This window comes from Streptomyces sp. SID8352 (assembly GCF_009862265.1).
GTDB lineage: Bacteria > Actinomycetota > Actinomycetes > Streptomycetales > Streptomycetaceae > Streptomyces.
Genome location: NZ_WWGX01000078.1, coordinates 1 through 57,671, shown reverse-complemented (window position 1 = coordinate 57,671; position 57,671 = coordinate 1). Strand labels below are relative to the sequence as shown.

Annotated in this window: 35 protein-coding genes; 19 read left to right on the top strand and 16 right to left on the bottom strand. The window is 73.6% G+C overall.

Annotated features, from left to right (window positions below; all coding sequences use genetic code 11):
- Positions 1 to 9 precede the first annotated feature (9 nt).
- The 4 genes from GTY84_RS24005 to GTY84_RS23990 all read right to left on the bottom strand — a co-directional run bounded on the left by GTY84_RS24005 (position 10) and on the right by GTY84_RS23990 (position 8,129).
- Positions 10 to 1,365 carry a PAS domain-containing protein gene (locus GTY84_RS24005; RefSeq protein ID WP_161228461.1) on the bottom strand — a complete coding sequence of 452 codons (1,356 nt, stop codon included), beginning with the start codon at positions 1,363 to 1,365 and terminating at the stop codon, positions 10 to 12.
- Between the two features lie 500 nt (positions 1,366 to 1,865).
- Positions 1,866 to 2,666, bottom strand: coding sequence for a helix-turn-helix domain-containing protein (locus tag GTY84_RS24000; protein WP_237532621.1), 801 nt, complete (start codon positions 2,664 to 2,666; stop codon positions 1,866 to 1,868).
- Between the two features lie 127 nt (positions 2,667 to 2,793).
- A complete protein-coding gene (locus GTY84_RS23995; protein WP_161228459.1) occupies positions 2,794 to 6,312 on the bottom strand; it encodes a beta-ketoacyl synthase N-terminal-like domain-containing protein in 3,519 nt (1,172 codons plus the stop codon).
- Positions 6,309 to 8,129: a non-ribosomal peptide synthetase gene (locus tag GTY84_RS23990; RefSeq protein WP_161228458.1), complete on the bottom strand. Its 1,821-nt coding sequence runs from the start codon at positions 8,127 to 8,129 to the stop codon at positions 6,309 to 6,311. Before GTY84_RS23990 ends, GTY84_RS23995 begins: the two co-directional genes overlap by 4 nt.
- A gap of 402 nt (positions 8,130 to 8,531) precedes the next feature.
- On the opposite strand from GTY84_RS23990, the gene GTY84_RS23985 reads away from it, so the two are divergent.
- Together GTY84_RS23985 and GTY84_RS35050 are read left to right on the top strand one after the other, a co-directional pair.
- Positions 8,532 to 9,215, top strand: coding sequence for a hypothetical protein (locus tag GTY84_RS23985; protein ID WP_161228457.1), 684 nt, complete (start codon positions 8,532 to 8,534; stop codon positions 9,213 to 9,215).
- On the top strand, positions 9,203 to 12,358 hold the full coding sequence (locus tag GTY84_RS35050; RefSeq protein WP_161228456.1) for an amino acid adenylation domain-containing protein: 3,156 nt from the start codon (positions 9,203 to 9,205) through the stop codon (positions 12,356 to 12,358). Before GTY84_RS23985 ends, GTY84_RS35050 begins: the two co-directional genes overlap by 13 nt.
- A 411-nt stretch (positions 12,359 to 12,769) precedes the next feature.
- On the opposite strand, the gene GTY84_RS23975 is transcribed toward GTY84_RS35050, so the two are convergent.
- Both GTY84_RS23975 and GTY84_RS23970 read right to left on the bottom strand, forming a co-directional pair.
- Positions 12,770 to 13,864, bottom strand: a complete 1,095-nt coding sequence (locus GTY84_RS23975) for a chemotaxis protein (RefSeq protein WP_161228455.1) — start codon at positions 13,862 to 13,864, stop codon at positions 12,770 to 12,772.
- A gap of 98 nt (positions 13,865 to 13,962) precedes the next feature.
- On the bottom strand, positions 13,963 to 15,564 hold the full coding sequence (locus GTY84_RS23970) for an alpha/beta hydrolase (RefSeq protein WP_161228454.1): 1,602 nt from the start codon (positions 15,562 to 15,564) through the stop codon (positions 13,963 to 13,965).
- 316 nt (positions 15,565 to 15,880) lie between these two features.
- Between GTY84_RS23970 and GTY84_RS23965 the strand changes: the two genes are divergently transcribed.
- Complete coding sequence (locus GTY84_RS23965) at positions 15,881 to 16,645, top strand: chaplin (protein WP_202551663.1); 765 nt, start codon at positions 15,881 to 15,883, stop codon at positions 16,643 to 16,645.
- A 333-nt stretch (positions 16,646 to 16,978) separates the two neighbouring features.
- Here GTY84_RS23965 and GTY84_RS23960 read toward each other — a convergent pair whose 3' ends face one another.
- Both GTY84_RS23960 and GTY84_RS23955 read right to left on the bottom strand, forming a co-directional pair.
- The gene (locus tag GTY84_RS23960) at positions 16,979 to 17,461 is read right to left on the bottom strand and encodes a nucleoside deaminase (RefSeq protein WP_161228452.1); all 483 of its coding nucleotides are present in this window, start codon (positions 17,459 to 17,461) and stop codon (positions 16,979 to 16,981) included.
- Between the two features lie 155 nt (positions 17,462 to 17,616).
- Positions 17,617 to 18,075, bottom strand: coding sequence for an SPW repeat protein (locus GTY84_RS23955; protein ID WP_161228519.1), 459 nt, complete (start codon positions 18,073 to 18,075; stop codon positions 17,617 to 17,619).
- A gap of 493 nt (positions 18,076 to 18,568) precedes the next feature.
- On the opposite strand from GTY84_RS23955, the gene ssuE reads away from it, so the two are divergent.
- Together ssuE and GTY84_RS23945 are read left to right on the top strand one after the other, a co-directional pair.
- Positions 18,569 to 19,126, top strand: coding sequence for an NADPH-dependent FMN reductase (gene ssuE / locus GTY84_RS23950; RefSeq protein ID WP_161228451.1), 558 nt, complete (start codon positions 18,569 to 18,571; stop codon positions 19,124 to 19,126).
- Between the two features lie 139 nt (positions 19,127 to 19,265).
- Complete coding sequence (locus GTY84_RS23945; protein WP_161228450.1) at positions 19,266 to 20,408, top strand: LLM class flavin-dependent oxidoreductase; 1,143 nt, start codon at positions 19,266 to 19,268, stop codon at positions 20,406 to 20,408.
- A 409-nt stretch (positions 20,409 to 20,817) separates the two neighbouring features.
- Here GTY84_RS23945 and GTY84_RS23940 read toward each other — a convergent pair whose 3' ends face one another.
- Together GTY84_RS23940 and GTY84_RS23935 are read right to left on the bottom strand one after the other, a co-directional pair.
- Positions 20,818 to 22,026, bottom strand: a complete 1,209-nt coding sequence (locus tag GTY84_RS23940) for a radical SAM protein (protein ID WP_161228449.1) — start codon at positions 22,024 to 22,026, stop codon at positions 20,818 to 20,820.
- Positions 22,027 to 22,113: 87 nt separating this feature from the next.
- A complete protein-coding gene (locus GTY84_RS23935) occupies positions 22,114 to 22,338 on the bottom strand; it encodes a hypothetical protein (protein ID WP_161228448.1) in 225 nt (74 codons plus the stop codon).
- 722 nt (positions 22,339 to 23,060) lie between these two features.
- On the opposite strand from GTY84_RS23935, the gene GTY84_RS23930 reads away from it, so the two are divergent.
- Genes GTY84_RS23930 through GTY84_RS23900 form a run of 7 tightly spaced genes read left to right on the top strand, consistent with a single transcriptional unit; the run spans position 23,061 to position 26,956 of the window.
- Positions 23,061 to 23,573 carry a methylated-DNA--[protein]-cysteine S-methyltransferase gene (locus tag GTY84_RS23930; RefSeq protein ID WP_161228447.1) on the top strand — a complete coding sequence of 171 codons (513 nt, stop codon included), beginning with the start codon at positions 23,061 to 23,063 and terminating at the stop codon, positions 23,571 to 23,573.
- A gap of 49 nt (positions 23,574 to 23,622) precedes the next feature.
- Positions 23,623 to 24,114, top strand: a complete 492-nt coding sequence (locus tag GTY84_RS23925) for a sigma-70 family RNA polymerase sigma factor (protein WP_161228446.1) — start codon at positions 23,623 to 23,625, stop codon at positions 24,112 to 24,114.
- Between the two features lie 5 nt (positions 24,115 to 24,119).
- Positions 24,120 to 24,728 (top strand): methylated-DNA--[protein]-cysteine S-methyltransferase, encoded by a 609-nt coding sequence (locus tag GTY84_RS23920; protein ID WP_161228518.1) that lies wholly within the window; start codon positions 24,120 to 24,122, stop codon positions 24,726 to 24,728.
- Entirely contained in the window at positions 24,725 to 25,465 is a 741-nt protein-coding gene (locus GTY84_RS23915) for a 2OG-Fe(II) oxygenase (protein WP_161228445.1), read from the top strand. The genes GTY84_RS23920 and GTY84_RS23915 overlap by 4 nt, the downstream gene beginning before the upstream one ends.
- On the top strand, positions 25,462 to 25,776 hold the full coding sequence (locus tag GTY84_RS23910; protein ID WP_345943511.1) for an Ada metal-binding domain-containing protein: 315 nt from the start codon (positions 25,462 to 25,464) through the stop codon (positions 25,774 to 25,776). Before GTY84_RS23915 ends, GTY84_RS23910 begins: the two co-directional genes overlap by 4 nt.
- Positions 25,764 to 26,288 carry a hypothetical protein gene (locus tag GTY84_RS23905; protein ID WP_161228443.1) on the top strand — a complete coding sequence of 175 codons (525 nt, stop codon included), beginning with the start codon at positions 25,764 to 25,766 and terminating at the stop codon, positions 26,286 to 26,288. Before GTY84_RS23910 ends, GTY84_RS23905 begins: the two co-directional genes overlap by 13 nt.
- Positions 26,285 to 26,956, top strand: coding sequence for an alpha-ketoglutarate-dependent dioxygenase AlkB (locus GTY84_RS23900; RefSeq protein WP_161228442.1), 672 nt, complete (start codon positions 26,285 to 26,287; stop codon positions 26,954 to 26,956). The genes GTY84_RS23905 and GTY84_RS23900 overlap by 4 nt, the downstream gene beginning before the upstream one ends.
- Positions 26,957 to 27,574: 618 nt before the next feature.
- On the opposite strand, the gene GTY84_RS23895 is transcribed toward GTY84_RS23900, so the two are convergent.
- From GTY84_RS23895 to GTY84_RS23870, 6 genes are all read right to left on the bottom strand, one after another.
- Positions 27,575 to 28,591 carry a LacI family DNA-binding transcriptional regulator gene (locus GTY84_RS23895; RefSeq protein WP_202551662.1) on the bottom strand — a complete coding sequence of 339 codons (1,017 nt, stop codon included), beginning with the start codon at positions 28,589 to 28,591 and terminating at the stop codon, positions 27,575 to 27,577.
- Positions 28,592 to 28,802: 211 nt separating this feature from the next.
- Positions 28,803 to 30,233, bottom strand: a complete 1,431-nt coding sequence (locus GTY84_RS23890; protein ID WP_161228440.1) for an MFS transporter — start codon at positions 30,231 to 30,233, stop codon at positions 28,803 to 28,805.
- Positions 30,234 to 30,318: 85 nt separating this feature from the next.
- Positions 30,319 to 31,314: an asparaginase gene (locus tag GTY84_RS23885; RefSeq protein ID WP_161228439.1), complete on the bottom strand. Its 996-nt coding sequence runs from the start codon at positions 31,312 to 31,314 to the stop codon at positions 30,319 to 30,321.
- Between the two features lie 71 nt (positions 31,315 to 31,385).
- The gene (locus tag GTY84_RS23880; protein ID WP_161228438.1) at positions 31,386 to 32,300 is read right to left on the bottom strand and encodes a polysaccharide deacetylase; all 915 of its coding nucleotides are present in this window, start codon (positions 32,298 to 32,300) and stop codon (positions 31,386 to 31,388) included.
- A gap of 194 nt (positions 32,301 to 32,494) precedes the next feature.
- Entirely contained in the window at positions 32,495 to 33,433 is a 939-nt protein-coding gene (locus GTY84_RS23875; RefSeq protein WP_161228437.1) for a GTP-binding protein, read from the bottom strand.
- Complete coding sequence (locus GTY84_RS23870; protein ID WP_161228436.1) at positions 33,430 to 33,750, bottom strand: hypothetical protein; 321 nt, start codon at positions 33,748 to 33,750, stop codon at positions 33,430 to 33,432. Before GTY84_RS23870 ends, GTY84_RS23875 begins: the two co-directional genes overlap by 4 nt.
- Before the next feature lie 851 nt (positions 33,751 to 34,601).
- Here GTY84_RS23870 and GTY84_RS34725 point away from each other — a divergent pair.
- The 7 genes from GTY84_RS34725 to GTY84_RS23835 form a co-directional block, all read left to right on the top strand.
- A complete protein-coding gene (locus tag GTY84_RS34725; RefSeq protein ID WP_161228435.1) occupies positions 34,602 to 37,421 on the top strand; it encodes a LuxR family transcriptional regulator in 2,820 nt (939 codons plus the stop codon).
- An 878-nt stretch (positions 37,422 to 38,299) separates the two neighbouring features.
- Positions 38,300 to 41,452: a LuxR family transcriptional regulator gene (locus tag GTY84_RS23860; RefSeq protein ID WP_161228434.1), complete on the top strand. Its 3,153-nt coding sequence runs from the start codon at positions 38,300 to 38,302 to the stop codon at positions 41,450 to 41,452.
- Entirely contained in the window at positions 41,449 to 44,616 is a 3,168-nt protein-coding gene (locus tag GTY84_RS23855; protein ID WP_161228433.1) for a LuxR family transcriptional regulator, read from the top strand. Before GTY84_RS23860 ends, GTY84_RS23855 begins: the two co-directional genes overlap by 4 nt.
- Before the next feature lie 330 nt (positions 44,617 to 44,946).
- Positions 44,947 to 46,125: a cytochrome P450 gene (locus tag GTY84_RS23850; protein WP_345943510.1), complete on the top strand. Its 1,179-nt coding sequence runs from the start codon at positions 44,947 to 44,949 to the stop codon at positions 46,123 to 46,125.
- 11 nt (positions 46,126 to 46,136) lie between these two features.
- Complete coding sequence (locus GTY84_RS23845; protein WP_161228517.1) at positions 46,137 to 46,334, top strand: ferredoxin; 198 nt, start codon at positions 46,137 to 46,139, stop codon at positions 46,332 to 46,334.
- 182 nt (positions 46,335 to 46,516) lie between these two features.
- Positions 46,517 to 48,109 (top strand): GMC oxidoreductase, encoded by a 1,593-nt coding sequence (locus GTY84_RS23840; RefSeq protein ID WP_161228516.1) that lies wholly within the window; start codon positions 46,517 to 46,519, stop codon positions 48,107 to 48,109.
- Between the two features lie 134 nt (positions 48,110 to 48,243).
- Positions 48,244 to 57,671, top strand: a 9,428-nt coding sequence (locus GTY84_RS23835; RefSeq protein ID WP_237532599.1) for a type I polyketide synthase, incomplete at its 3' end; no start/stop codon positions are given.

The window sequence follows — 57,671 nt, the reverse complement described above, 5'->3', positions numbered from 1 at the left end:
GTCCCGCGGCTATTCCGTCACCCGGGCCACCAGGGTCCACCCGCCCGCCTCCGGGCGGGACGCCACGGGTCCACCCGGGACCCCGGTGAGCCTCCGCAGCGCCTCCCCGGCGGTGCGGGCCCCGGATAGACGCGCGGCGAGCGCCGGGAGGCGGCCGCGGTCCGGCCCCGCCGTGGTGGTGCGCAGGACCAGCAGGTCACCCGGTGCGAGCACCGCCGTGTGCCCCGGGCCGTCCAGGACCCGGGCCGCCCCGTCCCGGAAGAGGAGCGGGGCGGGGCCCCCGGGGTGCGCCCAGGTGAGGGCGCGGGCGCCGGGGCGGTAGCCGCAGCAGACGGTGCCGGCCGGGGCGGGCAGCGCGGTGTCCGACAGGAACAGGGCCAGCCGGTCCGGCAGCTCCCGGGGCCCGACACCGGCCAGTGCCAGCCCGCGCAGGGCGCCGAGCAGTGCCGCGGTGCCCTGGAAGGCGCTGGTGCCGCCGGTGCCGGTGCGCTCCTCGGGGGCGGTGGCGGCCACCGGCGCGCTCGCCGTCCCCGGCGCGGTCGCGGCGAGGACGCCGACGGTGAGCAGGGTGCCGTCGCCGCCCAGGGCGCACGCGTCGTACCAGCCGACGGCGCCGGGTCCGCCGTCGGCGGAGGTCGGGCCGCCCCCGGCGAGGTCCAGGCCCGGCCGCCCCCGGCGGGGGAACCGCAGCGGCCCGCGCCACGGCGGCGCCGCGGCACCGGCGTCGTCCCGCCCACCGGGGGCCGCCGACCTGCTCGGGGTGTGCCGTGCGCGCGGGCCATGGAGGGGCGCGCCGGTCTCGCGCAGCACCGCCCACATCGAGGCGGTGCCGCCGTCGGGGCCCGGCACGGGACCGCCCAGCATGTGCACGGGCTGTACGGTGCCGTCGGGCCGCCGCACCCGGAACTCCCCGTCGACGGGCCGGGCGTCGACGAGACAGTCGGTGACCATCTCGGTGAGGGCGGGCCGGTCCTCGGGCAGCACCACCGAGGGCAGGGAGTCGAGGCCGAGCGGGGCGGAGTCCGGATCGCGCCCGAGTATCCGGAACAGCCCGGCCGACCACTCGGCCCGGCCCGTCAGCAGGTCCCACTCCGCACTGCCCGCCCGGCCGGGCGGCCCCGACGGCTCCCCGGCCGCAGGGAGGCCCCGCAGATCGGCCAGGCTCCGCTCGGCGGCGTCGAGGTGACGCAGCGCCACGGCGTACAGGGCGTGCCGGGCGCCGGGCGGGTGCGCGGCGCCGTCCGGGGCGGCGTGCCGCGCCGCGTCCACGTCGCCGCGCAGCCGCCGGGTCCGCAGGATCAACGCGTCCAGCGCTCCGTGCGGCGACGACGTGGCGGGGCGGCCCGCGGAGAGGGGCGACGGCATGACGCGCTCCGGTGTGCAGACGGGTACGACCCCGTGGGGAGCCGGGGCCTGCGGAGGGACCGATCCGACGATCGCACAGCCCGGGGTGCCCCGGGAGGCGTTTGATGACACCGGGCGCGATGGTGCCTCCAGCATGTGCCAGGGTCCTCCCGGAGGGCGCCGGGCGGCTGCGCGGAGGCGGCGGGCCGATCCGAAGTAGTCTTTTGAGTACGGGAGTTGGCGCGCGGTGCGGCGGGAGGACGCTCGCGCCCGTGCGGAAGCGGTGGAGCAGTACGTGAGGTGTCCGGAGACGTGCGCGGGCGCTCGGGCAGTGGCGGGTGGGCCGGCGCATTCGCCCTGGGTTCTCGCGGAGAGTTGCGGTGTTCTGAAGCGTTGTGGGTTCAGGCTCGCAGGCCCCGCTCGGCAGTGACCTGCTGGATCGTCTCCTAGGGTGCGAGGGCCACGGCCCCCTGCGGGGCCCGGCCCGAGAGCGAGGGTGCGGCGCCGGGCTCGCGAATAGGTCACGGCCGTCGATCAGGATCGCCGGGCCCTGAGGGCGGACCGCTCGGCTTCGGCCCGGTCGGTGACCATCCAGGTGGTGAAACTCCGCCGACGACCCAGAAGCCGCACTGTTTCCGAGCGACAGGGGAATGCGGCTCGGTCAGGGCGTGTCGGACATTGTGCGAGGTGACGCGCAGCAGGTGTTCGATGCGGTCGTCACTGGCGTGCTGTGCCAGGGGCACGGTGACACTGACCGACGCCACGAGTTGGTGGCGGGCAATCACGACCGGCACGGCGATTCCCGTACCCCGGATTCCTCGAACGCGAGCGACCCCTCGTTGCACTATCGGCAGGGAGGATTTGCCGGAAACGCTTCCCGCTCCTCCCCGGGTGAAGTGCCCATGCGATTCGAGGATGCTTTTCGTCGCCTCTGCGACCGGGGCCCCGGATTCAGTGAACTCCTGCGCGGCGGTGCGTTGGCGTGCAGTGTAGAGGAGATTCAGGAAGCGGGTCGTTCCGGATTTCTGTATCGCGAGACCGATCGGGATGGTGGTGGCGATATAGAACTCCAAGAGGTGTGGGGTGGCCGTGTCCCGCACGATGTCGGAGAGTGCTTTCTCTCGACTCTGGAACGGGGCGATATCGTACCCGCTCGGCGTTCTTTGAAGGATTCCTTCTTCGTGCAGGCAGCTGATGATCCGGTGAACCGTGGTCTTCGGCATCTCCGCCCTTCGGCTGAGATCGCTGATGCTGACGGGGCCGACTTCGGAGACGATGTGCAAGATGTTGACCGCCTTCTCCAGGCTCCGGGTTCCCTTCATGTCAGCCACAGCGAATCGCCATTCTTTCCTTCGTTGTGCCGTCTTGGTCCTCATTCCGAAGGGCTTGTTCCAGAAACTTCTCCCTCCGGTCGGAATGCGCGAGCCGACCTTCCGAATGATGCTCGCCTCAGTGTGGATTGCAGGGTCGCAAGTAGCGGTTGAGGCAGCGGGCGAGGGCAGAGGAGTGCGGTTCTACCAGCATCGACTCGTGACCCCCGGGAGAAGTCTCGACCACCAGGTTCGGAATCACCGACGCCCATCCTTCTTCGGGTGCCCTCGGTCCGTCCTTCGTTCGTCCGGTTGCGGCGGAGACGTACACGGTCGGTCCGCTGCGGGGCGCGGGGGTGTAGGCGCGCAGGGCGGCGGTGTGGGCCAGACGGGCCCGCAGGACCCTGCCCTGCAATGGCTCAGGCAGCGTGCGGACCTGTTCGGACTGTGCGGCTGCGGAGGCTTCCTCCTGGCTGACCCAGGGTGGCCAGGGGGAGTCGAGGAGGAGAGTGCCGCCCGGAGGGCGCTGCCGGAGATCCAGCAGCCTGGCCATCTCGTGGGCCACGACACCGCCGTAGGAAGAGCCCCCGACCCAGAACGGTCCGGAGGGGCAGGTGGTGAGCAGTTCCTCGGCATACATCCGAGCCATGACGGCCAGATCGGTGAGCGGTTCGTCCCCAGGGGCGAAGAGTCCTGGCGCGGTGAAGCCGTACACGGGCACGTCGGGGGCCAGGGCCTCGGCCAGGTCCCGGTAGACGAGGGCACTGCCGCCGACGGGATGGACGAGGAAGAGGGGTGTGGTTCCCGCCGTCCCGGCGGGGGGTGCCGGGCGACGCGTGGCGAGAAGTGTGAGGCTGGGTGCGGGTGCGGGTGCCGTCAGGGAGTCGGACCGGTGGGGCACGACGGGGAGGAGCCTCTCCGCGAGGCCACGCGGGGTGGGGTGGTTGAGCAGCAACTCGGGGGTGAGGACCTGGTCCAGGGCACGGCCGAGTGTCTCGGACACTTCCAGGGCAAGCAGGGAGTCGCCTCCGAGTTCGGTGAAGTCGTCGTCCGGTGCGACGTCGGCCAAGCCGAGGGCCTCGGCCCACGAGGCGGTGATCTGTCGCAGGATGGCGTGCAGCCCGTCTGTTGAGGACTCGGGGGCCGGCCGCTGATTGAGGTGGTTGTCGCCGTGCGGACGCGACGGCCCGACCGAAGCCGCCGGCCTCGGAGGCTGTGTCCTGGCGGGGTAGTCCTGAACAGGCTTCGTGGTTTCTGAGAGAATGGCCGATGGGACGGGATCCGTCCAGTGCCGGCGGCGTTCGAAAGGCCGGGACGGCAGCGGTATGTGCCGATGCGGTTTTGGGTCGAGAGCTTCCGGGTCGATCGGGACTCCCTCCTCCCAGGCGCGTCCCATCGTGGCAAGGAGGTGCCAGGAGTGCCCGCGGCGGTCGTCGGGCTCGGCCAGACAGGGCAGTAGCTGACCTCGGTCGGCATTGTCCGGGGTGGTCGTGTCGGAGCGGCCGGTTCCAGCGGAGTCCGGGGCACCCAGGAGGAGGCGCGGACCGTCGTGGTCGGGCAACAGCCAGGAGGTCCCGCGCGTGACCGCGGTGCGGCGGGTGACCCAGTAGTCCGGATCAGCGGCTTGTGCCGCGGTGAGATCGGCTCCCGTGAGATCGGACCGGCACGGCAGGTGCGGCGTCCTCGGCTCGAAGCCCGCGACCGTCCTTCTGATGGCCTCCGTGTCGCGGGCTTCAGCGAGCAGTACCGCCTCCCGCACGGTGAGAACCCCCGCAACGCACACCGCGGCAATCGCTCCGGAGCCGGTTCCCGAGACACGAGCCGGGGCCACGCCCCAACACAGGAGCAGGCGGGCAAGGGCAAGTGTCGCGGCAAACGAAGCGGTTGGTGACAGGAGTCGGTCGCTGACGGTGGTCACAGGTGCCCCGGGCAGGAGGCTGGCGAGCGACTTGACGGTCGCGTGGCAGGAGTTCTCTCGCGGTGTGCCGTCCAGCTCGGCTGTCAGTTGACGTAACTGGTCGGCGTATGGAAGCTCCTCGTGTGCGAGTTCCCGCAACTGGTGCACGCTCAGCCGCGCGCTGTGGGGGAGCACCAGAACGGGGCGGGCCTCGGCCATGGACTTCCCGCTCTCCCCGGTGAGGTGATCGGCCAGGTGCAGCAGGGCTTCCCGCGCGGACCGGGCGTTGACGGCAACGTGGCTCCAGCGGTGGGAGTGGAAGGCCCGTCCGGAGACCAGCGTGCTGGACACGGCGGCCAACGGGGCTTCGGGAAGGCGGGTGGCGAGCGCGCCGGCCGTGGCCCGCAGCGCGGCCGGGCTGCGTTCCGACAACAGCAAGAGGTGGCAGCGCCTGGTGCGCGGAGGTGCGACGGACGGTGGTGCTTCTTCTAGGACAACGTGCGCGTTGGTGCCACCTACGCCGAAGGAACTGACCGCGGCCCTACGCGGGGTGTCCGAGGCGGGCCAGGGTTCGGCGGTCATGGGCAGCCGGAAGGGGCTGTCCTTGAGGCGGAGCGCAGGATGCGGCGTTTCACAGTACAGGGCGGGCGGGATACGCCCGTGGCGCAGGACGAGGGCGGCCTTGATCAGGCCGGTGACTCCTGCGGCGACGTCGAGATGTCCGACGTTGGCCTTCACCGAGCCCAGTGCGCAGGCGCCTGGCGGCGCGATACGGAAGGCGCGGCCGAGAGCGTCGAACTCGATCTCGTCACCCAGGGGGGTGGCGGTGCCATGGGCTTCCATATAGCCGACGGTCGCGGGGTCGACGCCGGCGCGCCGGTGGGCCGTGGTGATCACGTCGAGTTGGCCCGCGACGGAGGGGGCGCTGAAGGACTGCTTGGCCCGGCCGTCGTTGTTGACGGCGCTCCCTTTGATCACAGCGTAGATGTGGTCGCCGTGGGTGACGGCGTCGGCGAGCCGCTTGAGCAGGACCATGGCGACGCCGCTGCCGGGTACGGTGCCTTGGGCATCGGCGCTGAATGGGCGGCAGCGGCCGTCCGCTGCAAAGATGCCGCCGGGCTGGTACACGTATCCGTCGTGGTGAGGGAGGCGGATGGCGGCCGCTCCGGCGAGGACGGCGTCGCTGTCCCCGGCGAGGAGACTCTGCACACCGAGGTGGACGGCGACGAGGGACGTGGAGCAGGCGGTCTGCACGGTGAGAGCAGGGCCGTGCAGGTCCAAGCGATGGGCGATGCGCGTGGCGGCGAAGTCCCTGCCGACGGCGAGGAGCCGCGACTGGCCACCGGCTCCGGAGCCGGTGGCGGACGTCTCGTCGGTGCCGTAGCCGACAGTGCCGACGCCGGCGAAGACGCCGATCGCGCCGTTGAAGCGGCCGGGCACACATCCGGCGTCGACGAGGGTTTCCCAGGCGCACTCCAGGAGCAGACGCTGCTGAGGGTCAATCCGGTCAGCTTCGTGGGCCGAGATGCTGAAGAACCCGGCGTCGAAGGCGTCGATGCCGGGCAGGACACCGGCAGCGGCGATGTGGCGGGAGCTTCCGCGGGATGGGATTTCGGTCGCGGGGCGGCGAGTGATGACGTCGCGGCCGTTGAGGGAGATGTCCCACAGCTGCGATGGGTCGGCTGCACCGGGGAATCGTCCGGCCATGCCCACGATGGCGACGGTGCTGCCGTGCGGAGCTTCGGCTGCGGGGAGGTTCATCCTTCACGCTCCGGTGAGAGGTGGGAGAGGTAGGCGGAGAGGAGCACCGCGGTGGGGTGGTCGAGGAGATCGAGGACACGGACTTCGTGGCCTGCCCGGGTCAGGCGGCGCTGCATGGGCAGCAGGAGCAAGGAATTGCCGCCGGCGTCGAAGAAGGTGGTCTCGTCGGTGAAGTCGGCGTGTCCGAGCAGGTCTGTCCAGACCTCCCTGACCAGGCGCAGGCAGGCGCTCCGGTCGGCCGCCGGGAACGGGCTGGGGAGGCGGCGGCGGTCGAGCTTGCCGCTGGTGAGGGTGGGCAGTGTGTCCAGGACGGTGATCGCGTCCGGGACCATGACCGCGGGCAGGACGCGCAGCAGTGCGCGGCGTAACTTCCGGCCGCTCGGCGTGGCACCTGGCGCGGGTACGACCCATGCGGCGAGCCTCGCAGGGCCGTCGGGAGACAGGCCGCACAGCTCGGCGTGGGCGTCCGAGATCTGGGGCAGGGCGAGGAGGGCGTGCTCGATGTCGCCCAGTTCGACGCGGTGGCCGCGGACCTTGACCTGCCGGTCTTCGCGCCCGATGTAGTCGATCTCGCCGCTCGGGAGCTCGGTGACCGTGTCGCCGGTGCGGTACGCGACCGGGGCGGAGCCTTCGGTGGGATTGCGGGAGTAGGTGTCCGCAATGAACTGACGTGCCGTCAGGTCGGGCTGTCCGAGGTAGCCGCGGGCGATCTGCGGCCCGCTGAGAACGAGTTCGCCGAGGGTGCCCGGCGGGACCGGGCGCAGCGTATCGGGGTCGACGATGTGGGCGCCTGTGTGTCTCAGAGGGCGTCCGATCGGTACTCGGGTCCCTGTTGCGTCCTCAGGCCGACAGTGGTGCAGCAACGTGGCCACTGCGGCCTCGGTGGGGCCGTAGACATTGAAGAGTTCGACCTGCGGAAGGGTTCGCCGGACCGCAGCGACGGTGGAAGGCTGGAGCACTTCGCCTATGGAGACGAGGCGCCGCAGACGCCGGCAGGTGACGGCGAGGGGAGTGGCGAGGAAGGCGTTGAGCTGGGTGGGGACGAAGGTCGCCGCGGTGACACCGTGCCCGGCGACGACCTCGGCGAGGTGCGCGGGATCGTGATGGCCTTGGGGGTGAGGGAAGACCAGACTGGCACCACTGACGAGGGGCCAGAACATCTCCATGACGGAGACGTCGAAGGCGAAGGACGTCCGAACAAGAACACGGTCACTGTCATCGAGGGGGAGCGCGTCGGAGAGGGCGCGCAGGAAGGCGGTCACCGCGTCGTGGCCGACGACGACTCCCTTGGGTCGGCCGGTGGATCCCGACGTGTGCATCACGTACGCGACTCCGTCGGTGTCGCCGTCCGTTCCGGAGGACGACGACGTGGGGATCTCGGCCTCGTTCCCGGAGACACGGACCGTCGCGACCCCGGCTGGAAGAGCCGGGGGCTCGTCACTGTGCACCACCAGGCTCAGGGACGCGTACGTGGTGATCGTGTGCACCCTGTCCGCGGGCCAGGACGGCTCCAGCGGCACATAGGCGGCGTCGGCCAGGAGGACCGCGAGCAGCGTGGGCACGAGGTCCGGGGTGCGGTGCATCATGACGCCGACGCGTGCCCCCGGCGTGACACCACGGGCACGCAGCATGCCGGCGGTGAGGTGAGCCCGGTGCATCAGTGCGGAGTAGGTGACGCTCTGCCCGTCCAACGAGCGGAGCGCGATGGCGCGGGGAGAACGACGGGTTTGGGCCTCGACCATGGCGTGCACGGTGCGGGCCGCCGGGAAGGCGGAGTTCGCCGGTGAGCTGTCCGCCGAGGGTGGGCTGAATGGCATGCCGGTTCTCTTTCGGGATCATTTCGGGGGGCTTCGCTGTCCCGATGCGACTGGCTGAGCATGAACGAGTCGGCGCAGCCGTCCGGGCGACCGCTGATCGGGACGGGACGCACCGTCGGCGCGGCGAGACCGGCTTCGTTCGTGTGGAGCGGCTTGCCACTGCGGCGCTTCCCTCCGCTGTGCTGCGCGGAGGAGTCACGGACCCGGATTGACGTGAAGGCAGACGGGCCGTCGGTTCCGGGGTTTGATCCCCCTTTCTGCTCCTCTACGCCTTTACCGCATGGTGCGGGTGCTCCAGACCGAAATCCACTTCCCGTTCCACCCTTTGGAACGCCCTCGCGCCCTCCGCACAGTTCGGGCTCTACCTTCTTCGCACGAACCGAGCAGACAGGAGTGACCTTCGTGACCGACACTGTGAGCCTTGATCACCACCTGCGCGAGCACCCCCTGTGCGCTGCCGTCATCGCTCAGCTGCCGGAACCACCGGACGGAACCCGCAACGATCTGTGCCGTGTCCTCGCGGCCCGTAGGGACACCCCCCTGCACTGGGCGACACTCGTCCGCTGGATCGACCTCTCGCTGGATCCCCAGGTGACCGGCTACTCACTCGGTGTGGCCCGCTTCCCGCGGCACCCCGACGCCCGCCCCTACCGGACGATGGCCGATCTCAAACTGTGGGCCCGTCAGTACTGGCGTGAGGCGGAGGAATCGATGCGTAAGCAGGGAGCCCCCTTCGACCGGGTGCCTCCTCCGAACGCGCAGGGACTCAGCATGCCCTGGTACTTCCTCTGGCTCGGTGCCACCGCGAACGCCGCGTCCTCCGGCATCGGCCTGTGGACCGGAATGCTGCTGTGGCACCAGTTCTCCGCGGCCATGGTCCGCACGTGCGACGACCGGCCGGACTCACCACCGGCACTGCGCTACGTCTTCGCTCGGTTCGAGGAGTACCCGACCGAGCTCATGAACTCCTGCCTGGACCTGGGCGAGGCCGGACTGGCAGCCGGTGAATCCGCCGCCGACGCCGTCACCGTGGCCGCTGTCGGCATGTCCAGCCTCAACCTCTTCCTCTCGGAGTGTGTGAAGTGATCCCGGCCGGTCCCGCCGGATGGGAGCCGGTGCACCGCCGCTTCGAGCGATGGGCTGAGACCGAGCCGTCGCGCACCGCACTCGTGGCGACCGACCGGACCGTCACCTACGGCGACCTGAACCGATCGGCGAACGCCATCGCCCAAGGCCTGATGTCCCTGGGCATCCGGCCCGGGATGTTGGTCGGCGTCACCGCCACCCGCACCCCTGGGGGCCTCGCCGCGATCATCGCTGTCCTCAAGACCGGCGCGGGATACGTCCCGCTCGACCCTCAGTACCCGCGGCAGCGTCTGGAGCATGTGATCGCCGACTGTGAGCTTCCGCTCGTCATCGGCGAACGAGAACACCGCGACCTCCTCAAAGGCACGGGAGTCAGGTTCGCCGCCGTCGAGGCCCTTGTCTCGCCGGACACCGACCAGGGCTCCGGGACCGAAGGGCCCAGGACCGCCCACCCCGATCACTGCGCCTACGTCATCCACACCTCAGGCTCCACCGGTCGGCCCAAGGGAGTGCTCGTCCCGCACCGCAACCTGCCCCAGCTCTTCGACAGCGCCCGACCACTCCTCGGCTTCGGCCCCGACGACGTATGGGCCGCCTTCCACTCCTTCTCCTTCGACTTCTCCGTCTGGGAGATCTGGGGCGCGCTCGCCCACGGCGGCTCCCTCGTCCTCATCCCGCCCGTCACCGCACGCGACACCGAGGCCCTCTGGGACCTGCTCCGCACCCGTCGCATCACCGTCCTCTGCCAGACCCCCACCGCCTTCCGGTCCCTCATGGGGCGCGCCGCCGAGACCGGGCATCCACCTACCGACCTGCGCCTGATCGTCTTCGGCGGCGAAGCACTGCGTCCCGCCACCCTCGCCCCGTGGTACCGCGGCTACCCCGACACGGCGCCACGGCTGGTGAACATGTACGGGATCACCGAGACCACCGTCCATGCCACAGTCCGCCCCCTCACCTCCCGGGACACAGAACGCGACGACAGCCCCATCGGCGTGCCCCTGCCCGGCGTCTCGGTGCACGTCCTCGGCCCCGACCTCGTCCCCGTGCCGGAAGGGAGTGTCGGCGAGCTGTGTGTCAGCGGGCCCGGCGTCGCTGACGGCTATCTGCGCCGGCCCGAACTGACCGCAGCGCGCTTCGTTCCCGCCCCGTCGGGCCGGCCCGGCGCCCGCATGTACCGCAGCGGGGACCTGTGCCGTTGGGACGGCGACGAACTCGTGTACGTCGGCCGGTCGGACCGTCAGATCCAGCTTCGCGGCTTCCGTTTGGAACCCGGCGAGGTCGAGGCCGCACTCGTGGCACTGCCCGGAGTCGACCAGGCGGTTGTCGCCGTCGTTCCCGACGCCGCAGGCGACGACGCGCTCGTCGCCTACGCCCTTCCCACCCCCAGGACGTACCCCGACCCCGCGGCGTTGCGTACCGCCCTGGCCGGGACGCTACCTGCTCATGCGGTGCCACGCCTCGTCGTCGTGGTCGACCGACTGCCTCTCACCGTGCAGGGAAAGCCCGACGTCAGAGCCCTGCCCGACCCCTGGGCCAGAGCCGCCGACAAGGGGGCCGCCCGACAAGAACCGGAGGCGGTCCCTCACTCCGCCGCCTCCGACCCTGCTGTTCCCGCCGATGCCGTCAGCGTGCTCGCGCTCGTCTGGCGCCATGTGCTCGGTGTCCCCCGAGTCCGCCCCGAGGACGACTTCTTCGCCCTCGGTGGCGACTCCCTCCACGCCATCCGCGTCGTCGGCGCCGCCCGCGAGAACGGCTTACACGTCACCGTCTCCCAGCTCTACGAGCATCCACGTCTGGTGGACCTCGCGCACACCCTCGCTGATGCCGGAAACCACCAGCCGCCCCTCCCCACCGCGGCACCTGCGGACACCCCCGCGGAGACTCCGGTCGTACGTCCTGCGAGCTCCGGACAGGCAGGCATCCTCTACGACTGCGAGATCGACCCTGATCCGGGCCTGTACCGCGTCCTTGCCTGCGTCATCCTCACGGGAAGGCCCGACCACGCCGCGTTGAAGGCGGCCCTCTCCGAGACCACCGCCCGCCATGACGCTCTTCGCAGCCACTTCGAGCATTCCACCTCCGGCACCCTCCAGCACATCTCGCCCAACGGGACGATCCCGCTCTTCGTCCACGCCCCGGTCGCGGCCCCGGCCGAAGGGCTCGCGTGCGAGACCCGCTGGCGCCGTAGCTGGGCCCGTCGGATTGGCCCCTACCGGCCACCCTTGTCCCACTGCCACGTCCTTCCCCACTCCGACGCCAGGACCTGGGAACTCGCTCTGATCGTGCACCACGCCATCCTCGACGGCTGGAGCCTCGCCCTGCTCCTCGACGAACTCCTCCACCGCTACACCGCCCATGTCCAAGGTCGGCCGATCCCCGCGGCACCGTATCCGCCCAACACTCCGTGGCATGCCGCACCTGAGCGTCCGACCGCCTCCGGCCCGGACGACCGCAGTTTCTGGGCAGGACAACTCGCCCGCATCCAGACCGGTCCCCTGCCCGCCGCCCCCGGGCACGACCACGTCGGTCCCGGATCCGTCGCCAGTTCCTTCACCCTTGATCCCGCACGGGTCAGGACCTTGCGTGACCTCGCCCACCGACTGGCAGTGCCCATGAAGTCCCTCTTCGTGGCCGCGCACATGCGTGTCATGGCCACTCTGTCCAACCAGCACCAAGCCACCGCAGGGCTCGCGTTCCACCATCGGATCGAGAACGACGAGGGGGCCCGAGCAATCGGCATGTTCCTGGGGGTTCTTCCGGTCACTGTCACCGTCTCCCCCGACGTCAACTGGGCGGACCTCATCACCGATGTCTTCGCGCAGGAGCGCACACTGATGCGGTACCGCTGGACACCCCTGACCGAGTTGCTTCAGCAGCGGGGCGCGCCCCTCTTCCACGCCGTCATCAACTACACCGACTTCCGTCCACTACGACCCCTGCGCGACGGACCGGTCCGACAGCGCAGCGACTGGCTCCTGCGCAACTCCACGGCATTCCCTCTCTACACGGAGGTACAGCGGCACGCCACTGACGGCCGTTGTACGGTACGCACCGCCGCACACACCCCCGCCACCGAGGCGCACGCGGACGACATCACGAGCCGGCTCCGCGGCGCGGTGGACGACCTGCTCGTTCTTTGAGGCAGCGCGAATCTGTTTCCGGCTTCGATCCGTGGCGGTCAGCTCGTCACCGAGCAGCCGCGCGCCGCGTCGATCTCCTTTCGGCCCGGAACTGTTGACCGGCATCGGTGAGGTGAAGTCCGCAGGCAGGACACATCGCGGCGCACGCGGTGCCGGCACCAGCGGGGAGGCCCGGTCGGCCGCCGTACGGCAGGACCTTCAGTCGCCGGTACTCACCGTCCTGGCGCCGCGTGGACCCGGATCGCGTCCGCCGTTCCCGCCCCGCTCGCCGCGCACCCGCCGGAGGGCGGGGCGTACGGCGATCAGGGTGTCACGGCAGACGGCACGCTCCGGGAGCGGCGTCCCCCCGGTGCCGGTGCGGGCGCCCACGGTGGTTCGCGGACGGCCGCGGGCCGGGTCGGGTGCCGGGGATCAGTACCGCAGGACGCCCGCGATGCCGTGGGCGTCCCCCAGGGCGCCGTCCGGCACGAAGCGGACGTCGGCCCCGGTGTCCAGGCACTGCTCGACGATCTCGTCGACGATGTCCTCCCGGGCGTCCAGGTCGCCGCTCTCCGCCGGGACCAGGTGCTCGCCGTCGTCGCGCACGGTCACCCGGTAGTTCTCCTCGACGGCCAGCAGCCGGACCCGCCCGGTGCGGGCGTTCTCCCACAGCTCGTCGACGCCGGCCGCGAAGTCCTTGCGCCCGCGCGCCGCCTCCAGCTCCCGTGCCACCTCGTCGGCAGCGCCGCGCGCCTCGTCGCTGAGGGCCGGGGCGACCGCCTGCCACACGGCCTCCGGGGTGCCGTTGGCCAGACCGCCGTGCGGCACGGCCGTCGCGTCGCGCAGCGTGGTCCCGGACTCCTCCATCAGCGCCAGCGCCGCCTGCGTACCGGTGACGTACAGCGGACGGGGGTGGGCGCGCAGCACCTCCGCCATCGCGGCGTCCGCCTCGCGGAGGAACTGGCGGGTGCCCTCGTCCTGGAAGGTGCTGGGGGAGTCCCCGATGCGTTCCTGGCGCTCCGGGTCGAAGTTCTCCGGCGGTCGGTCCATCGGGAAGCCGTTGAGGTGCTCCTCGGTGACCCGGTCCACCCCGCCGCTCCACAGGGTGACGCGGTCGGCCGCGACCGAGAGCACCCAGAACGGCCGCTCGGAGGCCTGGGCGGCGACGAGGTTGCGGGTCAGGAAGGTGTCCGACAGCACGACCCGCTCCGGAACGGAACGGGCGAGCGTCCACACCTGGTGCTCGCCGGGCGCGGCGAACAGGACCAGGCCGTCCTCGGCGTGCGTGAGGTCCACCTCGGCGAGGGCCCGGTCCAGCTCCCGGGAGACGGCGAGGCGCCGGTCGCGGGTGACCGCCGGATCGTCCTCGAGCTGCCGTTTGGCCTCCGCGACGATGTTGCGCAGCCGGACCGGGTCCTGGGCGTTGTCCGGTGCTCGGCGGTGGGTCGGCGTCAGCACGGACACCGCGGGATACGGGCGGGCGCGCCGCAGTTCGGCGAGGGTGTCGGGACTCAGCTCGTGCTCCATGTCAGCACCATAGAGCGGCGGGACCCATCCGGCATTCGGGGCAATTCTCCCCCGCCCCGGGCGTGGCACCGGGTGCCCGCGCCGACCGGGGCCACCGTTCAGCGGTTGTCGTGCTCCGGGCCGCAGGAGGAGCTGCCGCCGGACGGCAGGGAGCCGTACAGCAGGAAGTCGTCCACCTTGCGGCGGACGCACTTGGAGGAGGCGTAGCCGGTGTGCCCCTCGCCCCGGTTGTCCAGCACCACGGCCGAGGGGCCGAGCCGCCGGGCGGTCTCCTCGGTCCAGCGGTACGGCGTCGCCGGGTCACCCCGCGTGCCCACCAGCAGCATCCTCGGGGTGTCGACGTGCTTGACCCGCTCGCGGATGTAGTCGGTGCCCCGGGGGCGGCCGTGGCACATCAGCACCTGGGTGAGCCGGTAGCGGCCGAAGACTGGGGACGCCTCCTCGTAGCGTCTGCGCAGCTCCCCGAGGGACCGGGTCACCTGCCCGGTGGTGGGGCGGTCCGGATCGTCCGCGCAGTTCACAGCCATCAGCGCGGACGGCATGTTGTCGAGGGGGACGTCCTCCGGGTCGGTGAGCCCGGCGCCGGCGGCCCGGGGAGCGGGCGGCGGCGCGGCGCGGACGGGGAAGATGACGCCGCCGGAGGTGAAGCCCTCCAGGCCGCGGGTGTCGCCGTCGTCCAGCAGCTGGCCGAGGGCCCGTTCCAGTGAGGGCCACAACTGGCGGCTGTAGAGCGCCTGTCCGATGGCGCCGACGAGGTCCTGGCCGGAGAAGGGTTCCCCGAAGGCGCTCGGTACCGGATCCGCGTCCAGCGAGGCGACGAGCCGCACCACGGCGCCGCGGGCGGTGCGCGCGTCCCGGCCGAAGGGGCAGGCGACGTCCCGCACGCACCAGTCGAGGAAGTGGTCCAGCGCGATCTGCTGGCCGCGCGCCCCGGCGAGCCCCTGGGCGGAGGGCGGTTCGGTCAGCGTGTCCACGCCGTCCAGCACCATTCGGCCCACCGCGCGGGGGAACCGCGCCGCGTACACCGCGCCCAGCCGCGTTCCGTAGGAGAAGCCCAGGTAGTTGAGCCGGTCGTCGCCGAGCGCCCGGCGCATCACGTCCAGGTCGCGCGCGGCGTCGACCGTGCCCATGTGGCGCAGCACGGGTCCGGAGTGCGCCGCGCACTGGGCGGAGGCGTCGCGCAGGATGCGGAGCGCCGCACGGGGGTCGGTCAGCTCCCGGTCGGGGTCCGTGGCCTTCATGATCTCCGCCGTGGCGGGCCCGCAGGTGACGGGGGAGGAGCGGCCGACACCGCGCGGATCGAACGACACCACGTCGTAGCCGTTGGTGAGCTGCATGAACTCCTGCCCCCCGGCGGCGAGTTCGTCGACGCCCGAGCCGCCGGGACCGCCGAAGTTCAGCACCACGGAGCCGCGCGAGCCGCCGGTCGCGCGGTAGCGGGCGAGCGCGAGGTCGAGGGTGGCCGCCCCGGGCCGGGCGTAGTCCAGGGGGACGGTGACCTTGCCGCACTCCAGGTCGGGCGGCATGTCCACCCCGACGCAGCGCGACCAGCGGACGGTCTGCCGGTGGAACCGTGACAGTCCGTCGGACGAGGGGTCGGCGATGGTGGCCGGGAGGCCCGCGCCCAGCAGGGCCAGACCGAGTGCCCCGGTGACCGCGCGGCCCCTGAGAGGGGGCCGAGTCAACGTCTTGACCTGCATCGATGCCTCCCGGACGCTCCGTCGCGGACCGGTGCTCGGCGCCCGCGCCCACCCTAAGCGGGCCCCGGCGGGACCGCCTCCGGGCGCCGGTGCGGAGAACCGCGGGTCCGCTCGCGGGACCGCCCGTGCCCCCGGCGACACCGGCCGCCGTCCGCGCGGCGCCCGGATCGCACGCCCTTGCGGCGGCCACGGCGGGTGTTCGGGCGGGGGCGGCCGAACGGGTGAAAGATCATGAGGCCATAACCCGGACGGCCCGCCCGGGGTTTACCCGCTGCGGGCGAGTGCCCGCGACCATGTCTGGAAGGCAGGGAACCTCATGCGAAGGGTTACCCGAAACGGTGTGCTCGCCGTGGCGGCCTCCGGTGCGATGGCCGTGACGCTGCCCGCGTACGCGGCCTTCGCGGCCGGCGGGGCCTCGGCCGACGGCGCCGCGGTCGGCTCCCCCGGAGTGATCTCCGGGAACACGGTGCAGCTCCCGGTCGACGTCCCGGTGAACGTCTGCGGCAACACCGTCAATGTGGTCGGGCTCCTCAATCCGGCCGCGGGCAACAAGTGTGCCAACACGGGCGGGAGCGAGGCCGGTCCCGGGGAGCAGCACGGCTCCGGCGGCTACGGCGAGGAGTCCGGGTCCCACGGCGGCGCGTCGAGCGGGACCTCCGGCGGTGCCACCGCCGAGGGCGCCGCGGTCGGCTCCCCGGGAGTGATCTCCGGCAACGGGGTGCAGCTCCCCGTCGACGTGCCCGTCAACGTCACGGGCAACAGCGTCAACGTGGTCGGCGTCGGCAACCCGGTGTTCGGCAACCAGTCGGTGAACACCCCCGGTGACCGCCCCGAGCCGCCGGAGCGCCCGACCGAGCCGACGCCGGAGCCGTCTCCGGAGCCGCCCGCCCCCGCCCGGCCGCACATCCCGGCGAAGCCGGCTCCGGAGCCCGCGGCCCCGCCGTCGGCCGGGCCGGGGACCGAGGCGTCCCTCGCCCACACCGGTGCGGACGGGACGATGACGGCGCTCGCGGGCAGCACCGCGCTGGCCCTCGGCGGCGCCGCCCTCTACCGGCGCTTCCGCCCGGGGCGGGAGGCCTGACCGGGCGTTCCGGGGGCCAGGTGACATCAGGCCCCCGGAACGCCCGGTCCGGGAGCGTCCGGCCCCGGAGCGTCCGGCCCCGGAGCCTCGGGTTGCTGAACGTCCGGCCCGGGGGTGTCCGGATCGGGTGGGTCCGGCTCCGGGGCACCCGGCCGACGGAGGCCCGCTCGGGGCCCGCCTCGGCGGGCCCCGGTTCCGGGAACCCCGGGCTGGGAACGGTGAAGGGCCGCGCCCCGGCGGCACGGCCCCATGGGTCCCCGCGGTCTCCACCGCGGGGACCTCTCCGTATCGCCGGGTCGCCGCGCTCCGTCGCCGCGCGACCCGGCGACGGCGTCACCGCCCGGTGTGGAACCGGCGGTGCAGCGCGTGGACCTCCTCGACCAGCTCCGGGACCGGGCCGTCCACCGCCACGTCCGGCGCGACCTCGCGCACGGCCAGTGTCCGCACCGGCGGCGCCGGAACGCCCAGTTCGGCGAGCCAGCCGCCGAGCTGCTCCGACGAGGCGACGTAGACGATGCGGCCGAGCCCCACCCAGGCGTGCGCCGCGGAGCACATCGGGCAGTGCTCGCCGGAGGTGTACACCGTGGCCCCGGCCCGCTCCTCGGGCGACATGTGGGCGGCGGACCAGCGGGCCAGGTCGAACTCGGGGTGGCGGGTGCGGTCGCCCGAGGCCACCCGGTTGTGGTCCTCGGCCAGGACCGTCCCGTCCGCGCCCACCAGCACCGAGCCGAACGGCTCGTCCCCGGCGTCCAGCGCCCGGGCCGCCAGCTCCACGCAGCGGCGCAGGTACGGCAGTTCGGTGTCCTTCACGACCATGGTGTCCGGTCCTCCTCGCGGTGTGCCCCCCGATGGCTCCGGCCAGCCTATGCGCGGGCGGAGGCGGACGCTCCGTGGCCCCCGGCGGGCAGGCGCGCGGGCCGGTCCGGGGAGGTGGACCGGCCCGCGCGGGCTCCTTCCGGTCGGCTCGCTCCCTACTGTCTGGTCGTGCTGCGCGCCGACGCGACGGCGCAGGCCGCCCCCAGGACCAGTGCCAGGGCTCCGATGACGATGTTGTTCCAGATGACGCCGGCGTCCGGGTTGGACCCGACGATCCACGGCGCGACGATCATCCACGCGCCCATCGCGCACATGGCCCAGCTCAGGCCGTACATGCGGTCGGGGGCCCGGGTGAACCCGAGCGCCAGCAGGCCGATCGCCACACCCATGATCAGGTTGTGGGTCATGAGCGCGGGCTGGCTCGCCGTGTAGTGGACGATCCACGGGGACGCGGCGCAGTAGAGGCCGAGCAGGAACACCGGCCCGTCCATGAGCGCCACGTCGCGGCCTCCGAGCACACGGGCGTAGCGGGCCCGCATCTCCGAGGCGTCGGGGTGAGCGGTGATGTCCCCCGCGGGGTGGGTGGCCCCTCTGGGGTGCGAGACGTTGGCCATGACGTCGTCTCCTTCGGTGACTACGTCCATTCTGCTCTTATTTTTCCCTTATGTGTAGCCGGGGGAGGGAGAGAAGGGCAACGGCCCCTGGAGCACGCCCGTTTGTCACACCGGTATGAATTCGGTGTCCGCGGGGCGGGAACGGGCCGGGATCTCCTTGACGCTCCGCTCCGGCCGCTGACACGATTCACGGCATGACCTTGCGACTGGACCTCACGCGGCGACGCCATGTCGACCTCGCGCGTGTCTCCAGCGCCTTCTGTCGCCCGGCGGTCTGACCCCTCCCGTCCCCCGCGGCGCACCCTCCCCCTTTCCCGCCCCGGCCGTTCCGTGCCGGCTGGACGGGGCGCCGCGTGTCCGGTGCCGCCACCGTGAACCCGCGAACACCGCTGTGCCGTCCCCGGTACCGCGCTGTCCCGCGCCGTTCCCGGCGGCGCCGTGACCGGCCCGCCCACGGCCGCTCCGCCGGCCCGCTGTCCCGAAAAGAGAACCCATGGCCATCGTCCTGTCCGTCTCCGGGAGCCCCTCGGTCTCCTCCCGCACCAACCGGCTGCTGCGCCACCTCGACGGCCGGCTGAGCGCCCAGGGCCACGAGGTGATCCCGCTCGACGTCCGCACCGTCCCCGCCGAGGCACTGCTCGGCGCGGACTTCCGGCACCCCGCGATCGTCGAGGCCGCCCAACTGTTCGCCCGAGCCGACGGTGTCGTCGTCGGCACACCCGTCTACAAGGCGTCCTACTCCGGAGTCCTGAAGGCGCTGCTGGACCTGCTCCCGCAGTACGCCCTGGCCGGCAAGACCGTGCTGCCGCTGGCCACCGGCGGTTCCACCGCCCATGTCCTGGCCATCGACTACGCCCTGCGGCCGGTGCTCACCTCCATGGGCGCGGAACACGTCGTGCCGGGCTGGTTCACGCTCGACCGCGACATCACCGCCCACGAGGACGGCACGGTCTCCGTGGCCCCTGCCGCCGCCGAGGCCCTCGCCGGGGTCGTCGACCGGTTCTCGGCGGCGCTCGGCGCCAGCCTCCCCGTCCTGGCCGCCACCGGCTGACCCCGCCCCGGGCCACCCGGCCCCGGACCCCGTCCAGCCCGGATCCCCCCACGGGTCCGCACCCCCGTACGACCTCGCGCATCCCGCCCGGACCGTCCCCCTGCGGCGGTGTCCGCGCACGCACCGAACGGAGACCCTGGTGTCCCTCACCTTCCACTGGTTCCTGCCCACGAGCGGCGACAGCCGCGATGTCGTCGGCGGCGGACACGGCACCCCGGCCACGTCCTTCGGGCGGCACCGGCCGCCGACCGTCGGCTATCTGACCCAGATCGCCCGCGCCGCCGAGGACCTCGGCTTCGTCGGCGCCCTCACCCCCACCGGTGCCTGGTGCGAGGACGCCTGGCTGACCACGGCCATGGTCTCGCAGGCCGCCGAGCGGCTGAAGTTCCTGGTGGCCTTCCGCCCCGGGGTCATCTCGCCCACCCTCGCCGCGCAGATGGCGTCCACCTTCCAGCGGCACACCGGCGGGCGGCTGCTGCTCAACGTCGTGACCGGCGGCGAGAGCCGCGAGCAGCGGGCCTTCGGGGACTTCCTCGACAAGGACGACCGCTACCGGCGCACCGGGGAGTTCCTCACCGTCGTACGGGGGCTCTGGGAGGGGCGCACCGTCGATCTGGACGGCACGCACCTGCGGGTCGAGGAGGCCCGGCTCACCAGGGTGCCCGAGCCGGCGCCGCAGGTGTACTTCGGCGGCTCCTCGCCCCTGGCCCGCGAGATCGCCGCCCGGCACGCCGACGTGTACCTCACCTGGGGCGAGCCGCCCGCCCAGGTCGCGGAGAAGATCGCCCGGGTGCGGGAGGCCGCCGCCGCGCTGGGCCGTGCCCCGCGCTTCGGTATCCGGCTGCACGTCATCACCCGGGACACTGCCCGGGACGCCTGGGCCGAGGCGCACCGGCTGCTCGACGGATTCGACCCGGCGACCGTGCGGGCGGTACAGGAGGGCCTGGCCCGCAGTGAGTCGGAGGGGCAGCGGCGCATGCTCGCCCTGCACGGCGGCGAACGCGGCGACCTGGAGATCCATCCCAACCTCTGGGCGGGGATCGGCCTGGTGCGCGGCGGCGCGGGCACCGCCCTGGTCGGCAGCCACGAGGAGGTCGCCGAGCGGATCGAGGAGTACCACGCCCTGGGCATCGACGAGTTCGTCCTGTCCGGCTACCCGCACCTGGAGGAGGCGTACTGGTTCGGCGAGGGCGTCCTGCCCCGTCTCGCCGCCCGCGGCCTCTGGCACCACCCGCATTCGGACCCGGCCGCGACGGAGGCGCCCGTACCGGTGGCCGTCTGACGCCCGGCCGCCGCGTCGGCGCCCCGGCGGCCGGCGCCGCGACGAGCCCGCGGGTCGGTTGTGGCGCGCCTCGGCCGGCAGTGCGCCGACACGAACCGACGGACGCCTCACGGGCCCCTGCCGCTGGACTCGGGCCGGCGGCGGGGGCCCGGCTGTCACGGGCAGGGGCGGCGGGACTTCGATCGGCTACGGCATTGGTCGGATTCCGTGAACAGTGCTGGGCGATCTGTTCACGGTCACGGCCATGTGTAGGGGGGTGATGAGGGCGGCGTACGGGTTCCGGGTGCTGGACATGAACAGACGCCTCGACCTGGACCTGGCCGCCCGGATGGCGACGGTGCCCGGCCCGCGCACCTCACAGGGGGAAACCGCGGAGGAATCAGTGGATGCGCGCTCCCTCGCCAGGAACTCACCGGGAAGCGGCCGGGCGGAGAGCCTCGATGAGGGGACCGGTGGACTGCCGGACGAAATCGAAGAAGTGGTACTGGTCGTAGCAGAGAACCGAACGGCGGCTCGGGAATTCTTGGCCGGCATCCATCCGGCCCGGCACGAATCCGCCCCCGCAGAGATCCACGACGGGACACTGGCCGCATTCCACTGGCAGGTGGCTGCCGAGTTCCAGGAAGAACCTGAATTCACGATCGGCTTCGAGTCGCAGAATATCCTCGCTGAGGATGTTGTAGGGGGTGGCCGCCCCGCCATCTCGGTAGGAGCGAACATAGTCGTTGAGTTCGATTCGGCCATCCGTGTTGACGACGAACGCCGGCAGGCGGTCGTTCACCAGGGCGTCGAAATGCCGACGACTTCCCAGCAGCGCGGCCACGCTCTGCTCGAAGAGGCGGATATCAACGACTGGATCGCGCTGAAGCCAGTCCGCGAACAGCTGGGAGAACCAGGTGCCGTAGCGGGGCTTCCGTCGGTACGAGTCGAGTTCCCCGGTGGCCCATGGCAGATTCCCGTAGTGGTACTGGATAGGCCACAGGACGTCGATTCCGGCCGGGAGCTCCGCCGCCCACTGCATGAACTCCTGCGGCGGGATGTCCGGGTCGGCCACGCAGAGGAATCCGCTGAGGATCTGCCCGTAGCCCTTCGTGAGAAGGTCTTCGACCGTCCGCGCGACCCGTGCGTACGATCCGCGCCCGCCATGGGTCACCCGGGCCCGGTCGTTGTAGCGCGCCGGCCCGTCGACGCTCACTCCCACTCGGATGTCGTAGGCGTCGAGCAGTCTGAGCAGCTCAGGCCGCAGGCGCAGCCCGTTGGTCTGCATGGTCACCGGCACCTCGACCCCTGAGTCCCGCAGGTCCTGGACCTGTCGCGCCAGCAACTCGAAGTCCTTCAGAGGCCAGAGCGTCGGCTCCCCGCCGTGCAGGGCCAGGCTGAACTGCGGCAGGCCGGTCTCGACTACGTAGTCACGAATTCTGGAAATCGTTGCACGGGCGACGTCTGCGGACATCATGGCGGGTACCTGGTGGTATGTGCGGTCCGCCAAGTTGAACATGTAGCAGTAGGTGCAGTTGAGGTTGCAGGTCGCGGTCAGCTTGAGGATCGCCGTCGTAAACCTGTTGTGGGCCGGTGCGGTAGCTTCTGGGAGATCTGCGGCGAGAACATCCTCAGGCACGGCCGTTCCTTTCGAATTCCGGTGCACCCTTCAGCCCCGAGGGCTGCGAGAGTGGGCCCTCGGGGCTGAAGGTATCAGGCGACGACCTCACCACTTGATGACGAGGCCGAACTCGAAGCTGCTTGCCAGTGCACCGTCTAGACCAGCGACGGTGCTGGCGACGGCCTCCACCGCGCGGGAGCGGACAAGCTCCTTGGTGAGTTCACTGGCTCCGTTCGTTCGAACGGTCACCTCGCCGCTGGCGATATTGTCGACGCCCAGGTGGCGCGGAGTCACGCGACCAAACGGAACGGGATAATCGAGCTCAGCCATGATTCGACCCACTTTCTCCACGGGCCTTCCCGATTGGCAGACCCACCGCCGCCCAGCGTTCACGAGCCCAAGAAGGTGCGCCTGCGAAGCGCGCCTGAACGGGTGACGGAGCAGACGCGAGTGCGGCCGTTACGGCTTCCGGACGACGAGCACGTCAGCTTGACCGACAGGACCTGGTGCCTCGGACAGCGGGCGCTGGGCCGGACGGCTGTGCCGTCGGTGAGCACTTCGGGCAGGAGGCCGGGGTCACTCCCCGGCTGCGGCAGCGGTCTTGACTGAGGCCGTTTCGCGTGGCCGCGAGCGCCCCCGCCGCGACCAGCGCGACGGCCGTGACCAGCGCGACGGCGCCGACCGGCGCGACGGTCCCGACGAGCGGCCCCGGGCGACGGCCCGTGCCGCCGACGACGAGCCCGCCCGGAGCTCCCGCGACGCGACCCGTCGTGCCGAGGTGGGGCCGGAGATGTTCAGCGTCACCGCGGTCATCGCCGCCTCGGGAACCGCGGCGACGGTGCCGCGCGCAGAGGGGGAGCGAGCGCCCGGGCGAGGACCCGACCACGGTGCGACCGCCGCCCCGAAGACCCGGGGCCCCGCGCCGGGCCGGCCGGCGTGCCGGAGGCCGGTGGTCACCGGCGTGGGGTGACCGTCGTACCACCGGGCCGCAAAGCCCATCTCACGCTCCGGGGTTGGCGTCCGTCTACCAGGGGAGAGAAGAGGTGAGGCGGATGAGTACTCGACACGTCATGGTCGAGACGTACCTCGGACCGATCACGGTCGTCGCCAAGGGCGGGGCGATCAGCGGCCTGTACTACGAGCACCATGTCCGTCGGCCTTCGCCGGAGGCGTTCGGCCCCGAGGCGGATATCGGGAAGGATTTGCTGCTGAACGAGGCGGTCCGCCAGCTGTGCGACTATCTGGCGGGGCGGCGCAGGGATTTCGACCTTCCGCTCGCAGCCGAGGGCGACGCGTTCCAGCACACCGTCTGGGACATCGTGAAGAGCGTCCGGCGCGGGCACACGACCACCTACGGCCGGATCGCGGAGCAGGTCGGGGACCGTTCTCTCGCGCAGAAGGTCGGGCAGGCCGTGGGCGCGAACCCGCTGTGCGTCTTCGTCCCGTGTCACCGCGTCGTCGGCTCCACCGGCGCTCTGACCGGGTACGCCGGCGGGCTGAAGCGCAAGCAGGCACTGCTGGAGCTCGAAGAGCCGCCCGCGAGTGACGCCGGACGGTTGTTCTGACCGGGAATCTCACGTTTGTCACCGCTCGCACGTCTTCCATGGGATGGACATGAAACAACCGTTCGAGAGTGTGGTGGCGCAGCACGGCGCGACCGTACTGCGCGTCTGCCGGGTCGTCCTCGGCCCGCACGACGCGGACGACGCGTGGTCGGAGACCTTCCTGGCCGCCATGCGCGCCTACCCCGATCTGCCGGAGACGGCGAACGTGGAGGCGTGGCTGGTGACGATCGCGCACCGCAAGGCGATCGACGTGCTGCGGGCCGCGAAGAGGAATCCCCTGCCGGTCGACGAGCTGCCGGAAGCACCGGCGGGGCAGGAGGCCACCGGTGCCGAGGCCGCCGGCCTGTGGTCCGTGGTGAAGGAACTGCCCAGCAAGCAGCGCCAGGCCATCGCCTACCGGTACGTGGCGGGACTGGCGTACGCCGAGATCGCGGAGATCCTCGGCGGCACCGTCGAGGCGGCCCGGAGAGCCGCCGCGGACGGACTGAAGAATCTCAGGAAGCACTATCCGGGCGCGATCACGAAAGGAGCATCGTCGTGAGCGGCATGCGCAACGATGACGACACGGCCGTCCTGCTGTCGGCACCTGTGGACGCCGGTACCCTCAGCCGTCTCCACCGCCGTCTGGAGCAGGCCGCGGAGCAGGCCGAACTGATCGATGTCGCCTACACGACCATCGACTCGCCCGTCGGCAGGCTGCTGCTCGCCGCCACCCCGAAGGGGCTGGTCCGCGTGGCGTACGACGGTGAGGACCACGACCGGGTTCTGGAAGCCCTCGGCCACAAGCTCAGCCCGCGGATTCTGCGCGCGCCCAAGCGGCTGGACGAGGCGGCCCGCGAGATCGACGAGTACTTCGCCCGCCGCCGCCGGATCTTCGACGTGCCGCTGGACCTGTCCCTGTCGCACGGGTTCAGGCGCCTGGTGCAGACACACCTGCCCGAGATCGGGTACGGGCAGACCCGCAGCTACCGCGACATGGCCGAGCTCGTCGGCAACCCCAAGGCGGTGAGGGCGGTGGGCACCGCCTGCGCGACCAACCCGCTGCCGATCGTCGTCCCCTGCCACCGCGTGCTGCGCACCGACGGCACCCTCGGCGGCTACGTCGGCGGACTCGCCGCCAAGACCACACTGCTGGACCTGGAGGCCACCGTATGAACACCACGACAGCGACCGGCGCGAAGACGGACCGCTGGCACCGGCGTGTCCAGTCCGGCGACTGGAAGGCGATCACCGCGGAGGTGGACGAGTACGGCGGCGCCCTGCTGCCGCAGTTGCTGACCCCGCAGGAATGCGCGGAGACCAGGGAGCTGTACGAGCAGGACGACCTGTTCCGCAGCACTGTCGACATGGGCCGCCACCGCTTCGGCGAGGGACAGTACCGCTACCTCGGCACGCCGTACCCGGAACCGGTCGAACGGCTCAAGCAGGCGCTGTACCCGAAGCTGCTCCCCATCGCCCGCGACTGGTGGGGCAAGCTCGGCCGGCCCGCTCCCTGGCCCGACTCCCTCGACGAATGGCTGCGGATGTGCCACGACGCCGGGCAGACGAAGTCCACGGCGATCCTGCTGCGCTACCGGGCGAAGGACTGGAACGCCCTGCACCGCGACCTGTACGGGGACCTCGTGTTCCCGCTGCAGGTCGTCGTGAACCTCAACGAGCCCGGCGTGGATCACACGGGTGGCGAGTTCCTGCTCCTGGAGCAGCGCCCGCGCGCCCAGTCGCGGGGCACCTCCACCCTGCTGCCGCACGGTCACGGATACCTGTTCACCACCCGTGACCGTCCGGTCAGGTCCGCCCGGGGATGGTCGGCCGCACCGGTCCGTCACGGTGTGTCCGCCGTCCGGTCCGGCGAGCGCACCACCCTCGCCCTCGTCTTCCACGACGCCGCGTGAACGACGCACACGAGCAACGCGTGAACGACACGGCCAGGACGTACTCCCTGCTGGGGGCCGACGGGCGGTCCCACCGGTCTCCCTCCAGGGGCCGGTGGGGCGGCCACCGGGGCTCGAAGATCTACGGGCGGCTCGACTGCCCCGCCGCCCTGCACGCCATCGCCCGTGGCGGCTACGTGAGGCACCGGGTCTTCTTCGCCGACGAGGCCACCGCCGTCGCCGCGGGGTTCCGGCCGTGCCGCGCCTGCTGCGAGGACCGCTACCGGCGGTGGAGGACCGCCCGGGAGGAAGGCCGGCCATGGACCCCCTGACCAGCCCCCTGCTGAAGAGTCCGGCGCGCCACGACGCGGACCCGGCGGTCACCCGCGCCGAGGTCGCCGCCCTCGTCCGTCTGGCCCTCGCCCGCCGCGCCCGCACCATCGCGATCGGCTCCGGCCGCACCCCGCGCGCGCTGGAGACCACGCGGCTGATCGCGTCGGCCTGGGAGCGTGCGGGAGGCATCGCTCTCGCCACGGTCACCTGGCCCGAGACCGCGGCCTCCTGGCTGCGCCACGCGTCACGGTTCACCGACGCCGACCCTGATCTGTGGATGATGACCGGACCTGCGACCGGCTGGGCGCAGATGACCCGGCGGCTGCTGTGGTCGACGCCCTGGCGCCCCGAGCGCACCCTGGCGACCGCCGCGATCGGCGATCCGCGCACGCTCGCGCTCGTCGGCCCGGTCAACCTGAACGGCCTGGCCGGCACCACTGCCCACGGCACCACCTGGCGCGTCGAGGACGACGCCTTCCACTACCCCGTACACACCCAGGAGGGGCCGTGACAGCACTGTTCACCCCGCGGCTACTCGGCCGCGACGCCAGAGAGGTCACGCCCGGCGCCGTCCACGTGCCGGACTGGCTGACCCTGGAGCAGCAGCGCTGGATCAGCGCCCAGTTCCACGACTGGGCACGGGGTCCGGTCCCCCTGCGTGCCGCGGCCGTCCGGGGACACCGGATGTCCGTGCGCACCGTGTGCCTGGGCTGGCACTGGCAGCCGTACCGGTACACGCGAGCGGCCACCGACGTGAACGGAGCCCGTGTCCTCCCGTTCCCCGACTGGATGATCCGGCTGGGACGCCGTGCCCTCCGGGCAACCGGGCACGACACGGCCACAACCGGCTCGTACACACCCGACACCGCGCTGGTGAACCACTACGGCGCCGGCGCCCGTCTGGGGATGCACCAGGACAAGGACGAGAAGTCACGTGCACCGGTCGTGTCGTTGTCGATCGGCGACAGCTGCACGTTCCGCTTCGGCAATACCGAGAACCGGACGAAACCCTATACGGATCTGCTGCTGGCCTCCGGTGACCTCTTCGTCTTCGGTGGGCCCGCCCGCCTCGCCCACCACGGTGTGACCAGGGTGCACCAGGACACCGCCCCCGCGGAGTGCGGCCTCAGCGGCGGCCGGATCAACATCACGATGCGCATGACCGGGCTCGACGGGTGAACGCATGACACAGCGGACCGCCCCCGCCGCCCCCGGCGTCGTCGTCGGGGCAGGCGGGGCCTGCCGAGTTTGAACTCGTCGCGCGGGAGCGTTCCTTCCGCGCAGGCGGAGCGGCGGCGGGGCTGTTCCGCCTGCGCGGCCAGTCACGAAGAGGGCCCCACGGCGGTCAGGCGGAAGCCTCAGGTCCGAGGTCCCGGCGCCCCTCCGCCCGGGCCGCTGCGTCTCGCCGGAGACCACGTCCGCGACCTGACGACCGGCACCGCCCGCATCGCCGCCACCAGCCCGGCCGGCGTACCGACCTCCGCCACCCCCCTCGACGCCGTCATCAGCCCGGAAGGGCGGACAGCCCTCCACTCGCTGTCCACGCCCGGCGCGCCACCCGACAACCACACACACATCTGGAGCTCTACGCCCGCAACCTGCGCACGGGCACCGTGAAGCTGGTCAGCACCCCGCTTCTGTCCACCACTCGGGGACCGGTCCCGCCACCCGGCCTGTTCCTGCGGGTCCGCTGCGGGAACAGACGCGGGCAAGTGGCCAGGCCACGATTGCACCCGTCGTGAGCCGCACGGCGGCCGGCAGGGCCGCGGCCAGGAACGGATCGGGGGAGAAAGGGGATCAGGCGAGGTGCACCGAGAGCGTCGACTCCCGTGGACTCAGGGTCGGCTCCAGCAGGACCGACTCGATGTCCTTGCCCGCGATGACGTCGCTCAGAAGACGGGCGCCGATGTCACCCATGTCCTTCATCCGCGACTTCACCGACGTCAGGGGTACGGGCAGGAACTGCGCGATGGGGATGTCGTTGTAGCCGATGATCGCGATGTCGCGTCCGGGGACCCGGCCGTGCTCCCGAGCGGCTCCCATGGCACCCACGGCGGCGAAGTCGTTGATGGCGAACAGACCCGTCAGCTCGGGATGCCGGGTCAGGAGCAGGTTCGCCGCCTCGTAACCGCCTTCGGCGTTCGACGCCGAGGGCTGGACGCAGGTGTCGGGAACGGGCACCCCTGCGGAGAGGAAGCGCTCCACGAATCCGTGGGTCCGCTCCACGCAGGTACTGGCGTAGTCCGGCCCCGCGATCACCGCGACGGACCGGTGCCCGAGGTCCAGCAGATGCTGGCCGGCGAGCTGCCCGCCGCGGATGTCGTCCGTGCTCACCGACGGATGGCCCCGCAGCCGACGGTTGACCAGCAGGTACGGCACTTTCTGGCGCTTGAGTGACTGGACCAGCTCGTCCCCGTCCAGCCGGGCGTCGCCCACGATGAAGCCCTCGACCCGCTTGGTCAGCAGCCCGTCGAGGCGTTTCATGCGCAGTTCGACGTCGTCGTTGGAACTGCTCACGACCGTCGTGTAGCCGATGCCGTGAGCCGCCTCGTCGGCACCCTCGAAGATGCGTGCGAGGACGTAGTCGGTCAGCCGGGGCATGATGACCCCCAGTACACCGCTGCGCCGTGTGCGAAGGGACGCCGCGGCGGGATCCGGGCGGTAGCCCATCTCCTCGGCGATGGCGCGAACGCGCTGAACCGTGTCGTTGCTCACCCCGGCCGACTTCGGCGCGAGGGCGCGGGACACGGTCGACACGTGGACTCCTGCTCGCTTGGCGATCTGCGAGAGCGTCACCGGCTCGGAGGGGGGCACGTCACCGCCTTTTCCACGTCTGCTGTTGTGCGACACCATTGTATGCGTCGCTGCACAGGCCAGGTCCAGGGCCCTCCGGAAGAGCGAGCGGGTGGCTTCAAGGAGAGCGGGAGACTGAAGGGGGCGGGGTGAGCGGGTGCGGGGCGGGCCGGTGTCCTCGCTGTCCGGGGAAGCGAGGACACCGGCCCGCCGGCTCGTGGCGGCCCGGACGTCAGGCCGTGGACGCCGACGGCGCGGACGAGGGACTGTGAGCACTCATGCCGCTGAGGGGCTTGACGTTACGGGCGAAGAGGATGGCGACGGCCGACAGCAGGATCGGCACGCAGCCCCAGATGAGCCCCGCCCGGATCCAGGCGTCAGCCTGTTCGGCGGCGCTCGAACCCGCCGCCGACAGGGTCGCCGTGAAGAGCGCTCCGCCGATGATGGCTCCCACCTGGCCGAGAGCGTTGATGAACGTGCTCGCGGTACCGCGGGTTTCGACGGGGAAGGACTCGCTGTTGAAGAACAGCATGGCGGAGTACGGGCCGATCAGGAAGAACGTGCCCACCGCGTAGGCCGCGACCAGCAGGCCGAAGTTGCCGTTCGGTCCGAGGACCATGACTGCGAAGCACAGGGAGGAGACGAACCAGCCGAAGGAGATGGTGGTGCGACGGCTGATCCGGTCGCCCAGCCAGCCGTGGAACAAGTAGCCGAGGAAGCCCGCCAGATTGGAGACGATGAGGACCTGGAGGGCGCTGGTGAAGGAGATCTCCTTGCCGTTGACCAGGATGAGCGTGCCCTGGAAGGCGAACGCCAGGATGCCCACCCAGTTGAGCAGGAACGCGATGGACAGGGTCAGTGTGGCCCGTCGTGACTCCCCCTGGAACAGGGCACGCACGCCGGCCTGCGGAGCGGACTCCTTCTGCCCGGTGAGATGGGCGAGTTCCGCGGCATCCGCCGTACGGCCCTGGGCACGCAGTTCCTCGATGCGGCGCTTGGCCTCGAAGACGGGGCTCTCCTTGAGCCTGCGCGCCGCGAGCGGTATGAGGAGGGCCGGGAAGACGGCGACCACGAAGCACAGTTCCCAGCCGCCGATGGGTTCGAGGATCTGGATGGAGATGGCCGCGATGACGGCACCGATGGGCCAGCCGCCCTGCACGAACGCGTAGAGCAGACCGCGGCGCCGCATGGACTTCTCGTCGGTGTAGACGTGGGCGTACATCTCGTTCAAGTACGTGGCGTTGACTGCCTGTTCGCTGTAGCCGACACCGGCCAGCGATCGGATGACGATCAGCAGGACGATGCCGGCCAGCCCGATCGCTCCGGCCGCGTAGCCGCCCAGCCAGGTGAGCAGGGACGCGACCGCCGCTCCGACCACACAGCCGATGATGCCGGCCCGCCGTCCGAACCGGTCCACGAAGGGGCCGACCAGGAAGGCGACGAGAGCGGTGCCCGCGGTCACCCAGGTGTTGACGCCGGTGGCCTTCGCGCTGTCCCAGTCCAGGTCACCGCTGATGACGGGGAGGAGGTTGGCGAAGAGGATGAAGTCGTAGACGGCGAACGTCCACGCCAGGAAGCAGATGACGGTGGCTCGGCGTACATCGGTGAGCGTCACGCTGGATCTGATGCGTTCGGCTTCCGCCGCCATGGTGAGCGTGGGCATGGCACAGCTCCTTGCTGCACCCGTGGGTGCGCATGGGGACAGATGAGTTTCCCCCGGGGGAACGGCGCTGCCGGACGGACCGGAACTACAGTGCCGTGTCGAAGCGCTCCTTGATGTCCGGGCGCTGGGCGCCCGACGCCAGGAGGCAGATGAGCAGCAGCCGTGCCTTCGCCGCGTCGAAGGCACGGCCGCTGGTCAGTCCCCGGTCGAGGAGGTCACGTTCGGAACCGGGGAACGCGTAGGTGGACTCGTACAGCTCGCCGCCACCGGTCCGGGTCACCATGACCACGGGGATGCTCTCGTTGACCGAGGCCAGTGACTCGACGATGGTGCTGGGGACGTGGCCCCCGCCGAACACTTCCACGATCAGACCGTCCAGCCCCTCGACGTGGTGGGGCCGGAGTGGAGCGGAGCCCAGCCCGATCTTGGTGATCCCTACCGTGGGGAGCGGTCTGGTGAACCGGGCCGGCCGCAGCGGCGCGGGGTAGCCGCTCGGCGCGAGGGGAATGCGTACGCGGTCCTCCGTCACCCAGCCGATGGGTCCGGCGTGGGGCGAGCGGAAGGCAGCCACATGGGAGCTGTGGGCCTTGCGTACGAATCGCGGCAGGTGGACCTCGTCCGCGAAGACCACGACAGGGCCGAGGCCGGCCGCCGACGGAGAAACGGCCACGCGGATCGCGGCGAGGAGGTTGGCCGGGCCGTCCGCTCCCGGCAGGGACGGGTTACGCATGGCGCCGGTGAGAACGACCGGTCGGCCGATCGGACCGAGAAGGAGTTCCAGGAGGTAGGAGGTCTCCTCAAGGGTGTCCGTTCCCTGGGTGACGACGAACCCGTCGAGTTCGTCGGCCCGTTCCCGGATCAGTTCCGCCAGCTCGATGATGTCGTCGAGGGAGAGATCACCCGAGGCGTACTGACGGAACGACTTCACCGAGATGTCCGCGAGACCCGCGGCGGCCGGCACGGACGCCAGGAGCTCGGCCGGGCCGAGCCGGGGCACGGCTCCTACTCCGTCCGCGGCCGCAACCGACGCGATCGTGCCGCCGAGAGTGACGACGAGCAGGCGGGGGAGGGAACTGGACACAGTGAAATCCTTCGCGGTGTGGATCGAAGCCTGCCCAGGCCCGGGGCAGACGTGGCTACGGGGGCCGAGGATCAGTCCAGATCCCGGTCGAACGGATAGCGGCTGTTCTCGGCGAAGGGGAAGCGGGCACGGAAGTCCTCCGCGACGTTCTCGAACGTGTCGAAGGTGACGCCTTCGTGGCCCTGGATGTGCTCGATGAGCCGCTCCAGCATCAGCAGCACCTGGGGACGGCCGGAGACGTCGGGGTGGATGGTGATGGGGAAGATGGCGTAGTCGTACTCGCGGTAGACCCAGTCGAACTGATCGCGCCACATCTCCTCGATGTCACGCGGGTTGACGAAGCCGTGGCTGTTGGGACTGCCCTTGATGAACATCATGGGCGGCAGGTCGTCCACGTACCAGTTGAAGTTGATCTCGACGAGGTCGATCTCCTTGCCGCGGACGAGCGGCTTCATCCAGTGGTCGGCGGGCTTGCTGAGGTCGATCTTCGTCCAGGTGTCGCCGGTGCGGGCGTAGAACGGCTGGAAGTCGTGGAACGCCTGGCTGTGGTCGTACCGGAACCCGTTCTTGAGCAGCAGGTCGGTGGTGACCGTGGACAGCTCGCACCAGGGGGCGATGTAGCCGCGCGGACGCAGGCCCGAGAACTTCTCGATCAGCGAGATCGACTTGTTGAGGACGTCCTCCTCCTGCTGCGGGCTCATGAGGATCGGGTTCTCGTGGGAGTAGCCGTGGGCCGCGAGTTCGTGGCCGTCGGCGACGATCTGCTCGATGCGGTGCGGGAAGGTCTCGATGGAGTGGCCGGGGGCGAACCACGTCGTCTTCAGGCCGTACTTGCGGTAGAGCTTCAGCAGACGGGGGATGCCGACCTCGCCGGCGAACATGCCCCGCTGGATGTCGGCGGGGGAGTCCTCCCCACCGTACGAGCCGAGCCAGCCGGCCACGGCGTCGATGTCCGCACCGATACAGACCTTGATGTCCTTGGCCATCTTCTGTCTCCTCTGACCTGGTCGAAGGGTCCGACATGGGAACCCGTTCGCGCTGTGCAAACGATTGCGTTGAGATTATGTGCGACATGGAGGCACGTCAATGGCTCCGGCTGAGCTGCTGGTTGTGATTCGGTAACTACGAGGAACGCGCCACGCCGCAAGGGTCGAGAACCTTTGCGGTCGGCGCCGAACGGTCAGATCGTCGAGCTGCGGACGAAGGCCGCGAGCGAGCGGGCGACGTCCTGCGGGTCCAGGCCGCCGAGGATGAAGACCATCGACTCCCCCTGGCCGGGCTGCGCGGGTACCGGCAGGGCGATGTCGGGTCCCATCGACTGGACCAGCAGGGGCCCGTCAGGGCTGGGCACGACGCCCTTGGTGCGCAGCAGCCCGTCGGGGTGCGCGCGGCTCATGGCGTGCAGCCACAGTGCGTACTGGGCCCAGGAGGTGCCCGGCCGCAGGGACGTCACCCAGGACCGCACCGGTGCCGCGCCCTCGGGCTCGTCGTCGAAGTGCTCGCGTTCGGCCGGAGGAGGGGCGTCGACGGGGCTCTCCACGCCGTGATCGGCGGTCGCGATCGCGCAGGCCGCGTTCAGCCCGCGGACGATGCCGGCCAGCGCGGCCGCGTGGGGGGCGTCGACCAGGTCGGCCCGGGCGAGCACCACCCGGTCGGCGAGGCCCACCTGGGTCCGTGCGGCGGCGCGATGCCGCAGCAGCCGTTCGCCGCCGACGCTGTCCAGTACGACCACGAGGGTGCGCAGGGTCGTGTTGAGCCGCAGGACCGGGTCGTCGGTCAGCAGCCCGGCGAGGCGGCCGGGGCGGGCGAGCCCGGAGGTCTCGACGATCACTTGGAGAGGGGCCGCGCCGCCCTCTCGATGCCGCCGCCGCACCAGTCGCAGCAGGACGCCCCGCAGGTCGTCCAGGCGCTCGCAGCACACGCATCCGCCGACGATCTCCTCGACGTCCACCGCCCCGTCCCCCACCGCGTTGCGCAGCGTGCGGGTGTCGACCCCGTCCTCGGCGAAGTCGTTGACGATGAGCACGTCGGCGGCGTCCGGGCTGTCCCGCAGGCGTTGCTCCAGCCAGGTCGTCTTGCCCGCGCCCAGGAAGCCGGAGACGAGCGTGACCTCGATCATGAGGCTTCGGGGTCGGGCGCGGGCCGACTCCGTGCGGCGGCGAGTGCCAGCGGGTCGATCCGGCGGCCGGTCATCACCTCGGCCGCACCGAGGATCTCGTCGAGGCGGGTGACCGTCCGGGTTCTGCCGGTTCCGTTCTGGACGCTCAAGGTCATGCTGCCGGGGGGCGCGGTGACCCTGACGCCCGTTCCGGCCAGCATCTCGGTGGCTGCGGCGGCGAGCTCCGCCCGCGCGCGGCGTCTGGCCGCCAGCGAGTCCGCCACCCCGGCGCCGAACCAGTCGACACCCGTGGCGGACGAACGGCACTGTCCGCACATGGCTTACTCCTTTCGAAAACGATTGCGTGGATGGATGCTAGCTCCCGGGTGGAGCGGGGGCCAGAGGTGAGGCGCCGGTGCGCGTTCGGTGCGGCGGTCGGCCCGCGGGGCCGGCCGGGGTCCTGACCGATTCCAGGAGGAGTCGGGTGACGTCGACGACCTGGATGGACTCCTTCGCCTTGCCGTCGTTCTTCTTGCCGTACCCGAGTCAGAGATCCGTCGGCAGTAGGTGGTGAGCTGCACTGCGTTTCGTGGAGTCCCTGATGCCAGGCTTACGCGGCTGGGTCCGCCGGGCCGAGGCCGGCCGGGGCGAACGCGACGACCGGCTCCTGAAACAAGATCACCGGACTCTGCGAAACCCGGGGACAGCTCACGTGGAACAGTCACAGGTCCGGCGTGCCCCCTGCCGGCCGGGGCCGCGGCCCCGGCCAGGGCGCGGGCGGCCAACCCGGCGGCGGGCAGGACGGCTCCAGGCGGGACAGCACGCAACACCCCGATGGACCGCCGGCCAACAGCTGTCCCCGCACGATAACCCAGCCGGGAGAACCAGAATTGATGGCCGGATACCGGCTGCGCGTGATGCCGCTGTTCCGTGCCGGGCCCGCCGTTCCATGGGAATGGGGGAATTCGACTTTACGGAAAGGCCGAAATACGTGCGGTTTCCCACGGGGCGGGAGGCCCGCGGTGGCATGCGTCTCGGCCAAGGTCCAGTGCATTCTGGCGCAAATCGAGTGGATCGCCCGTAACTTCTCGGAACGCATCCCCTACGATCGCGGTCACGCAGGGACATTCCGGCGTCGTACCGCCGGATGACCGGAGGCGGTTTCGCGAAGGAAGAGGGAAATGCGTTGGTGCTCACCGCTGGAATGGCGCAGCGCCCGGGCCTGACCCCGGACGTCCCCGCCCCCGAACTCGACATCCTGCTGCGCGACGCCGCCGACGCCCGCGCGGGCAGCGCCCGGGCCGTCCTCGTCCGGGGCCCCGCCGGAATCGGCAGGACGCGTCTGCTGGCACTCGCCCGGCAACGCCTGATCGCCGCGGGATGGGCCGTACGGCAGGCCGACGGCACGACGGAGGGCCCCGCCCGCACCCGTACCGTGGACGTACTGCTACCGCCCCCGCCCGGGGCGCCGGCCGGCCCCCGCGACCTCCACCACGACCGCCAGGAGCTCCACGGCCGCGTCCTGGAGCTCCTCGCCGCCGGCCCCCTGGCCCTGCTGGTCGACGACGCGCAATGGTGCGACGAAACCTCCCTGCGCCGCATCGAGTTCATCCTCCGCCACGCCGCCGCCCGGCCCCTGCTCCTGGTCCTCGCACAGCGCACCGACGCCCCCGGCCCCGGAACCCCCGTGCTCGCGGAGATAGCCGCCCGGGGCCGCTGCACCCTCCTCGACCCCGCCCCCCTCAGCGAAGCCGGCATCGCTCGCCTGGCCACCGGGATCTGCGGCCACCCCCCGGACCAGCGGTTCGTCCGGCGCTGCGCCGAACTCACCGGCGGAAACCCGCTGCTGGTCGACCGGGTTCTCACCACACTGCGCACGCTCGGCATCCCACCCCGCGCGGACGCGGTGCACCGGCTGGACGCCGTCCACCGGGGCGTGACGGCCTCCCGGGTCCCCGAACTGCTGGCCGCGGGCCCCCGCCGGGCCCGGCAGGCGGCCACCGCCCTCGCGGTGCTCGGCCAGGCCGCCCCCGACCTGATCGCCGCGCTCTGCGGCCTGGACGTCGGGGCCGTCACCTGCGCCCTGAATGGCCTGCGCCGGATCGGGGCCGTCCTGCCGGGCTCCCCGCCCTCCATGCGCGAGGTCGTCCGCGGCGCGGTCCTCGCCGCGCTGCCCGAGCCCGACCTGCGGGACCTGCGCATCCGCGCCGCCCGGGTCCTCAGCGACGCCGGACGGCCGGCCCCGGAGGTCGCCGAGCAACTCGCCGCGCTGGAGCGGGCCGACGAGCCGTGGATGTTCGCCGTCCTGCGCGACGCCGCCGCCGAGGCACCCACCCGGGCGACCGTCCGGGCGGCCGGCCGCTGGCTGCGCGGCGAGGCCGGCCGCGGCCTCACGGACGCCGAACGCGGCGGCCTGCACGTGGAACTCGCCCGCGCCGCCAGCCGTACCGTCGTCACCCCGGCCCACGCCCTCTGGCACCTGCGTCAGGCCCTGGACCTCACCCCCGACCCGCGCCGGCAGGCCCCCGTCGCCGTGCAGTACGCCATGTTGGCCCTCGGCACCCGCCGGGCCTCCGAGGGCATGCGGTTGCTGGAGCGGGTCCTGGACGGCCTGTCCGGCCTCCCGGACGCCGGAGCCGACCCCGCCTGCCGGGACCTGCGCACGACCGTCGAATCCGCCCTGCTGGCCAGCGCCGTCAACGACCGGACGGCACTGCCCGCCGCCGGCGCCCGGGCCACCGCCCTGCCCGTACCGACGGGGCACGGTCCGGCCGACCGGCGCCTGCTCGCCGCCCTCAGCGCCTTCGCCGCCCTGGACGGCGGATCCGCGGCCCGGGCCACCGCCCTCGCCCGCCGGGCCCTGCGCGCCGACGAGCCCGGCACCGCCGACTGGGGGGTGTTCTGCTCCTCCGCCGTACTCACGCTCGCCGACCGAGTGGACGAGGCCCTCGCCGCCCTGGACCGGGTGCTGTCACCGGCCCAGGACCACCCTCCGCTGTGGCCCCGGCGCGCCGCGCTGGCCGGCCGCTCCCTGATCCTGCACGGCATCGGCGACGTCCCCGCCGCCGCGCGGGACGCCCGGGCCGCCACCGAGGCCGGCGGCCCGGCCGGAGCCCCGCCGCTGGCCCACCTCGCGCTGGCTTCCGTGCTGCTCTCCCAGGGGGAAGCGGCCCGGGCCGGCGCTGTCCTCGACGGACTCGCGCGCACCGCGGGCCACTTGGACCGCACCGTGTGGGAATGGCACCTCTACCTGTACGTCTCGGGGCGGGTCCACCGGGAACGCGGTGACCTCGAAGGGGCGTTGGAGCTGTGGCGGCGGTGCGGGCGCAGCCAGGAGGAGGCGGGCATCGTCAACCCGGTCCTCGCCCCCTGGTGGCTGTCGGCCGCCACCACCCTCGGCAGGCTGGGCCGGGGCGCCGAGTCGGCCGGGCTCGTGGAGACCGCCGTGGCCCGGACCCGGGCCTGGGGCACCCCGCGCGCCCTGGGGCTCGGCCTGGTCGCGGCGGCCTCCGTCGTCGGCGGCCGGGCCCGTACGGACCTGCTGGCCGAGGCCGTGGAGACCCTGTCCGGCTCCCCGGCCCGGCTGGAACTGGCCCGGGCCGAATACCAGTTGGGGCGGGAGCTGCTCGCCCTCGGCGACGCCCGGGCCGCGCGGCGCCGCCTGCGCCGGGCCATCGCACTCGCCACCCGCTGCGGGGCCCACGCGCTGACCGCCACCGCCCGCGACACGCTGGTGACCGCGGGCGGACGCATGCCGCACCTCGCCGTCGCCCCCGTGGACTCCCTGACCCCCAGCGAGCGCCGCATCGCCACCCTGGCCCAGCGCGGCCACAGCAACAAGAAGATCGCGGAGGCGCTGTTCATCACCCCGCGGACGGTGGAGATGCACCTGACCAACGTCTACCGCAAGCTCGACGTTCGCGGACGCGCCGAGCTGCCGCGCGGCCTCGACGCCCGCCCCCGCGCGGCCACGGCCCCCCCGGCCGACAGTGTGCCGTCCCCGCCCTAGGGGGTGCCCGCGATGCCCCGGGCGGGGGGCCGAGCACCTCCGGTACGAGGTCTCGCGCCCCGGCGCACCGAGAGCACGCTCCCCCGAGCTCTCGGCTCCGCTCGAGCAGAGGGGACTCCATGATGTCGCGGGGCCCGGTGGCACCGGCGGACACCGCCCGGGTCGTCCGTACCGGATGCAGCTCTCCGAACCTCTGCCGGAGGAACCGCGCCGCCCTCGAGCCGCAGGGCTTCGGGACCGGCCCGGGTGGGTGGTGGGGACCGCACGCGCCGCTCCACGGGCGGCCGGGCCTTGCGGCTCGGGCCGCCCCGACCCGGCGAGTCGGGTGCCAAGGCACATACGGACCGGGCCGGAGACCCGCCGCCGGGAGCGCCCCGGCGGCACGGGGGAACCCGGGCGGCGGGCGCGAGGGGGGGCGGGGCCGGGCACGTTGCGGCGCCGGCGCGCGGAGCACGGCTGCGCGGTGCGGCCCGGGAGGCCGGGGGCGGGCGAGGTCAGCGGAGCCCGCTCTTCGCCGGCACCGGGGGGACGCGGTGGGCGCTGGGCGCGTTCGGGCGTCGGACGGGGGAGGCACGGATGCGCGGTGTGTTCCGGAGGGCGGGGGCGGATGAGGACCGCTCCGCGGCCGCCCCCGCCGGAGGGGCCGGGCACGTCCCGGCGCCGCTGCTGCCCGGCCCGGGACGGGAAGACCGGGGGCGGACACAGAGGTTCCGCCCCTGCCGGGAGGCCTCCAGCGGCACCCGGGGAGGCCGACGAGCGACGGGAACGCGGGGCGCGCGGCGGCCCCGGTCCGGTCCGGAGCCGAGCCTGAACGAGGACCCCGCCGCGCGGCCCGGCGGGGGAGCCGAGCGACACGACAACGAGGAGGACCGAGCCCCATGCCACGGACGACAGCCGCCCCGCCGGGCCACCAGGACACCCCGCCCGGCACCGGCGGCCCGGCGGCGCCCGTCGGGCGGGACGCCGAAGACCGGCTGCTGCGCGGCCTGCTGGCCGACCTGAGACGCGGCCGGCCCGCGCTCGTCGAGGTCGGCGGACCGCCCGGCATCGGACGCAGCACACTGCTGGGCCACGCTGCGGCCCTCGCCACGGAGGCCGGCGTCCGGGTCGCCGCCGCGGCGGCCTCGCCCGAGGAGACCGGCCTGCCCCACGGAATCGCCGCCCAGCTCCTCAGCCAGCTGCTCCCCGGGGCCAGTCCCGCCGGGCCGGTCCTCCCGTCCGCGTCCGCCCGCCCCGGCGCCGGACACACCACCCGCCCCGACGACCTGTGCGCCACCTCCCTCAGCGCCGCCCGCAGCCGGCCCCTGCTGCTCGTCGTCGACGACACCCAGTGGGCCGACCCGCCGTCGCTGCGCGGGCTCCAGGCGCTGGCCCGGCGGCTGGCCGGGGTGCCGCTGATGCTGCTCACCTCCCGCAACGGCGCCGCCGCGCCCGGTCCGTACGACCGGATCGAGCCCTGCCCGCTGGCCGACGGCCGCTCGGTGGCCCGGCACGTGCTGGAGCTGCCCCCGCTGTCCGCCGAAGCCGTCGGCCGGGTCCTCGCCGACACATGGCCGGCGTCGGTGGACGCCGCCTTCCTGGAGGAGGCCGCCCGCTCCCTCGACGGGAATCCCGCCCTGCTGAAGTCGGTCACCGCCCGGTTCGTCCGGCACGGCTGGACCCCGCGGACCGGCCACCTCGCCGACCTCGCGGAGAGCACGGCGGAGGCCGTCCGGGAGCGCACGGTGCGCACCCTGCCCCTGCTGCCCGCCGAACTCCTCGGCGTCCTGCGCGCGATCGTCGTCGCCGGACCCGACTGCACGCCCGGCCTGATGGAAGCGTTGGCCACCGGCCCGCGGACCCCGGGCACGGGACGGGCCCTGAGCATGCTGTCCGGCACCGGGCTGCTCGCCGACGGCCCCCGCCCCGCCCTGCGCAGCGGGGCCGCCGCGCGGGCCGTCCTCGCCGACCTCGACACGGCGCAGCGGGAGGAGCTGTACGCCCGGGCCGCCGCATGGGCGCACCGGGCGGCCCTGTCCGACCGCGCCGTGACCCGGATGCTGCTGGGCTCCGGCCCCGTCGGCGCCCCCTGGGCGGTGGCGGCCCTGCGCCGCCGAGCCGCCGCGGACCGGGCGGCCGGCCGGCACACCGGGGCCGTCCGGCTGCTGGAACGGGCCCTGCGCGAGCCGGTGCCGGAAGCCCTGCGGGTCCGGCTGCTGACCGAGCTGGCCACCGCCGTGCTCCCCACCCGGCCCGACGCCGCGAGCCGCCATCTGTACCGCGCCCTGGACCCCCCGACGGGCGCGGCCGGACCCGTTCCCGCCGACCCCGGCACGGTACGGGCCCGGCTGCTCGCGGCGGAACTCCTCGTGGCCTGCGGTGACTTACCCACCCCCGCCCGCATCGCCCGGGCCGCCGCCGGGGCGGAGCCGGGCACCGCCGAGCACTCCGGGCTGCGGGCCTTGCACGCGATGGCCGCCGCACTGGGCCGTCCCGACGTGGAGGACGGCTGCGTGCCGCTCCCGGCCGACTCCTGGACCGGTCGGCCCGAGCGGGCCGCCGAGGCCGCCGTGGCCGCATGGCTGACGGCCCGGCGGGGCGAGGACATCGGCAGCGCCAGGGCGCTCGCCCGGGCCGCCCTGGCCCCGGGAGCCCGTGCGCAAGTCCCGCCTGCCGTGCGGGCGGCAGCGGCGCACGCGCTGGTGCTCAGCGGGGACACGGAGGAGGCCCGTGGCGCCCTCGAGGAGGTCCTGGTGTGCGCGGCACGGCGGGACGCCCGGCCCGTCGCGGGCGCGGCGCTGCTCGTCACCTGCCTCGCCGAACTGTGGGGCGGGCGGGACTCCGCTGCCTCGGAGGCCCTCGACCGGTGCGCAGAGCTCATGCCGGCCCGCCTGTGGCACCCCCGGATGGCGCCCGCCCCCCTCGCCCTGCAGGCCCTGCTGGACCTGCGCCGGGGGGACGCGGACGCCGCCGCCCGGGTCCTGGAGACCCGGCTGCCGGTGGCCGCCGAGGCAGGTCCGGCCTGGGCGTACCTCCTCTACGCGCGCGGGCGGGTCCGGCTCGCGGCGGGCGAGCGCGACCGGGCCCTCGCCGATCTGCTGGAGTGCGGGCGCCGACTGCTGGCCCGGGGGGCCGCCAACCCCGCCCTGCTGCCCTGGCGTTCCGCCGCCGCCCGGACCCGTGACCCCGACGACCCCCTGGCGGTGCGGCTGTTGGCCGAGGAACGCCGCCGGTCCCTGGTGTGGGGCTCACCCCTCGCGCTGGCCACGGCACTGGCCCCGCGCCCCGGCGGGGCCAACCCGCCCGGAGCGGCGGCGCGGGCCCGGGGGCGCGCCGCCGGATGGCAGTACCGCCAGGCGCTGGTCGCCCTCGGCACGGCCCCCTTCACCGGGCATCTCACGGTCGACTCCCTCCTGGCCGCCGCCCGGCCCCCGGCGGGCCCCACCCCGCCCCACCCCGCACCGGCATCGGCCGGCCCCCACCCGGTCGCCCCCGGCCGGGGCCCCTCCGGCAGGGGTACCTCCGGCCTTGGTGTCCCTGGCTCGGGAGCCCCTGGCCCTGGTATCCCTGGCCCGACTGCCCCCGGCCTGGACCACCCCGGCCGGGGCACCCCGGGCCTTGGTACCTCTGGCCAGGGCATCCCGGGGCCGGGTACCCCTGGCCCGGGTGCGGCCCCGCGGCCCGAGGCGGCTCGGCACGCGGCCTCGGGTGCACCGGCCCCGGCAGCCCGCCGCGACCCGTGGCCGGACTCGGCCCGGCCCGGCCCGGCACGCCGCACCCCGCGGGGCGTCGGGCGGGGCCCGGCGCCGGCCGGACCCCAGACCCCGTCCACCGGGCACCGGCCGGCACCCGCCCCCCTCACCGACGCCGAGTACCGGGTCGCGGCGCTCGCCGCCGACGGCCTGTCCAACCGGGCCATCGCCGGGGAACTCGCCGTCACCCCCCGCACCGTGGAACAGCACCTGACGAAGACCTACCGGAAGCTCGGCATCCGGGGTCGTCCGCAGCTGGCCGCGGCCCTCGAACGAACCGCTACGGAGGAACCGACGTGAACCCCCTGCTCCACCGCCAACAGGAACTCGACCTGCTCACCGCGGCGTTGGACGCGACGGGCGACGGAGCAGCGGGTGGCGGGTCGCTGACGGTGGTGAGCGGCGGCATCGGCTTGGGGAAGACGGCCCTGCTGCGGGCCCTGCCGGAGCTCGCCGAACGCCGTGGCATCCGCGTCCTCACCGCCAGCGGAGCCCCGCAGGAACAGGCTTTGGGCTTCGGTGTGCTCAGCCAGTTGCTGGCCCCGCTGCTGCCCGCCGCCGGAAGTACCGTCATCGCACCCGGGCATCCGGCCGATTCCCCCGCCGGATCGGGACAGGACGCCGAGCTGCTTGCCCTGGTCGCCGAACACGCAGAACACAAACCGCTGCTCCTGCTGGTGGACGACCTCCAATGGGCCGACGCCGCCTCGCTGCGCTGGCTCGCCCGGCTGGCCGGACGGCTGCCCCGGCTGCGCGTCACCCTGGTCGCCGCCCTGCGCGAAGGGGACCCGGGCGAGGAGGCTCCCGGGCTCCACCACCTCACCGGGCGCGCGGTCTGCTTGCTGCGGCTGCGACCGCTGTCCATCGGGGCCACCGCAGACCTCGTGGGCGCCCGCCTGGGCCGGCCCGTGGACCGGGCCTGCGCCCGCGCCTGCCACGAGGCGACCGGCGGAAACCCCCTGCTGCTCACGGCCACCCTCGACGCCCTGACCGCCGCCCGGCCGGGGGCCTACGAGGAACGGCTGCCCGACGCACAGGACATCCGCGGCATCCGTCCGGACGCGCTGCGTGAACGCCTCGCCGTGGTCCTGCGCGGCCAGCGCCCCCCGGTCTGGCGCTTCGCCTCGGCCCTCGCCCTCCTCGGCGAACCCCCCGCCCCCACGGAACCCACCGCCCCCGAGACCACCGACGGCACCGATGTCACCGGAACCAACCGGGCCACGGGGCACACCGTTTATGCGACCCCCACCGCGCACGACGCGGCCACCTGGCACACGGGGGTCGCCGGGCAGGCCGGGCACGCCGGTCACGTCGGTCACGTCGGGGTCGACGGGCACCCGGAGGTCGCCGGGCATGCCGGGGTCGCGTGCCCCGGGGGGCCCGCGGGCGCCGGGGGATCCGTCTGCCCCCGGGCCGTCGGAGACCCCGCGGCGACCGTGTACGGAGGGACGGCCGGAGCCGCGTGCGCCGGCGCGGACGGAGAGACCGCGTACGCCGCGGACCTCCTGGCCTGCTGGGACGTGGAGGCCAGTGGGGAGGACCCCGCCGCCCGGCTCGCCGGGCTCGACGCCGTCGGCCGGGCCGAGGCGGTGCGGGTGCTGCGGCGGCTCGGGCTGTTGGCGGAGGGCGCCGTGCCCCGGTTCGTCCACCCGGTCGTCGCGGACGCCGTGGAGGAGGCGATGTCCCCCGCCGAGGCCGAGGCCGCCCGCCTGCGCGCCGCCCTCCTCCTGCACCAGGGCGGGCACCCCGCCGAGCGCGCCGCGGCCCAGCTGCTCGCCGTGTCCTCCTGCGGGGAACCCTGGGCGCAGGAGGCGCTCCGGGCGGCCGCGACCGCCGCCCTGCGCCGCACGGACCCGGAGGCCGCGGTCCGCTACCTGCGCCGCGCCCTCCTCCTCAGCCCGCCCGACGGAGCCGCCCGCGCCGATCTCCTCGTCGAACTCGCCACCATCGAGCGCGACTTCGCCCCGAGAGCCGCACTGCGCCACTTCACCCAGGCGCTGCTCCTCCTCCCGGACCCGGCGCGCCGTGCCCGCGTGGCGGGCCGGATACCGCCCTTCCTCCTCGCCGACTGCCCGCCCGCCACCCTCGACACGGTCGCCGGGACCGCCGCCGCGCTGGGCGACCCGGCCGACCTCACCGGCGCCGACCGCCAGAGCGCCCTGCGGCTCGAGGCCCGCCTGCGGCACGCCGCCGTGGCCGGCCCCGCCGAACTCGACGACTCCGCCGCCCGGTTGCGCGCCCTGGGCCCCGTCCCCCCGCTCGACAGCGCCGCCGGCCGGGAACGGGTCACCGTCCTGCTGCACGCGGCCGTCCTGGCCCAGCGGGTCACCGCCGCCCAGGCCGTGCCGCTCGCCGAACGGCTGCTCCAGCACGAGCCGGCCGCCCCCGGCCACGTCCACACCGCCCTGCCCCTGCTGACCGACGTCCTGGTCGCCGCAGACTCCCTCGCCAGCATCGGCCCCTGGCTGCACACCGCCCACGACCGGGCCCGCCGCGACCGTGCCACCGTCCCGCGCGCCCTGACCGCCGTCGAGCTCGCCCACCTCGCCCTGGCCCGGGGCGACCTGGCCCTGGCCCGCGACCACGCCACGGAGGCGCTCGACCTGGGCGCCACCGACTGGGCCGCCCCGCGCGCCCTGGCCGCCGTCTTCCTGGCCGCCCTGGAGGCGCGGGACACCACCTTGTGCGAACGGCTGCTGTCGGGCTCCCCGCCGGACCCCGCCCTCGGCCATCTCCCCTCCCTCAGGCTCCTCGTCCGCGGCTGTGCCGCCGCCCTCCGCCACGACCTGCCGACCGCCCTCGACTGCTACCTCGACTGGGGGCGTACGGCCGAACGGGCCCACTGGCGCAACCCGGCCGTCGCACCCTGGCGTTCCTGGGCCTCCGCGCTCCACTACCGGATGGGCCGGCCCGGCCAGGCCCACGACCTCATGGACGAGGAGTACGAACGCGCCGTCGCCTGGGGCAGCCCGGTCGCCATCGGCCGCGCCCTGCGCGGCCGGGGCGCGATCACCGGGGGAGAACGGGGACTCGCCCTGCTGCGCGACTCCGCCGCCACCCTGGAACGCTCCGCCCACCTCCTCGAACAGGCCCGCACCTCCCTGCTCCTGGGCAGATGGCTGCTGACCGCCGGCCAGGAGGCGGAGGCCGAGCACCGGCTCACCCACGCCCGGGAACAGGGGCTGCGGTGCGGGGCGCCCTGGATCGCCGACCGGGCCGGCCGGGCCCTGCACACCATCGCCGGCCGGCAGGGCGCGGACGCGGTCGCCGCCCTGACCCGCACCGAGCGCCGCGTCGCCGCCCTGGCCGCCCGCGGCACCTCCAACCGGGCCATCGCCGAACGGCTGGAGGTCAGCGCCCGGGCGGTCGAGAAGCACCTCACCCACGCCTACCGCAAGCTGCGCATCGACGGCCGCGCCGAACTGGCCCCCATGGCACAGCTGCTGTCCCAGGAAAGTCCCTGACCCCCCACGGGCGACGGGGGAGGGGAGGGGGCGGCGGGCGCCCGTACCGTACCGAACCGAAGCCCCCCGGTACCGCCCGTAACCGTACCCCCGGCCCCCGCCCACAGGGTTAGCGCGCGCGGGATTGATTTCGTTGACACCTTTCGCCCCGTCTCCCTACCTTCGAGGTGACGCTGTTCGAACTGCGCGGACGGCGGAGTTCGAATGTTCGGCAAGCCTGTTCGGAACGCATCGACGCCGTGTTGAGGCCGTGTCGAGGCCGCGCTCGCGAATGATTCGAGCCGCAATACGGCCGACCATGGAAGGGCATGTATGAGCCAGGGTTTACCGGTGACCTTTTCCACTCTCCGGGACGGATACTTCAACCCGCCCACGGAGATCCGGTCATTGCGCGGGACCGAACCGCTGACGCGGATGGAATTCGCCGACGGCCATCTCGGCTGGCTCGTCACGGGATATTCCGCAGCCCGGGCCGTCCTCGCCGACGCCCGGTTCAGCGCCCGCGGAGAGCTCAAGCACCCGCCGGTCCCGCGCGCCGCGACCCTGGACGAGGCCCCGGCCGCGCCCCCCGGCATGTTCATCCAGCACGACGACCCCGAGCACCAGCGCTACCGCAAGCTGCTGGTGGGGCAGTTCACCGTCCGCCGCATGCGCCTGCTCACCGAGTGGATCGAGAAGATCACCGCGGAGCGGCTCGACGAGATGGAGCGCCTCGGCTCGCCCGCCGACCTCTTCGAGCACTTCGCGCTGCCCATCCCCTCCCTCGTCATCTGCGAACTGCTGGGCGTGCCCTACTCCGACCGCGCCACCTTCCAGCACCACACCCACGTCTGGAGCAGCTTCGGCGAGTCCACCGAGGACGTCACCGCCGCGTTCCTGGAGCTCGCGGCCTACCTGGGCGGCCTGGTGCGCCTCAAGCGCACCGAGCCCGCCGACGACATCCTGAGCGGCCTGATCACCGCCGATCCGGAGCTCACCGACGAGGAACTCACCTCGATCGCCTTCCTGCTGCTGGTGGCCGGCCACGAGACCACCGCCAACCAGCTGGCCCTCGGCACCTTCGCCCTGCTGGAACACCCCGAGCAACTGGCCGCGCTGCGCGCCGCCCCGTCGCTGATCGAGGGCGCCGTCGAGGAGAGCCTGCGCTACCTCAGCATCGTCCACCACGGCCCCACCCGAGCCGCCCTGGAGGACGTGGAGATCGAGGGGACCCTCATCAGGGAAGGGGAGGTCGTCATGGTCTCGCTCGCCGCCGCCAACCGCGACCCCGAGCGCTTCCCGGACCCCGAGTCCTTCGACGTGTCCCGGCGCGCCGCCGGTCACCTCGGCTTCGGCCACGGCATCCACCAGTGCCTCGGCCAGCAGCTGGCCCGCATCGAGCTGCGGGTCGGCTTCACCGCCCTGCTGGAGCGCTTCCCGGAACTGCGCCTGGCCTGCCCGCCCGAGGAGGTCCGGCTCCGCCACGATATGCAGGTCTACGGCGTGTACGCGCTGCCCGTCGCCTGGTGAGCGGCGGCCCGCTGCGGGTCGCGGTCGACCGCCGGCTGTGCTGTGGCGCCGGGATGTGCGCCCTGATCGCCCCCGAGGTCTTCGACCAGTGCGAGGAGGGCCTCGTGGTCCTCCTCGACCCCGGCCCGCCCGCCATCCTGCACGCCGCCGTGCGCGAGGCCGCCGACCAGTGCCCCTGCTCCGCGATCACCCTGCACCCCGTCGGCTGACCCTTCCGCGGACCGGACCTCCCGCGCCCCTCGTCCCCCCCCGAGGCCGTCCCGCTCACCGACGGCTTTTCGCACCGCACCCGCACCCGCCGCGCGCAGGCGTCCCCACCGCTCGTCCCTTTTCCCCCGAAAGCCAGGTACATGCCGTGGAACAGCACCTGTCCCGCCGCCGCTTGCTCGGCATGACGGCCCTCGGCGCGGCGGCCCTCGCCGGCACCACCACCATCGGAGCCCCCCGGGCCCTGGCCGCCGACCGCGCCGACGGCACCGCCTTCGTCCCCGCCCTCGTCGTCGGCACCGGCTACGGCGCCGCCGTCTCCGCACTGCGCCTGGGCGAGGCCGGGGTCCGCACGGTCATGCTCGAGATGGGCCAGCTGTGGAACCAGCCCGGACCCGACGGCAACGTCTTCGCCGGCGTGCTCAAGCCCGACAAGCGCTCCAGCTGGTTCAAGAACCGCACCGAGGCCCCCCTCGGCAGCTTCCTCTGGCTGGACCTGGCCAACCGCGACATCGACCCGTACGCCGGCGTCCTGGACCGGGTGAACTTCGACCAGATGTCCGTGTACGTGGGCCGCGGGGTCGGCGGCGGCTCCCTCGTCAACGGCGGCATGGCGGTGGCGCCCAAGCGCTCCTACTTCGAGGAGGTGCTGCCGCGCGTCGACTCCGCCGAGATGTACGACCGCTACTTCCCGCGCGCCGACTCCATGCTCCGCGTCAACCACATCGACAACGGCTGGTTCGAGAGCACCGAGTGGTACAAGTTCGCCCGGGTCTCCCGCGACCAGGCACAGAAGGCCGGCCTCGGCACCGTACACGTCCCCAACGTCTACGACTTCGACCACATGCGGCGCGAGGCGGCCGGGGAGGTCCCCAGGTCCGCGCTGGCCGCCGAGGTCATCTACGGCAACAACCACGGCAAGCAGAGCCTGGACAAGACCTACCTGGCCGCCGCCCTGGGCACCGGCAAGGTCACCATCGAGACCCTGCACCAGGCCAAGGCCGTCCGGCAGCAGAAGGACGGCACCTACCTCCTCACCGTCGAGCAGCGCGACGCCGACGGCCGGCTGCTGGCCACCAAGGAGATCGGCTGCCGCCACCTGTTCCTCGGCGCCGGCAGTCTCGGCTCCACCGAACTGCTGCTGCGCGCCCGCGAGACCGGCACCCTCCCGGACCTCAGCCCCGAGATCGGCGCCGGCTGGGGCCCCAACGGCAACATCATGACCGCCCGCGCCAACCACGTGTGGAACCCCACCGGCGCCGACCAGTCCTCCATCCCCGCCCTCGGCATCGACGACTGGGACAACCCCCAGAACCCCGTCTTCGCCGAGATCGCCCCCATGCCCGCGGGACTGGAGACCTGGGTCAGCCTCTACCTGGCGATCACCAAGAACCCCGAACGCGGCACCTTCGCCTACGACGCGGCGACCGACCGGGCCGCCCTGCGCTGGACCCGCGACCAGAACACCCCCGCCGTCAACGCCGCGAAGTCGCTGTTCGACCGCATCAACAGGGCGAACACGACGATGTACCGCTACGACCTGTTCGGCAAGCAGGTGAAGGCCTTCTCCGACGACTTCACCTACCACCCGCTCGGCGGCTGCGTCCTCGGCCGGGCCACCGACGACTACGGGCGGGTCAAGGGCTACAAGAACCTCTACGTGACGGACGGTTCGCTCATTCCCGGCTCCATCGGCGTGAACCCGTTCGTCACCATCACCGCCCTGGCCGAACGGAACATCGAGCGCGTCATCCGGCAGGACGTCACCGCCGCGTAGCCGGCGGCGCACTCAGGAGAACAGCACGGGGTCCCTCCCCGGCATGCCCGCACGCCCGGAGGCGCTGCGGAACCAGCCAGTCAGCAGTAGTTCAACGGGTCGATGGAGCACACATGATGCGGGAGTCTGTCGCTATGCCGGAGGAGTCCGGGAACGGCGCGCACGAGGTGATCGTGGTGATCGGGTCGGCGCACCGGCGGCCGGAGGACACCGGCACGGACGGGGCGTTCGACGCGGAGTTCCTCGCGGAGGCCGCCGCGGACCCGTCGGACCCCGCGCCGGCCGGCGCCCTGCCGCACGGGCCGGCCGCGGCGGAGAGCTGGTGGGAGGCGCTGGAGGATGCCGGGGTGGTCCCGGCCACGGCCCTGGGCCTCGCCGTCTTCCTCTCCGTCCCCGGCGCGGACGCGGAGCTCCCCGCGCAGGAGGAGGCCGCCGCCGCGGTCGGCGCCGTCCTGCGGCTCGCCCCCGGAGCCGCCCCGCCGCCGCGCCACCTCCCCACCGGCCCCGACGCCCTGCGCGCGGCCCACGAGGGCCTCGGCCGGGGCGAGAGCGCCCTCGCCCTGGCCGCCGGCCCCGACGTCCACCTGCCGGACACCCCGCCCGGCGGCTACGGCGCCGTCCTCCTCAAGCCCCTTTCGGCCGCCCTGGCCGTCGGCGACCGCGTCCTCGCCGTGCTCGAAGCCGACGGCCGCCTCGCCGCGGCCACCGGCAGGGACTTCACCCCGGGCTCGGACCTCGGCCCCGACACCGTCGTCGCGACCGGTACCGGCACCGCTGTCCCCGGCACCGAGTCCGGCGCCGGTACCGAGGCGGCCGAAGGCGGCGCCGGCACCGGGAACCGATCCGCCACCGGCTCCGGCACGGACGCCGCCGGCGACCCGAGCCCCGACGGGGTCGACACCCGTACCGGCGCGGCTGTCGCGCTCGGCGTGGCCGCGGGAGACGGCGCGCATGCGGATGACCGGGCCGAGGAGCCGCTGCCGTGGATCCTCTCCGCCGCCGGTCCCGACGCGCTGCGCGCCCGGGCACGGCAGCTGCGCGAGCACCTCACCGCGCACCCCGGCCTCGATCCGGCCGCCGTGGGGCGGGCCCTCGCCACCACCCGGCACCGGTTCCCGCACCGCGCCGTGCTCCTCGGCGACGGACCGGACCGCCGCCTCGAAGCGCTGGCCGCACTCGCGGACGGAGCCTTCCCCGCCGACGTGGTCCGCGGCACCGCCACCGGCCGCCCGGCCGCGTTCGTGCTGTCCGGCACCGGCGGGCAGTGGCCCGCGATGGCCGGCGAACTCCTCGACCGCTCACCGCAGTTCCGTGCCGCCGCCCTGCGCTGCGAGAAGGCGCTCGCCCCCTTCACCGGCTGGCTCCTCGGCGACGTGCTGCGCGGTGCCCCCGGCGCCCCCGCCCCGGACACCCCCGACGTCAGCCTCCCCGCCATCTTCGGCGTCCAGGTCGCCCTCGCCGAGACCTGGCACGCCCACGGGGTCCGCCCCCGCGCCTACGCGGGCCACAGCGTCGGCGAGATCGGCGCCGCCCACCTGGCGGGCGTCCTCACCCTGGAGGACGCCGCCCGAACCGTCCACGCCTGGGGCGCGGCCCTCGCCGAACTCGCCGGACACGGCGGTGACATGCTCGCCGTGAGCCTGCCCGGCCACCTCCTCCAGGAGCGGCTCGCCCCCTGGGCCGGCCGACTCGCCGTCGCCGCCCACAACGGTCCCGGGTCCCACGTCGTCTCCGGGGACGGCGACACGGTACGCGCCCTGCGCGCCGAACTCGAGGGCGACGGCATCCGCTGCGGCGGCGTACGCCTCGGCGCAGCCGCCCACTCCGCGCACGTCGACGCCGTCCGCGACCGGCTGCTCTCCGCCCTCGCCGGCCTCGCCCCGAGCACCGGCCACACCCCGCTCTACTCCTCCGCCACCGGCGGCCTCGTCGACGGCCGCACCCTGGACAACGGATTCTGGACCGATGCCCTGCGCCGCCCGGTCCGCTTCGAGCAGACCACCCACGCCCTGCTGGCCGACGGCCACGAGGCCCTCGTGGAGATCGCCCCCCACCCGATGCTGACCGCCGCCATGCAGGAGACCGCCGCGGCAGCCGGACGCCACGCCGTGACCATCGCCACCCTGCGCCGCGGCCAGGGCGGCCTGCGCCGCCTGCGCACGGCGCTCGCCGAGGCCTGCGTCCAGGGCGTCGACGTCGACTGGGCGCCCGCCTTCCCCTCCGACGGCCTCACGGGCCGCGTCCCCCTGCCGACGTACCCCTTCCGGCGGCCCTCCGCCGACGGCCGCGCCCCCGCCTCCCGGCTCGCCCTGCTGCCCGAGGCCGAACGCGAGCACACCGCCGCCGCGCTCGTCCGCTCCCTCGCCGCCGCCCTGCTGGGGCTGCCCGGCCCGGACGCCGTCGCCCCCGAACGGGCCTTCCGGGACCTCGGCCTGGACTCCGTCACGGCCGTCGAACTCCGGGGCCGCCTCAACGAGGCCACCGGGCTCCTCCTGCCGCACACCGTCGTCTTCGACCACCCCACCCCGGCCGCCCTGACCCGCCGGATCCTCGCCGAAGCCCTCGGCGCCCCCGAGGACCCGGCCGACACGGACACCACCACAGCCGCCTGGGACGAACCCGTCGCCATCGTCGCCATGAGCTGCCGCCTGCCCGGTGGCACCGACAGCCCCGAAGCCCTCTGGCGGCTGCTCAGCGAGGGCGGCGACGCCGTGGCCGCACTGCCCGCCGACCGCGGCTGGGACGTCGAGGGCCTGTACGACCCGGACCCGGACCGGGTCGGGCACACATACGCCCGCGAGGGCGGCTTCCTGGTCGCCGTCAAACCCCTCGACTTCGACCCGGAGTTCTTCGGGATCTCGCCGCGCGAGGCCCTCGCCATGGACCCCCAGCAGAGGCTGCTCCTGGAGATCGGCTGGGAGGTGCTCGAACGCGCCGGAATCGACCCCGCCACCCTGCGCGGCACCCGCACGGGCACCTTCGTCGGCGCAATGAACCAGGACTACGGCCCCCGCCTCCACGAGGCACCCGAGGACATCAGCGGCTACCTGCTGACCGGCAACAGCGTCAGCGTCGCCTCCGGCCGCCTCGCCTACACCTTCGGCTTCGAGGGCCCCGCCGTCACCGTCGACACCGCCTGCTCCTCCTCCCTCGTCGCCCTGCACCTGGCCGCCCAGTCGCTGCGCACCGGCGAATGCTCCCTGGCCCTGGCCGGCGGGGCCACGGTGCTGCCGACGGCCGGCTCCTTCGTCGAGTTCAGCAAGCAGCGGGCGCTCGCCCCCGACGGCCGCTGCAAGGCCTTCTCCGCCGACGCCGACGGCTTCGGCCTCGCCGAGGGCGCCGGCATGGTCCTGCTGGAGCGGCTCTCCGACGCCCGCCGCAACGGCCACCGGATCCTGGCCGTCGTCCGGGGTTCCGCGATCAACCAGGACGGCGCCTCCAACGGACTCACCGCCCCCAGCGGTCCCGCCCAGCAGCGGGTGATCCGCCAGGCCCTGGCCAACGCCGGGCTGGCGGCGGCGGACGTGGACGCGGTGGAGGCGCACGGCACGGGCACCCGGCTCGGCGACCCGATCGAGGCCCAGGCCCTCCTCGCCACCTACGGCCAGGGCCGCGATGCGGACCGGCCGCTGTGGCTGGGCTCCCTGAAGTCCAACATCGGCCACCCCCAGGCCGCCGCGGGCATCGCGGGCGTCATGAAGTCCGTCCTGGCCCTCCAGCACGGAGTCCTGCCCCGGACCCTGCACGCCGACGTCCCCTCCCCGCACGTGGACTGGAACGCCGGACGGGTCAGGCTGCTGACCGACGCCGTGGACTGGCCCCCGTCCGGCCGCCCGCGCCGGTTCGGCGTGTCCTCGTTCGGCATCAGCGGCACCAACGCCCACGCCGTCATCGAAGAGGCCCCCACCGGACCCCGTCCGGCCGACGAGCCCCCGGCCCCCCTCCCGCCCGCGGCCGCCCACGTCGCCGCCCCGGCGGACCTCGCTGCCGCCGCCGTCCCGGCGAAGCACACCCCGGGCAACGGCGCGCCCCACCCCGCCGCTGACGACGCCCGGGCCGAAGCCGGGCCGGCCCAGGACGCGACAACCGAAGCCGGCCCGGCCCAGGGCGTTCCGGCGGACGCCGGCCCGGCCGCGACCCCCGTCGTGCCCTGGGTCCTGTCCGCCCGCAGCGCCGAGGCGCTGGCAGCCCGTGCCGAGGCCCTGCTCGGGCACACCGCCGCAAACCCCGGACGGCGCCCCGCCGACACCGGGCACGCCCTCGCCACCACCCGTACGGCCTTCGCACACCGTGCCGTCGTCACCGGGGCCACCGAGGCCGAACTCACCGAGGGCCTGCGCGCCCTCGCCTCCGGCGGCTCCACGCCCCGCACCGCCCAGGGCACCGCCGCCGACGGCCGCCGCGTCGCCTTCGTCTTCCCCGGCCAGGGCTCCCAGTGGGCCGGCATGGCCGGGGAACTCCTCGACACCTCCGCCGTCTTCCGCGAACGGATCGCCGCCTGCGGCCGCGCCCTGGCCCCGTACGTGGACTGGAAGCTGGAGGACGTCCTGCGCGGCGCCCCCGGCGCCCCCGCCCTCGACAGCGCCGACGACGTGGTCCAGCCCGCCCTCTGGGCCGTCATGGTCTCCCTCGCCGAACTCTGGAAATCCCTCGGCATCCACCCCGCCGCCGTCATCGGCCACTCCCAGGGCGAGATCGCCGCCGCCGCCGTCTCCGGCGCCCTCGGCCTGGACGACGCCGCGCGAGTCGTCGCCCTGCGCAGCCGCCTCCTCGCCCGCCTCGCGGGACTCGGCGGGATGGTCTCCGTCCCCGAACCCCTCGCCGACGTCACCCGGCGCCTGGAACAGTGGGGCGCCCGGCTCGGCATCGCCGCGATCAACGGACCCCGCTCCACCGTCGTCTCCGGTGACGCCGACGCCCTCGGCGAACTCCTCGCCGCCTGCGCCGCCGACGGGGTCCGCGCCAAGCGGGTCCCCGTCGACTACGCCTCCCACTCCACCCACGTGGAACTCATCGAGGCCGAACTCGCCGCCGCTCTCGACGGCATCACCCCGCTCGCCCCGAGCGTGCCGTTCTACTCCACCGTCACCGGCGAACCCGTCGACTCCGCCGCCCTCGACGCCGCCTACTGGTACACCAACCTCCGCACCACCGTCCGCTTCGAGCCGACCGCCCGCCGCCTGATCGCCGACGGCCACCAGGTCCTCGTCGAGTGCAACCCGCACCCCGTCCTCGCCATCGGCCTCCAGGAGACCGCGGAGGACGCCGGCGCCACCGTGGACGTCATCCCCTCGCTGCGCCGCGGCGACGGAGGCACCGCCCGCTTCCTCACCTCCCTCGGCGAAGCCTGGACCCGGGGCGTGCCCGCCGACTGGGCCGCCGCCTTCGCCGGCCTGCGCCCGCGCCCCGTCGACCTGCCCACCTACCCCTTCCAGCGCCGCCGCTTCTGGCTCGACACCGCCGCACCGGCCGCCCCCGCGACCGGCGCCGGGTACGGCGAGGAGGAGGCCCGGTTCTGGGCGGCCGTCGAGAACTCCGACGTCGGCGCCCTCACCAGCTCACTGGACCTGGCCCCCGACGCCTCCCTCGACACCATGGTCACCCGGCTCGCCGACCGGCGCCGCCGCTCCACCCGGACCGCTCGCATCGACGGCTGGCGCTACCGGATCACCTGGACCCCCACCGAGACCCGCGCCCGGCGCGACGGCGGCACCCCGCTCACCGGGACCTGGCTGCTCGTCACCACCACCGCCCACGCCGGATCCGCCACCGCCACCGCCGTCCACGAGGCCCTCACCGCCCGTGGCGCCCGCGTCGAACGCGTCGCCCTCGACCCGGCCGCCCACCCGGGCCGGCCGGAGGTGGCCGCCGTCCTCACCCACCGGCTCACCGAGGCCGCCCTGGAGGCGGACGCGGTCACCGGGGTGCTCTCCCTGCTGGCCGAAGACCCCGCCGACGCCCCCGGACACCGCGTCCCGGCCGCCCTCGCCGCCACCCTGGCCCTCGTCCAGGCCCTCGGCGACACCGGCATCGGCGCACCCCTGTGGTGCGCCACCTCCGGCGCCGTCGCCACCGGCCCCGCCGACCCGCCCCGCCACCCCGCCCAGGCCCAGCTCTGGGGCCTGGGCCGGGTCACCGGCGCCGAGTACCCCGAGCGCTGGGGCGGCCTCGTGGACCTGCCCGAAAGCCTCGACACGCGCACCCTCGACCTGCTGACCGGCCTCCTCGCCGACCCCGGCGGCGAGGACGAGGTCGCCGTCCGCGCCACCGGCCTCCTCGCCCGGCGCCTCGTCCGCGCCACCGCCGATCCGGCCGACCCCACCGGCGAGCACACCCTCGCCCGCCCCCACGGCACCGTCCTGATCACCGGCGGCACCGGCACCCTCGGCGNCCACGTCGCCCGCTGGCTCGCCCGCTCCGGAGCCGCCCACCTCGTCCTCACCAGCCGCAGCGGCCCCGCCGCCGAGGGCGCCGGCGAACTCCGCGAGGAACTCGCCGCCCTCGGCTGCCGCGCCACCATCACGGCCTGCGACGCGAGCGAACGCACCGCCCTCGCCGAGCTCCTCGCCTCCCTGCCCGCCGAACACCCCCTCACCGGCGTCGTCCACACCGCCGGAGCCCTCGACGACGGCGTGCTCGACGCCATGACCACCGACCGGCTGGAACACGTACTGCGCCCCAAGGCCGACGCCGCCGTCCACCTGCACGAGCTCACCGCCGGCCACGACCTCGACTTCTTCGTCCTGTTCTCCTCCATCGCCGGCACCGTCGGCAACGGTGGCCAGGGCGGCTACGCCGCCGCCAACGCCCACCTCGACGCCCTCGCCCACCAGCGCCGCGCCCAGGGCCTGCCCGCCACCGCCATCGCCTGGGGCTCCTGGGGCAGCGGACGCATGATGGGCCGCCACGCCGAGGAACACCTCACCCGGCGCGGCGTCCTCCCCATGCCCGCCGACCTCGGCATCGCCGCCCTGGCCCGCGCCATGGAGCACCAGGACACGGCGGTCACCATCGCCGACATCGACTGGGAGCGCTTCGTCCGCGCCTTCGCCCCCACCGGCGACTACCCGCTCCTGCGCCGCCTGCCCGAGGCCCACGCGATCCTCGAAGCCGCCACCGCGTCCGCCACCGCGTCCGCCACGGCGAACGGCCCCGCGGCGGCCGGCGCCGGGCTCGCCGGACAGCTCGCCGGCCTCGCCGGGCCCGAACGGCTGCGCGCCCTGGTCGAACTCGTCCGCACCCAGGCCGCCACGGTCCTCGGCCACTCCGGCCCCCACGCCGTCCCGCCCGGGCGGGCCTTCCGCGAAACCGGTTTCGACTCGCTGACCGCCGTCGAACTCCGCAACCGGCTGGCCGGCGCCACCGGTCTGCGGCTGCCCACCACCGTCGTCTTCGACTACCCCGACCCGGCCGAACTCGCGGCCCACCTCGACACCCAGCTCCTCGGCGGCCCGCACGCCGGCCCGCACGCCGGCCCGTCCGCCCCGGCCGTCGCCACCCGCCCGGCCGACGACGAACCCATCGCCATCGTCTCGATGAGCTGCCGGTTCCCCGGCGGCGTGACCTCCCCCGAAGACCTGTGGCGGATCCTGGCGGAGGGCGAGGACGCCCTCTCCGCCTTCCCCGAGAACCGCGGCTGGGACCTCGACACCCTCTACCACCCCGATCCGCAGCACCCCGGCACCACGTACGCCCGCGAGGGCGGGTTCCTCCACGACGCGGGCGACTTCGACGCCGCCTTCTTCGGCATCTCCCCGCGTGAAGCCCTCGCCATGGACCCCCAGCAGAGGCTCCTCCTGGAGACCACCTGGGAGGCCTTCGAACGCGCCGGCATCGACCCCGCCACCCTCAAGGGCAGCCGCTCCGGCGTCTTCATCGGCTCCAACGGCCAGGACTACGCCTCCGACCTGCGCCAGGCCCCCGAAGGCGTGGAGGGCTATCTGCTCACCGGCCGGGCCGCGAGCGTCGTCTCCGGCCGCCTCGCCTACACCTTCGGCCTGGAGGGGCCCGCGCTGACCGTCGACACGGCCTGCTCCTCCTCCCTCGTCTCCCTCCACCTGGCCGTCCAGTCCCTGCGCCGCGGTGAATGCGAACTCGCCCTCGCGGGCGGCGTCACGGTCATGTCCGGCCCCGGCATCTTCATCGAGTTCAGCCGCCAGCGCGGGCTGGCCCCCGACGGCCGGTGCAAGGCCTTCGCCGCCGCGGCCGACGGCACCGGCTGGGGCGAGGGCGCCGGCATGCTCCTGCTGGAGCGGCTCTCCGACGCCCGCCGCAACGGCCACCGGATCCTGGCCGTCGTCCGGGGTTCGGCGATCAACCAGGACGGCGCCTCCAACGGCCTGACCGCCCCCAACGGGCCTTCGCAGCAACGGGTCATCCGCCAGGCCCTCGACGACGCGGGCCTCGCGGCCGCCGCCGTCGACGTGGTCGAGGCGCACGGCACGGGCACCCGGCTCGGCGACCCGATCGAGGCCCAGGCGCTCCTGGCCACCTACGGTCAGGACCGCGATGCGGACCGGCCGCTGTGGCTGGGCTCCCTGAAGTCCAACATCGGCCACACCCAGGCCGCCGCCGGCGTCGCAGGCGTGATCAAGCTGGTCCTGGCCCTCCAGCACGCGCAACTGCCCCGCACCCTCCACGTGGACGCCCCGACTCCGCACGTCGACTGGTCCACGGGCGCGGTCGCACTCCTCTCCGCCCCCGTGGCCTGGCCCGAGTCCGCCGACCACATCCGCCGGGGCGGGATCTCGGCCTTCGGCGTCAGCGGCACCAACGCCCACGTGATCATCGAACAGGCCCCCGTCCCGGCCGAGGACGAGGACATCGTCGACGCTCCGGGAGATGCCCCGGCCGGTGACACGGCGCGGACCGCCGTCCCCTGGCTGCTGTCCGCGAGGAACGCCACCGCCCTGCGCGCCCAGGCCCGCCGCCTGCGCGCCCACCTCTGCGACCACCCCGGGCACCAGGACGCCACCCCGGCCGACGTCGGCTTCTCCCTCGCCACCGGCCGGGCGGCCCTCCAGCACCGCGCGGCCCTCCTCGGCACCGACCGGGCCGAACTGCTCCGCGCCCTGGACATTCTGGCCGACGAGGACACGGCGGACACCGCGGCCCTCCTCGTCACCGGTAGCACCGACGCCGCGACCGGCCACGAACCGGGCCGGACCGCCTTCTTGTTCTCGGGGCAGGGTAGTCAGCGGCTGGGGATGGGGCGTGAGCTGTATGCCGCGTTCCCGGTGTTCGCGGATGCCTTCGATGCCTGCTGTGCCCATTTGGACGGGCATCTGGAGATCCCGTTGCGGGATGTCGTGTTCGGTGGGGATGTGGAGCTGCTGGGCGGGACGCGGTTCGCTCAGCCGGCGTTGTTCGCGGTNGAGGTGGCGTTGTTCCGGCTGGTGGAGTCCTGGGGTGTGCGTGCGGANTTCCTGGCGGGTCATTCGGTGGGTGAGTTCGCTGTCGCTCATGTGGCGGGTGTGCTGTCGCTGGAGGATGCGGCGAGGCTGGTGGCGGTGCGGGGCCGGTTGATGCAGGAGTTGCCGTCGGGTGGGGTGATGGTCGCGGT

Excerpts from the sequence above, each read along its gene's own strand:
- GTY84_RS23875 (WP_161228437.1), bottom strand. The coding sequence starts at position 33,433 with ATGATCGAGGTCACGCTCGTCTCCGGCTTCCTGGGCGCGGGCAAGACG.
- GTY84_RS23840 (WP_161228516.1), top strand. The coding sequence starts at position 46,517 with ATGACGGCCCTCGGCGCGGCGGCCCTCGCCGGCACCACCACCATCGGA.
- GTY84_RS23960 (WP_161228452.1), bottom strand. The coding sequence starts at position 17,461 with ATGGTCGTGAAGGACACCGAACTGCCGTACCTGCGCCGCTGCGTGGAG.
- GTY84_RS23870 (WP_161228436.1), bottom strand. The coding sequence starts at position 33,750 with ATGTGCGGACAGTGCCGTTCGTCCGCCACGGGTGTCGACTGGTTCGGC.
- GTY84_RS23920 (WP_161228518.1), top strand. The coding sequence starts at position 24,120 with ATGCGCAACGATGACGACACGGCCGTCCTGCTGTCGGCACCTGTGGAC.
- GTY84_RS24005 (WP_161228461.1), bottom strand. The coding sequence starts at position 1,365 with ATGCCGTCGCCCCTCTCCGCGGGCCGCCCCGCCACGTCGTCGCCGCAC.
- GTY84_RS23905 (WP_161228443.1), top strand. The coding sequence starts at position 25,764 with ATGGACCCCCTGACCAGCCCCCTGCTGAAGAGTCCGGCGCGCCACGAC.
- GTY84_RS23995 (WP_161228459.1), bottom strand. The coding sequence starts at position 6,312 with ATGAACCTCCCCGCAGCCGAAGCTCCGCACGGCAGCACCGTCGCCATC.
- GTY84_RS23990 (WP_161228458.1), bottom strand. The coding sequence starts at position 8,129 with ATGCCATTCAGCCCACCCTCGGCGGACAGCTCACCGGCGAACTCCGCC.
- GTY84_RS23955 (WP_161228519.1), bottom strand. The coding sequence starts at position 18,075 with ATGGCCAACGTCTCGCACCCCAGAGGGGCCACCCACCCCGCGGGGGAC.
- GTY84_RS23930 (WP_161228447.1), top strand. The coding sequence starts at position 23,061 with ATGAGTACTCGACACGTCATGGTCGAGACGTACCTCGGACCGATCACG.
- ssuE (WP_161228451.1), top strand. The coding sequence starts at position 18,569 with ATGGCCATCGTCCTGTCCGTCTCCGGGAGCCCCTCGGTCTCCTCCCGC.
- GTY84_RS23965 (WP_202551663.1), top strand. The coding sequence starts at position 15,881 with ATGCGAAGGGTTACCCGAAACGGTGTGCTCGCCGTGGCGGCCTCCGGT.
- GTY84_RS23880 (WP_161228438.1), bottom strand. The coding sequence starts at position 32,300 with ATGGCCAAGGACATCAAGGTCTGTATCGGTGCGGACATCGACGCCGTG.
- GTY84_RS23975 (WP_161228455.1), bottom strand. The coding sequence starts at position 13,864 with ATGGAGCACGAGCTGAGTCCCGACACCCTCGCCGAACTGCGGCGCGCC.
- GTY84_RS23935 (WP_161228448.1), bottom strand. The coding sequence starts at position 22,338 with ATGGCTGAGCTCGATTATCCCGTTCCGTTTGGTCGCGTGACTCCGCGC.
- GTY84_RS23890 (WP_161228440.1), bottom strand. The coding sequence starts at position 30,233 with ATGCCCACGCTCACCATGGCGGCGGAAGCCGAACGCATCAGATCCAGC.
- GTY84_RS23970 (WP_161228454.1), bottom strand. The coding sequence starts at position 15,564 with ATGCAGGTCAAGACGTTGACTCGGCCCCCTCTCAGGGGCCGCGCGGTC.
- GTY84_RS23860 (WP_161228434.1), top strand. The coding sequence starts at position 38,300 with ATGCCACGGACGACAGCCGCCCCGCCGGGCCACCAGGACACCCCGCCC.
- GTY84_RS23915 (WP_161228445.1), top strand. The coding sequence starts at position 24,725 with ATGAACACCACGACAGCGACCGGCGCGAAGACGGACCGCTGGCACCGG.
- GTY84_RS23925 (WP_161228446.1), top strand. The coding sequence starts at position 23,623 with ATGAAACAACCGTTCGAGAGTGTGGTGGCGCAGCACGGCGCGACCGTA.
- GTY84_RS24000 (WP_237532621.1), bottom strand. The coding sequence starts at position 2,666 with ATGAAGGGAACCCGGAGCCTGGAGAAGGCGGTCAACATCTTGCACATC.